A 56,735-nucleotide genomic window follows, 5' to 3' on the forward strand; every position below is an offset into this window, starting at 1 on the left:
TTGGTATCGGCACCATTGAGACCGGTGCGGAACGCTTTCGCTATCGCGGTACCCAGCACCTCGCGTCTGAAAAATCCGTTGTCACCATGAATCCGGACGAGATCCACACTGGCGAGTCCGCCACCGAAGGTGGCTGGCGTTACCGGATGGTTTATATCGACCCCGATCTGCTGGAAGAGGTGACCGGCCTTCGCCACTGGTGGTTTAGCGATGCCACCCGGTATGACCCGCTACGCTCACAGCAAATCGGCAGGCTCATCTATGGTCTGTGGCATACGGACGACCCGCTGGCTCAAAAAGGGCTTTTGTTGGATCTCATTGACACTTTCCAGCCGCTCGCCCATCACGCGCCACTGATCCGCGAAGGCGCACACCGCTTCGAACGGGTACGCGAATATCTGCACGATAACTATATGCACGCCCTGACGCTGGATGAACTGGCTAACGTTGTCTCGCTGAGCCCGTACCATTTCCTGCGCCAGTTCAAAGCCCACTTTCACGTTACGCCGCATCAGATGTTGATGGCCATCCGTCTGTGGCGGGCCAAAGCGTTCCTCACGCACGGTATGCCTGCAGCCGAAGTCGCCGCCGCAACCGGATTAACCGACCAGTCACATTTAACCCGCGCGTTTACCCGTCGCTACGGCATTACCCCCGTGCGCTATCAGAAGCAGGTCACCCGGCGCTAAAGCGCAATCTCATACAATACGCGCCGCTTTGCCCCTCCTACACTGAGTACAGCGTAAATACCTGTGGATGGAAAAATGATTAGTGGTGTGTTGTATGCCCTGCTGGCAGGGATGATGTGGGGGTTAATCTTTGTCGGCCCGCTGATCGTGCCCGAATATCCGGCAATACTACAGTCGACCGGACGTTACCTGGCGCTGGGGCTGATTGCCCTGCCCCTGGCGTGGCTGGGACGCGCGCGTTTACGTCAGCTCAACCGCAAAGACTGGGGTACCGCGCTGGCGCTGACCATGATGGGTAACCTTATCTATTATGTCTGTCTGGCGAGTGCCATTCAGCGCACAGGTGCACCGGTATCGACCATGATTATCGGCACACTGCCGGTCGTCATTCCCGTTTTTGCGAACCTGCTTTACAGCCATCGCGATGGCAAACTGGCCTGGTCAAAGATGGCTCCGGCGCTAATGTGTATCGCAATCGGTCTGGTATGCGTCAATATTGCCGAGCTGAGTCATGGGCTGGCAGATGTTGATCTGTGGCGTTACGGTTCCGGTATCCTGCTGGCGTTTATTTCCGTGGCATGCTGGGCATGGTATGCCCTGCGTAACGCACGCTGGCTGCGGGAAAACCCGGATAAACACCCGATGATGTGGGCGACGGCACAGGCACTGGTCACGTTGCCTGTCTCACTGGTGGGATATCTTGGTGCGTGCATCTGGTTAGGTCACCAGCAGCCAGAATTCGCCCAACCCTTTGGGCCAAGACCCTGGGTGTTTATTGGCCTGATGGTTGCGATTGCGGTGCTGTGCTCATGGGTGGGCGCGCTGTGCTGGAATATTGCCAGTCAGAAGCTGCCGACGGTGATTTTAGGGCCGTTGATTGTTTTCGAAACCCTTGCCGGGCTGCTTTACACCTTCCTGATGCGCCAGAGCGTGCCGCCGTTATTCACAGCCTGCGGGATCGCGTTACTGGTCATCGGGGTGGTGATTGCAGTAAGAGCGAAGCCGGAAAAACCAATGGTTGTCCCGGCTTCGGAGAGTTAGAACGTTTCCCAGTTGGCCTCAGACGCAGCCGCTACGGGCTGCGCCTTTGGTGCATAGGTTTTCACCGGAGCCGCTTTGACCGTCTGGTTGCGGATAATTTTAAACACCGCCACCGCTTCGTTCAGACGTGCAGCCTGATCTTCCAGCGCTGCCGCTGCTGCCGCAGACTCCTCCACCAGCGAGGCGTTCTGCTGGGTGACGCGATCCATCTCTGCCACGGCCTGACCAACCTGATCAATACCACGGCTCTGTTCGTCAGACGCAGAAGCAATTTCGCCCATGATGTCGGTGACGCGAGTAACTGCACTGACAATTTCCGCCATCGTCGCACCCGCTTCATTAACCAGCTGAGAACCTGCGTTCACGCGCTCGCCGGAATCATCGATCAGCGCTTTGATCTCTTTCGCGGCCTGGGCGCTACGCTGGGCCAGGGTACGCACTTCCCCCGCCACTACCGCAAAACCACGTCCCTGCTCGCCTGCACGGGCAGCTTCCACCGCTGCGTTCAGCGCCAGAATATTAGTCTGGAAGGCAATTCCGTCGATCACGTTAGTAATTTGCGCAATTTTGCTGGAACTGGTGGCAATTTCATCCATGGTACGTACCACACCTTCCACCACATGACCGCCCTTCTTCGCGGTTGAAGAGGCATCCAGTGCCAGACGAGAAGCCTGACGCGCGTTATCGGCGTTCTGTTTCACGGTTGCCGTTAGCTGTTCCATGCTGGCTGCCGTTTCTTCCAGAGAAGCGGCCTGCTGCTCAGTACGTGAAGAGAGATCGTTACTGCCCGCAGAGATTTCACCCGCCCCGGTGTAAATAGTATCAGCGCCTTGACGCACGACACCCACGGTATTCGCCAGTGACGCTTGCATCTCCTGAACGTTGTGCGCAAGGATCGCCATTTCGTTCTTACCGTCAGCCTGAATCGGCTGGGTTAAATCCCCTGCCGCAATGGCGCGAATGTGGTTAATCACCTCTTCCAGAGGCAGCAGCAGCACGCGACGCATGGCGATCCAACTGGAGATAATGACCACAATCACCAGCAACATCACCGTCGAGAGGATCCACAGGATGCGTTTGTAGTCGCTTTCATTATCCCGGATGCCTTTATCAGTGAGCGCGGCCTGCGCTTCACGCCATTCACGATAAACCGTCTGCATCGCGTTTTGTTTTTGCTCGGCATTCTGCTTGAACATGTCTTCCAGATTACCCTGGCTTAGTAACACGTTCATTTGTGCCAGCGTCGCAGAATAATTGCGGTACTGCTCCTCCAGGCGATTGGTCAGGTTCTGATCCAGGCCTGGAGTATTCGGCAAGGCATTGTATTTATCATAATGAACCTGTGCTTCAGTCAGCAGATTTTTAGCCGTTGTCACCAGCTCATTCAGCTGTCCGCCGTTAATTTGAGAGGCCATGCTGCTTTGCAGGCGCAACATCCCGCGGTTCAGGGTGACGCGGGCCTGGTTCAGACTGATCCACGCATCGGTAAACTCCGCCACATTCTTGCTGGAAAGCTGCGACACGGTGAAGTTGTCTTTATCGTTGTTCAGCGCGTTGATAAAGATACCGGCAGAGATCAGTTGCATAATGCCGAGCACAAGCAGCACCGAAATCAGAAGGGTGATAACTTTTATACGTTTAAACATGCGTTGCCTTTTTATATGCAGGTTTGTTTGACGTGGATATATCGGCAGGCGCGGCGGGTTGTTTACTGTTTCTACACCTTTAAAAACTTTCTAAACCACTTTCTTAAGTCCATTCAGGGAGTTAAAAAGAGATATTTTTTTGTGATCCGAATCTCATTTTCCCCCTTCCCTCTAAAGGGTTATAGCGCTCGCTTAAAGATGCATTTAATATGCATCTTATATTGTTGATAACGAGGTAACTGCTATGGCCTATCGCGACCAATCCCTTGGCGAGCTGGCGCTCTCCATCCCTCGCGCTTCTGCGCTGTTTCGTAAATACGACATGGATTACTGCTGCGGCGGTAAGCAAACCCTGGCACGCGCGGCCTTACGCAAGGAGCTGGACGTTGAGGTGATTGAAGCCGAGCTGGCGAAGCTGGCCGAGCAGCCCGTCGATAAAGACTGGCGAACTGCCCCGCTCGCTGAAATTATCGACCACATCATCGTGCGTTACCACGATCGTCACCGTGAACAGCTGCCGGAACTGATCCTGCAGGCAACTAAAGTTGAACGAGTTCATGCCGACAAACCTTCCGTCCCGCGCGGCCTGGCGAAATACCTGACCCTGCTGCACGAAGAACTTTCCAGCCATATGATGAAAGAGGAGCAGATCCTCTTCCCGATGATCAAACAGGGAATGGGCAGCCAGGCAATGGGCCCGATCAGCGTAATGGAAAGCGAACACGATGACGCAGGCGAGCTGCTGGAAGTGATAAAACACACCACTGACAACGTTACACCGCCGCCAGAAGCCTGTACCACCTGGAAGGCAATGTATAACGGCATTAACGAAATGATCGATGATCTGATGGAACACATCAGCCTCGAGAACAACGTTCTGTTCCCCCGGGCATTAGCTGGTGAATAAAAAAGCCCGGTGGCGCTAGCGCTTACCGGGCCTACAACGTCCTCGAACGTAGGCCCGGTAAGCGTCAGCGCCACCCGGCAACATCCTTAACGCATGCCTGCCATACGTTTCTTACCGATAAACATCCAGCCCAGCCCCAGCGCGATAAACCACAGTGGCGTGACGATCAGTGCCTGACGGGTATCCTCTTCCAGCGTCAGCAGCACAATAACGAACGCGAAGAACGCCATACACACCCAGCACATCAGCTTGCCCAGTGGCATCTTGTAAATCGATTTCTCGTGCAGATGCGGACGCTGTTTGCGGTACACCAGGTATGAACACAGGATGATGGTCCAGACGAACATAAACAGGATCGCCGAAACCGTGGTAATCATGGTGAACGCGCCGATAACACTCGGGTTCACGTAGAGCATCACCACACCACCCAGCAGGCACATGCAGGAGAAAGTCAGACCTTTCGCCGGAACTGCGCGTTTAGACAGTTTCGCGAACGCGCTCGGCGCTACACCTTCCTGCGCCAGACCAAACAGCATACGGCTGGTTGAGAACACGCCACTGTTGGCAGAAGAGGCCGCAGAAGTCAGCACCACGAAGTTAATCAGGCTTGCTGCCGCTGGCAGCCCTACCAGAACGAACAGTTCAACGAACGGGCTCTTGGTTGGCACGACGGAGCTCCACGGCGTCACGGACATAATGATGACCAGCGCGAAGACGTAGAACATGATGATACGAACAGGAATAGAGTTAATGGCGCGCGGAAGAGACTTCTCAGGATCTTTGGTCTCCGCAGCCGTGGTCCCCACTAGTTCAATGCCCACGAAAGCAAATACCGCAATCTGGAAGCCCGCAAAGAAGCCGCTAATCCCTTTCGGGAACCAGCCACCATCATTCCACAGATGAGTAAACGAGGCCTGAACGCCCGTTGGCGACTGGAAGTGCGTGAGAACCATCACCAGCCCCACCACGATGAGTCCTACGATGGCCACGATTTTGATCATCGCGAACCAGAACTCCATCTCACCAAACATTTTAACAGTGGCGAGGTTCAGGCTCAGCAGCAGAACAATGACCGCCAGCGAGGCCACCCAGTCCGAAAGACCGGGGAACCAGAACTGCGCGTACGCCGTAATCGCCACAACGTCCGCCATACCGGTGACGACCCAGCAGAACCAGTAGGTCCAGCCAGTGAAATAGCCCGCCCATGGCCCGAGGAGGTCAGAAGCAAAATCGCTGAAGGATTTGTATTCGAGGTTCGAGAGCAGCAATTCACCCATTGCACGCATCACGAAGAAAAGCATAAAACCGATAATCATATAAACGAATATGATCGACGGCCCGGCAAGACTGATAGTTTTGCCTGACCCCATAAACAGCCCTGTACCGATGGCGCCTCCAATGGCGATGAGCTGAATATGACGGTTTGTGAGATTGCGCCGTAGCGACTGTTCAGACGGCGCCTCTTCGTCGGCGACGACTTTGACCTGATCTACCATGTGATATTTTCCTGTTTATGCCTGTCTGTGTTGTTAAGGCTCTTCTGGCCTTTAAATACGTCAAAAAAATGACGGTCCCTTTGTAAGGGCTTATCGATATTAGGTAAGAATCGGCGGGATGAATACTATGATTTAGATATTATGTTAACAACATGTTGAAAGTGAGTGTCATATCACTCATACAGCGCGAAACAGTTCACAAAAATACACGCAACAGTTTCGTTTGCAAGATAAAATATTGATTACGTCGTAACTATAGGTTTTCACACTATTTTCCTCTCCCCCGCAGGAGAGAGGAAATAAGAAAAGTCGATTACAGAATTTCCAGCAGCTCGACTTCAAAGACCAGTGTGCTGAATGGCGGGATGGATGCACCAGCACCACGCTCGCCGTAAGCCAGGTTGTGCGGAATAGTCAGTTCCCATTTGGAACCGACTGGCATCAGAGTCAGCGCTTCGATCCAGCCCGCGATAACACCATTCACCGGGAATTCAGCCGGTTCGCCACGCGCAACAGAACTGTCAAACACAGTACCGTCGATCAGTTTACCGGTGTAATGTACACGAACGTGGTCAGTGCGAGCCGGAATTGCGCCATCGCCCTGGTTGATCACGCGGAACTGCAGACCTGACTCCGTGCTGTTCACACCTTCACGCTCGCGGTTCTCTTCCAGGAATTTAACACCTTCTGCTGCCATCTCTTCGAAACGCGCACGACGTACAGCGTCAGCACGTTCGTGGATTTCACGCAGCGCACGGTGCACAACATCAACCGGAACGGCAGGCTGTTTGCCTTCCAGCGCATCAGCGATACCCGCCACCAGCGCTTCAGGTAACAGACCTTCCAGGCCGGATTCGCTCAGCTGCTGTCCTACCTGCAAGCCGATACCGTAACTTGCCTGCGCTTCGATAGTGTCAAAAGTCGGGGTGGTCATGGGATTTCCTTCCATCACATTTAAAGTAGCGGGCAGCATATCAGCCATGCCCTTATGGGTAAAACTTTGTCTGAAGTTAAGGTGACAAACCGCGACGAAACAGAAACAATAGAGACAACCAGGATTAATCCCGAACTGATGTCACGGATGTCGGGTTTGCTACGCCGTTCAGGCAGTTAGCAAACTATACTTCGGAGCACAGGATAAAAAATACGCGGAGCAGGAGGAGAGCCATGCCCGGGCGATTTGAACTGAAACCTACCCTGGCGAAAATCTGGCAGGCGCCGGACAATTTTCGCATCATGGACCCGCTGCCTCCTCTGCATCGCAGAGGGATCATCATCGGCGCGCTGATGGTGATCGTGGGCTTCCTGCTTCCTTCCGGCGGCGATGATGTCAATACCGCGCCCGTCACCCGTAATGCGCAGCTGGACATTCAGTCGCAAACGCGGCCTCAGCCTGACGCGCAACCCATGCAGACACAGCTGGTCGCACCGTCTAACGATCCGGGTCAGGTCGCGCCTGTTCAGCCAGAGCCCATTCAGGATGAACAGCCGCAGGAACAGGCCTCTGCTGAGCCACAAACACAGCAGCCCACCGGTATCGAGCAGCAGTGGCGTTCTTATCGCGTAGAGCCAGGCAAAACCCTGGCGCAACTGTTCCGCGACCATAACCTGCCACCAACGGATGTGTATGCTATGGCGCAGGTGGAGGGTTCAGGTAAGCCGCTCAGCAACCTGCAAAATGGTCAGATGGTGCAAATTCGTCAGAATGCCAGCGGTGTGGTCACCGGGCTAACGATTGATACGGGAAATGGTCAGCAGGTGCTGTTTACCCGTCAACCAGATGGCAGTTTTATCAGGGCACGTTAAGAACCCAGTTCTTTAAAAAGCAAAACGCCGGCACAAGGCCGGCGTTTCAACGTGAGCAGAGTAAAAAATTACTCAGCTACAACGTTAACAACCAGTTTAGCGAACACTTCGCTGTGAACCTGGAAGTCAACTTCGTGCTCACCAGTGGTACGCAGAACGCCGTTCGGCAGACGAACTTCGCTCTTAGCCACTTTAACGCCAGCAGCAGTTACTGCATCAGCGATATCGCGGGTACCGATGGAACCGAACAGTTTACCTTCGTCGCCAGATTTGGACGCGATGGTAACGGTGCCCAGTGCGTTGATTGACTCAGCGCGAGCGTTAGCAGCCGCCAGAACGTCAGCCAGTTTGGCTTCCAGTTCAGCGCGACGTGCTTCGAAAAACTCTACGTTTTTCTTGGTAGCTGGAACAGCTTTACCCTGTGGAACCAGGAAGTTACGAGCGTAGCCCGCTTTAACGTTAACCTGATCACCCAGGCTGCCCAGGTTTGCTACTTTATCAAGCAGAATAACTTGCATTACCTTATCCTCTTAAAGTCGTATTAATGGACCGTGCCCGATTACTGATGACGATCAGTGTACGGCAGCAGGGACAGGTAGCGAGCGCGTTTGATAGCGCGAGCCAGCTGACGCTGGTATTTTGCACGAGTACCGGTGATACGGCTTGGGACAATCTTACCGCTTTCGGTGATGTAGTTTTTCAGCGTTGCGATATCTTTATAGTCGATCTCTTGAACGCCTTCCGCGGTGAAACGGCAGAACTTGCGACGACGGAAATAACGTGCCATATGGCTAGTCTCCAGAATCTATCAAATCAATCTGCTCGGCATGCAGAACCATTTTGCTCAGACCGTTCTTTGCCTTGTGGCAAGAGATGAACCCCTGAACGATTACTGCACTACCGACCGTTAAACTGTGAGTAATGGCCTGGTTTTCGTGTCCGCTAATAATAACGGGCATTTGGCACCATGCCTGCCGGTGAAACCCGGCTTCCTCTTGCACAGAACGATGCTCAAGCACGAACTGGCAATGCGGAATTCCTGATGGACTGACCTTTCGAAGGGGAGTCCTGCATACGATGCCGGACAACGCCAGACGGTTGGTCATCAGAAATTACTCTTCAGAATCCCCAGCATCAGAATCATCTGCGGTTTCGTTTGCGAAATCATCGCGACGCTCACGGCGCTCGTCTTTCGCTTTAACCATCGGAGATGCTTCGGTAACTGCGTGTTTAGTACGCATAACCATGCTGCGGATAACGGCATCGTTGAAGCGGAAGTTAGTTTCCAGCTCATCGATCACTTCCTGCGGTGCTTCAACGTTCAGCAGAACGTAGTGAGCTTTGTGCAGTTTGTTGATCGGATAAGCCAGCTGACGGCGGCCCCAGTCTTCCAGACGGTGGATCGTGCCCGCTGCTGCAGTGATTGCACCAGTGTAGCGCTCGATCATACCCGGAACCTGTTCGCTCTGGTCAGGATGGACCATAAAAACGATTTCGTAATGACGCATCGAATTGCTCCTTACGGATTATTCAGCCTCCTGTCTGGGTCAGCCGAGGCCCGGGGAGGCAAGGAACGTGTTAAAGGTCGGCTGAAAAATTGACGCGTCATAATACTTGCACGCCCCTGGAAACTCAAGCTGATTGCACAAATAATTCGCACAAAGCGCAAAGCTGGTCTAAGTGGGTGATTTAAAATTAATCACACCAGGAAGCGTTGTTTTTTTGAACAACAGCATCAGAAATGGTCACGCTTTCCCACCGAATGAGTGATTACACTTTAATCAGAGGTCATCTGAATTAAAGAAGGAGCATCACACCACTCTCTCACAGCACGCAGTCGTGGAGCGCATATCATGAAAAAAATCGTATTAGCCATAATGGCTTCGCTTTTGCTCAGTGCAAACGCGATGGCAGCCATCAAAATAGACAGCCGGCAGGCCAGAAACATGGATGATGTGCAAAGCTTGGGCGTAATCTACATCAATCATAATTTCGCCACTGAAAGTGAAGCAGATCAGGCTCTTAATAAAGAAACCGATGCTCAGGGGGCAACATACTATCACGTCATTCTGATGCGTGAGCCCGGTAGCAACGGCAATATGCACGCCAGTGCAGATATATACAGATAACGTTTTAACGCTAGCACCAGGAAAGCCAACAAAGAGAACATAGCCATAGTTTGACTTGCCCCCTGCCCGGGGGCTTTTTTTTGGTCTTTGCTCACTTCTGCCCGTAATAGGCATTCGGGCCGTGCTTACGCATGAAGTGCTTGTTCATCAGGTAGTCATCAATACCCTGAAGCTGTGGGTTAATCTCGCGGGCAATCCACGCCATTCGTGCCACTTCCTCCATGACCACCGCATTATGCACAGCGTCGTGGGCATCTTTACCCCACGAGAACGGACCGTGCTGATACACCACAATGCCCGGTGTATGCAGCGGCTGACTCTCTCCCAGCGTTTCAATAATCACTTTACCGGTGTTGAGCTCGTACTCACCTTCCACTTCATCCTGCGTGAGTGCCCGTGTGCAAGGGATGTCACCAAAGAAGTAATCTGCATGTGTTGTTCCCAGAGCGGGTATTGCCAGACCCGCCTGAGCCCAGGCTGTAGCATGCGTTGAGTGCGTATGCACAACACCACCCAGTGAAGGATAACGCCGGTAAAGCGCCAGGTGTGTGGCCGTATCGGAAGAAGGTTTCCATTTGCCATCGACAACGTTTCCTTCGAGATCCACCAGCACCATATCGTCCACTTTCATGGTTTCATACGCCACACCGCTTGGCTTAATCGCGATCACTCTCCGATCGCGATCGATAGCACTGACGTTACCCCAGGTGAAGGTCACCAGGCCGTAACGCGGCAGATCCATATTGGCCTCAAAGACCTGCTGTTTGAGCTTAAGCATGTTCAACCTCCAGCATACCCGCCCGCGCCATTCGCTCACGCACCCAGTCGCGTGCTTTCGCCACTTCCGCGGCCGGGTCATCCGACGTTTCGCTCCACATCTCAATCAGGTAAGGCCCGCAATACCCTGTCTGCTTGAGCGTCTGGAAGCATCGTTCGAAATCCACCACCCCGGTGCCGAACGGAACGTTTTTGAATACACCAGGCCGTGTATCTTTGACGTGAACCGCCACGATATGACCTATACCTGCCTGCAATTCCATCTGCACGTCGTTATCCCATGCCGACAGGTTGCCGATATCGGGATAGAGCTGGAACCACGGATTATTCAGATAGTGCGCGTAACCCAGCGCTTTGCTGATCGAGTTCATTAACGGATAATCCATGATCTCCATCGCCAGTGTCACCTGCGCACGGCTTGCCATCTCGACGCTCTCTTTCAGGCCATCACGGAAACGACGGCGCGTTTCATCGTTGGCTTCCTGATAGTAAACGTCATAACCCGCCAGTTGGATCACCCGGATGCCGACGTCCTGAGCAAAGCGAATCGCTTTCCGCATGATCTCCAGACCCTGAGCACGCACGGCATCATCTTCACTCCCAAGAGGGAAACGGCGATGGGCACTGAGACACATGGAAGGCACGCGTACGCCCGTTTCAGCGATAGCGCTCACGAGTGCGAGGCGTTGTTCACGGCTCCAGTCGAGGCGAGAGAGGCGTTCGTCTGTCTCATCCACTGACATTTCGACAAAATCGAAACCCAACTCTTTTGCCAACCGTAACCGCGCCAGCCAGCACTCCCCAGCGGGGAGTGCCTTTTCATAGATGCCAAGCGGGACTTGTTTTGACAACATACCCGCTCCTTAGCCCCAAAGCTGAGCGATGGAGCGTTTGAACTGACGCGCCGCTTCTACCGGGGAGGCAGCATCGCGGATGCTACGACCCGCAATAAAGACGTGAATTGGAATCCCCTTGAATAACGGCAGATCTTCCAGTGCCAGGCCGCCCGTAACGGTCACTTTGAAGTCCATATCAGCCAGACGTTTAATCGCACTGATATCCGCGTCACCCCAGGCCACGCCTGCGGCTTGAGCATCACGGCTACGGTGATAAACCACCTGCTGAATACCCGCATCACGCCACTCCTGTGCCTGCTCCCAGGTCCAGAAACCGGTCAGCTCAATCTGGACGTCGCCGTTAAACTCTTTTGCCACATCCAGCGCGCCTTTGGCGGTGTTGATATCTGCACAGCAAATCACGGTGACCCAGTCAGCATTCGCTTCAAAACACATACGGGAGAGAATTTTGCCGGCATCAGCAATCTTGGCATCCGCCAGCACGATTTTGTGCGGATAGAGCGCTTTCAGGTCACGAACAGCACGAACACCTTCGCCCACACACAAGATGGTTCCAACTTCGATGATATCCACTTCTTCTGCAATCAGACGGGTCGTTTCGTAAGCGTGGGACAGCGTCTGGTTATCCAGCGCAACCTGCAACATAGGTAATGACATTTTCAATTCCTCTTAAACTGCCGCCGCAGTGGCGATATCAATTAAATCCAGCACTTCCTGCTCGGTGCGGCAGGCACGTAAACGGTCGAAATTGGCCTCGTCATCAAACAGATTCACGATCTGCATGATGCCCACCTCCTGGTGGGTATTGGCATCAACAGCGGCCATGGTGATAAGAATGTCGACCGGGTCGTTATCTTCATGGTTAAACACCAGCGGTGTTTTCAGCGTCACCAGGGCAAAGCCGGTTTTCTTCACCCCCTCTTCCGGCCGGCCATGCGGCATGGCCAGGCCCGGTGCAATGACAAAGTAAGGGCCGTGCTGCGCAACGCCATCCAGAATGGCCTGGTAATAACGAGGCTCGACAACGTCAGCCTTAACCAGTAAATCCACGCTCAGCTTCACCGCTTCCTGCCAGGTACTGGCCTCAGCCTGTAAAAGGATGGAATTATTCTCTGCCAGAGAATCACGTAGTTTCATGTGGCGTCCTTACTTCACGTCTTGTGGAAAATGTTCTTTGATTACTTCCAACAGCTTGGGTCCGAAATCTGCCGGTGACAGCATGTTGCGTACACCCACGACATATTTATTGCCTGACACGCTAATTTCACCGGCGATGTGGGTAGAGGCGATAATGATGTCCGCGCCGTTCAGCTCACTTTTGTATTCACCCACTGCGCAGCTGTTCACCGTGTGGTCAATGTTTGACTGGGTTAAAAACTGGTCCACTTTCATCTTCATGATCATGGAGCTACCTTGCCCATTGCCACACACAGCCAGGATACGTACGGTCATAATCGAAACTCCTTAATGAGCAGACACTTCTGCTGTTTGTTTTTCCGCATCTTCTTCAGCTCGCAGAGTACGGCCAGCGAAGAACATATAAGCCAGAGCAATCAGAATGATGACGGCCATAAAGACCAGTCCGACGGATGCAAAACCCTGCATCATTGGTGGTGCCAGAATTGACCAGTCCGCCATGCCCATCCAGGCGCTCATACCGGTGAGCTTGACCGCCCACACACAACCGAAGATTTCCACCATGCCCATCACCAGGCAGATCTTGAGCGCCGCGCGCCAGCCACCAAAGTGGTTCGCAAAGACGCCGATGGTGGCGTTGGAGAAGAACATCGGGATAAAGCCAGGAATGATCAGAATCGAAGAGCCGCAACCCACCAGGATGCCAACCGCAATCAACTGGCCGATGGTGCCCCACATAAAGCCCCAGACCACCGCGTTCGGTGCGAAGCTGTAAATAGCCGCACAGTCAATCGCCAGTACTGCGCCAGGAATCAGGCGCTGGGAAATCCCGTTGAAGGCTTCAGACAGTTCAGCAACGAACATTCGCACGCCCTGAGTGATGATGAAAATCGCCACTGCGAAGGAGAAGCCGGTCTGCAGGATATAGACCGTCCAGTGGGTTTTCCCTGCCATCGCCTGCACCACGTCAATGCCGAAGGAGAGCAGAATGGCGCCGAAAAAGAGTGTCATCACAATCGCCGTAGAAACGATGTTGTCGTGGAAGATATTCAGCCAGCCAGGCAGCTTGAGATCTTCAACACTTTCCTCTTTTTTGCCCAAATATGGCGCAACTTTGTAAGCAATCCAGGAGGCAAACTGCTGCTGATGCCCAATGGAGAAGCCGCAGCCATCGGTCACTTCCTGTGTGGGCTTGTACATCATGTTGGAGGTGATACCCCAGTAGAGCGATACCAACACTGCGGTGCAGATAATCGTGGTCCACATTGGGTAACCGAAAATATAGAGGGAAACTGCAATCAGCCCAGCCTGCTGGAACATGATGTGTCCCGTCAGCATGATGGTGCGAATGCCTGTAATGCGGCGCAGAAGAACATAAATAATGTTCAGCGCCAGCGCGAGCAGCACCGCATAACCCACCCAACTATAGGCATCACCCATGCGTTCGATGGTCGCCATCATTGAGGCGTAGGTGTCAGAGATTGCACCGTTGATGCCATACACTTCCGACATTTTGGCCACTACAGGCTTAAACGTGCTGGTCAGAATGCCTGACCCTGCCTGCAACAGCATGAAGCCGATGATGGTCTTAATCGTGCCTTTAATAATGACGCTGACGCTCTTGCGCAGCAGGATATAACCCAGGCACGTCACGATACCCAGCAACAGCGGGGCGTTAGTCATTACCTGATTAAAGAACACGGTAAAGACGTTGTAGAGGATCTCCATAATTCTCTCCAGAAATGAGAACACGAGGGGCAATCCCTGTGTGGTTGGTGCCATCACTCTAGTAATCACAAATAATCACCACAAGATTGCATTTGATTATTTGTGACGTATCACGCAAATTATTTCCATGCTGTTAGTAATGATTTTCACCACCATCTAAAGAAAATAATTTAACCCTTATAATTCATGAAATTAATCATTTATACGAGATAGTCTAACAAGGCAAAAGCGGATAATCCGTGAAGCCAAGCAGATAAAATTCCTCATTTTTGCCGTTGCAAAGTACGTCAAATAGTGCCAGCATTAATCACAACAAATCATTAAATGATTACTTTTGATTAAACCAGGAGTCAAACGATGAGTAAAGTAAACACCATCACCCGCGAATCATGGATTCTGAGCACCTTTCCGGAATGGGGTAGCTGGCTGAACGAAGAGATCGAGCAGGAACAGGTTGCTCCTGGTACCTTTGCAATGTGGTGGCTGGGTTGCACCGGTATCTGGCTGAAATCAGAGGGTGGGGCGAACATTTGTGTCGATTTCTGGTGCGGTACGGGCAAACAGAGCCACGGTAACCCGTTGATGAAAAAAGGTCATCAGATGCAGCGCATGGCGGGTGTGGAAAAACTACAGCCGAACCTGCGTACAACACCTTTTGTGCTTGATCCGTTTGCTATTCGTCAGATCGACGCTGTTCTCTCAACGCACGATCACAACGATCACATCGACGTGAACGTAGCCGCAGCAGTCATGCAAAACTGTGCCGATGACGTCCCGTTTATCGGACCGCAGACCTGCGTGGATCTCTGGATTGGTTGGGGTGTCCCAAAAGAGCGCTGCATTGTCATGAAGCCGGGCGATGTGGTGAAAATTAAAGACATTGAAATCCATGCGCTTGATGCCTTTGACCGTACCGCACTGATTACTCTGCCTGCCGATCAGAAAGCCGCTGGGGTATTACCAGATGGCATGGACGAACGTGCGGTGAACTATCTGTTTAAAACCCCTGGCGGCTCTCTGTACCACAGCGGTGACTCTCACTACTCCAATTACTATGCGAAGCACGGTAATGAACATCAGATTGACGTGGCGCTGGGCTCCTACGGCGAGAACCCACGTGGCATCACTGACAAGATGACCAGCGCTGATATGCTGCGCATGGCGGAAGCGTTGAACACCAAAGTGGTGATCCCGTTCCACCATGATATCTGGTCAAATTTCCAGGCTGATCCACAGGAAATCCGCGTACTGTGGGAGATGAAAAAAGATCGTCTGAAGTATGGCTTCAAGCCATTCATCTGGCAGGTAGGGGGCAAATTCACCTGGCCACTGGACAAAGACAATCTCGAGTATCACTACCCGCGTGGCTTCGATGATTGCTTCACCATTGAACCCGACCTGCCGTTCAAGTCCTTCCTCTGATTGTGAAGCCAAATCGCCAGACCTCTGTCTGGCGATTTCATATTTATTTTAGTAATTTCATGCTATTTCAAATATTATCTTTTCAAATCAATTCTTATCGGAATAGCTCATGACGGAAGCGCAACGGCATCAAATTCTCCTGGAACTCCTGGCGCAAACAGGGTTTATCACCGTCGAGAAAGTGATCGAACGTTTAGGGATCTCCCCGGCAACGGCACGGCGGGACATCAATAAGTTGGATGAAAGCGGTAAACTGAAAAAGGTCCGCAACGGTGCGGAGGCGATCAGCCAGCAGCGCCCGCGCTGGACGCCGATGAATATTCATCAGGCGCAAAATCATGATGAAAAAGTACGTATTGCCAGAGCTGCGTCGCAGTTGGTGAATCCCGGTGAAAGTGTGGTGATCAACTGTGGCTCCACCGCGTTTCTGCTGGGCCGTGAAATGTGCGGCAAACCGGTGCAAATCATCACCAACTACTTACCGCTCGCCAACTATCTTATTGATCAGGAACATGACAGCGTCGTTATCATGGGCGGCCAGTACAACAAGAGTCAGTCCATCACTCTCAGCCCGCAGGACAGTGAAAACAGTCTCTATGCCGGGCACTGGATGTTCACCAGTGGCAAAGGCCTGACGGCAGATGGACTGTATAAAACCGATATGCTGACCGCGATGGCGGAACAAAACATGCTTAACGTTGTGGGCAAGCTCGTTGTGCTGGTCGACAGCAGCAAAGTGGGCGAGCGCGCAGGGATGTTATTCAGCCGTGCCGAACAGATCGACATGGTGATCACCGGCAAAGGGGCTAACCCAGAGATCCTCCAGAAACTGGAGGATCAAGGTGTGAAAGTCCTGCGCGTTTAAAGGTGCTGGCTGAAAAATGCCACCGTGGCATCCAGCGCTGTTGGCGTTATACGGTGGCGCACACCCGCTTCCCACAGGCAGGTCAGGTTGCTATCCAGTCCCTCGCGCTGCAGCGACTGTTGGAGACGGAAGGTTCCATCGGGCGGGACTACATCATCCGCGTCACCGTGCCACAGCAACAGCGGGCGATCGGCCAGACGCGGTAATGCCCGGGTCACTTCCCACTCTTCCAGTGTCGCGGTTATTTCCGTTAAGTCCTGAGGGGGAAAAAGCGTCTTCGCCAGCGAAGTAAAATAGCCCGAGCCCATCAGGCAGGCTACGGATTTCACCTCAGGATGATGTGTCATAATCCCCAGTGCCGTCATGCCCCCCATCGACGCTCCCGCCACGGCCAGACGATTATCAGCCACCAGTCCTGCCTCATAGAGCGCATCACGCAAGCCTGCAAACTCGGTCAGACTACCGTGCAGAATGTGCCAGAACTGCCCATGTCGCGCCTGTTCATTGCCCGTAAAGCGTGCGCCGTGGTCAGGTGCATCCGGCATCACCACCCGAAAGCCGGCCTGAGCCAGCGCCACCGCAAAATAACTGTAAACCAGCTTCGAAGACGTAAATCCATGATAAAAAACGATAACAGGCAGCGGTACATCACGTTTTCCCGCAGGTATCGCGTGTAAAATTTCATGGTCGCCGAGATGGCGTATTTCAATTTCAATCATTGTCGACCCTGTCCGAATGTATGATTCATAATGTTGAGAACTGGGTTACGCTTTCACGTCATTTTCATTCGAAATATACGTCCCAGATAACACTTCGGGAACATTCCCCCAAAACTAAATTCACAGACAACTACACTATGGCTATCAGGAAACGAGATATGGTTATGCGCAGGTTTGCTGCTTTATTGCTGGTGTCTCTGCTCAGTGGCTGTAACGCACTGCAGGGAACGCCGCAGCCCGCTCCACCGGTCGCTGATCATCCACAGGAGATTCGTCGTAATCAGACGGAAGGATTACAGCGAATGGGCACGGTTTCCGCGCTGGTTCGCGGCTCCCCGGATGATGCTGAAGAGGCAATAAAAGCACAAGCCGTCGCCGCCAAAGCAGATTATTACGTCATCATTATGATCGACGAAACCATCATAACGGGACAGTGGTACTCACAGGCAATTTTGTACCATAAGTAATGGTCTTCCTTTGAACGACATTTACACTGCTTTGCGTCCATAGACATTTTCCTGCCCACAATAAACTCCATGCCCGCGACAATGGAAGTGAGTTTATTTGCGAAGGATTGCCCGGCGGATACCGGAAATATGTGAAATGGAGCTGACGATGAAACGAACTCTTGCTTTGACCTCTCTGTTGCTCTCTGCAGGCCTTGTGAGCACAACCGCACAGTCAGCAGAATTCGCCAGTGCTGATTGTGTAACGGGTCTGAATGAAATAGGCCAGATCTCCGTGAATAATATATCGGGGAGCCCGCAAGACGTTGAACGTGTAGTTGCATTAAAGGCCGATGAGCAGGGCGCTTCCTGGTATCGAATCATCCAGATGCAGGAAGATAACCATGTCGACCATTGGCGCGTACAGGCCATTCTTTATGTTTAACCCCTCCCGATAAAAGCCACTTGTTTTTAGTGGCTTTTTGTTTTTGCAAATTTTTTACCTTGCAACAAACATATCAAAAACAATTAACTAACATTTAGTTACATTAATCTGGTAAATGTAATCTCTGCTCTGCCGTTGAAGAACCATACCTTTTCAATAATGAGCAATTTATGATCAATTCTTTTCGCCGTGCAGGTCTTGGTACGAAACTGTCACTGCTTACGGGTGTCAGTGTCGCCATACTGTTTCTGCTGTTCACTTTTCTGCTCAGTCAAAAAGCCAGCCAGCAGCTTGAAGAGCTTGCTGTCGAGGATCTGCATAACCAGTCCACTGGCATGGTCGATATGGTGCAGATGTTTAACACCAGCCTGAGTGAAGAGGTCGAGAGTTATACCCGACTGTTTTCCACCTTTTTACCGCAGCCACTGAATATTGATCATTCCCAACCCCAGACGATTAACGGGCTTAGCGTTCCGCTTCTGAAAGGCGGAGAAACCGGGCTGCATGAAAATAACACCCTTTCGGACGAGTTCCTGAACCGTACGGGAGCCATTTCGACGCTGTTTGTACGCAGTGGTAACGATTTTGTTCGCGTAGCCACTTCCCTGCGCAAAGAGAATGGCGAGCGGGCAATCGGTACTATTCTGGATGTCTCCAGCCCGGCCTTCGCTGCCGTAAGCAAAGGCGAAGTCTACCGTGGACTGGCGCTACTGTTCGGCAAGCGTTACATCACCCAGTACCAGCCCGTTAAAAACGCCGAAGGACAGATCATTGCGATCGTCTTTGTCGGGGTGGACATCACCCGCTCCTGGAATGTCATGCGTGAGAAAATCCTCAACCGCCGTCTGGGTGAAAGTGGTCACTTCTTTGTGCTGGATCGCAGCAACGGCAAAACACGCGGTCAGTATCTGTTCCACTCCAGCGAAGAGGGTCAGTTACCGACATGGGACAGTGCAACACAACAACAACTGCTGAGTGACAAACCTGGCACACTGGAACGTGTCACCGAGGACGGTCACACGCTGAAAATGGCCTATACCCCGCTACCAGGCTGGAACTGGACCATCGTCGGTGAAGTGGATAAATCCGTGCTGCTCTCAAGCGTGACCACTCTGCGTGACCGCTTCCTGCTGGCTGGCGTGGTGTTGTCTGTACTCTTCGCGGGTCTGTTTGTGATGATTATTCGTCGGATACTAACCCAACCGCTGCGAAATGTGATTCTTCTGGCTCGTCAGTATGCTGCGGGCGATCTGCGTTCCAGCCTTCCCGTGACACGCCAGGACGAGGTTGGTCAGTTGATTGATGCCATCAATGGTATCGGTGGCGGACTGCAAAAAATGGTTCTGCAGGTTCGCGAAGCTGCAGGTGAAATCCATATGGGGACGAACGCACTGGCCTCTGATACCGGCGAGATTTCCGAGCAGATCAACAAACAGGCCAGCAGCGTGGAAGAGACCTCCGCCAGCATGGAGCAGTTGGCCGCAACCGTACAGCAAAACGCGGCCAATATGGAGCAAACACAGCAACTAGTTAGTGAAACCTCGCTCGCGGTACATCAGGGTGGTGAGACAGTAACTCACGCGGTCGCCACCATGGATGACATCCGGGAAGCGTCAAAACGCATCGAAGACATCACGCGCGTGATTGAATCCATTGCTTTTCAGACCAATATTCTGGCGCTCAATGCTGCAGTAGAGGCGGCTCGTGCTGGTGAACACGGAAAAGGTTTTGCGGTGGTCGCGCAGGAAGTTCGCGCTCTGGCTGGCCGGAGCGCTAACGCAGTGAAGGAGATTGAACAGCTGATTGGCGACACGCTCAGGAAAGTGAGTGAAGGACACGCCCTGTCCGAACAGACGCGTCTGGCGATGGACTCCATCATCCTTCATATTGATAACATCAGCCAGCTGGTCATGGAGATTAACCACGCGTCACGCGAGCAATCCGCAGGAATCGGTCAGGTAAATCTTGCTATGACCCACATTGGCGAAGCTTCACATATCAATGCCGATCGCGTCTCACGCAGCGAACAAACTGCACAAACGCTGCGCGAGAAGGGTTCACACCTCACCCAACTGGTGAGCTTGTTCCAGCTGAAAAACTAACCAACCCTGCCAGTGGCACGCAGCAGCAGGTCACTTTGCACCTGCTCGTTCATCAGTGTCCCACCACGGGTATCAAGCATCATGCGGCACCACGCCTGCGCCACGGGTGGCGATGCGTGCCGCAGCATTTGACTCCCGGCACCCAGTAAGAAAAGCTGCTGCGCGATCTCCCGCCCCTGTGCCTCCTGAGGTTTACGCAGTTTTTGCTGAAGTTGCCGCCAGCTACGATCGAAGTGCCTGTCCTGCCCTTTCACCTGCGCAAAATCTTCGGCCAGCAGGTCAAAGATACCGGGCTGCTTCGCCAGTACGCGCAACACATCCAGGCACATAATATTGCCCGATCCTTCCCAGATGCTGTTTACCGGCATCTCGCGGTAGAGTCGTGGCAGTTCGTTCTCCTCGCAGTAGCCCATACCACCGAGGACCTCCATTGCTTCTGCCACAAAGGGAATACCTGCTTTGCACACGCTAAATTTCGCCGCAGGGGTGAATAACCGAGCCCAGGCGGCTTCTTGCGGATCCGCCCGTTTATCCCACGCCCGCGCCAGACGAAATAGCAGTGCAGTCTGCCCCTCCAGCACCAGGGCCATACGGCTCAGCACATCGCGCATCAAGGGTTGATCAATAAGGTTTTTCCCGAACGTCTGTCGCTGATGGGCGTGGTAAAGTGCCACTGATAACGCCCGACGCATCAGTCCGTGGCTGCCTAGCGCGCAGTCAAAACGCGTCAGCCCGCCCATTCTCAGGATCTGCCGCACACCTTCGCCCTCTTCCCCGAGCAGCCAGCCGGAGGCATCGAGAAACTCCACCTCGCTGCTGGCATTGGATCGGTTGCCGAGCTTGTCTTTCAGCCGCTCCAGACGCACAGCATTGCGTTGTCCGTCAGGCAAAAAACGGGGAACAAAGAAACAGGAGAGCCCACCTTTCGCCTGGGCCAGCACCAGATGCGCATCGCTTTGAGGCACCGAGAAAAACCATTTGTGCCCCACCAGCCGGTAGCTGCCATCACTGCATTTTTCTGCTTTGGTGGTGTTGCTGAGAACGTCGGATCCCCCCTGCTTTTCCGTCATCCCCATACCGATTAGCAGACCACGCTTTTGCGATCCTGGGGCAAGATGAGGATCGTAACGATCGCTGAGTAGCGGTGTCAGCCAGTCATGAAATATTTTGGGGAGCGTCTGCTGTAGCAATGGTGTCGCAGCAAAGGTCATGGTTATGGGACAAAGCGTGCCGGCTTCAACCTGCGCATGCAGAACAAACCGTGCGGCTCTGGCAACAAAGGAACCCTTTCGCGCCTCCTCTTCCCACGCCAGGTTGTGTACACGGTTGGCACAGAGCCCTTGCATCAGCAAGTGCCATGCGGGATGAAAACGGACATCATCCAGCCGTTCCCCGCTGGCATCATAGCGTAATAGCTCAGGCGGATTCACGTTCGCCAGCCTGCCCAGCTCCAGTGACTCTGCGGTGCCTAACTGCTGACCGATACTGGCGAGCAGCTCACTATCCCACTCGGCACCCTCACGGGAAACCGCGTCACGCAGGGCGCAGTCAGAGAGGAAAAGATTACTGTTTGAGAGTGGGGCTGGTTGATTAAAAACGGTATGGGTCTGCCAGTGCATGCTGTCTCCCTCCTTCAGTGGCTCAGTGGCAATGAAGATAAGTATGGACAGACCGTGTTCACGCTGCATGGGAGTGAAGTCACACAGTGGTGATCCTGCTGATATCATTCGTGAAATAGCTCACAGAACATAAGAATAAACTATTTCATCACTTCTCTTTTGTTGAATAATTTATTCTTACCCCATTCAGTGAGGATCGTTATGCAAGCAGATGCGCACAAGCGAGCATTAATTGCAGGCTCCATTGGTAACTTTATCGAGTGGTATGAGTTTGCGGTCTACGGTTTTCTGGCGACCGTTATTGCGAAAAACTTCTTCCAGCTTGAGGGGGAAGCGGGGCTAACCAGCCTGATCCTGACCTACGCCTCGTTTGCCATTGCTTTCTTTTTCCGTCCCCTGGGCGCGGTGGTATTTGGCCGCATCGGTGACAGGATTGGCCGTAAGCCGACGCTAATCATTGTGCTGGTATTGATGACGCTCGCTACCGCTGCTATCGGCGTGGTGCCGGTCTACGCCAGCATCGGGATTGCCGCACCGCTTATTATTACACTGCTTCGCATCCTGCAGGGGCTGTTCGCGGGCGGCGAGTACGGCGGTGCGGTCTCGCTGATGACGGAGTTTGCCCCGCGCGGCAAGCGCGGTCTGTACGGCGCGTGGCAATCCTTCACCGTGGCGCTGGGATTGCTGGCAGGCGCGGGTATTGTCGCGCTACTCTCCGCCCTCCTCACCCCTGAAGCTTTGCATGACTGGGGCTGGCGCATTCCGTTCTCCCTGGCGCTGCCCATGGGCGTCGTCGCACTATGGCTTCGGGTAAGCATGGAAGAGACACCCAGCTTTGTGCAGCAGCAGGACAAACCGGTCATCGCTCAGGCGGATACCGCTGCGACCCTCAGAGCTATCATAATGGGGATTGGCAGGGTGATGGTCTGGTCAGCTGCGGGGTATACCTATCTGGTGATAATGCCAACCTACCTGCAGTCAGCGCTGCACACCGGCTTTAACCAGGCGTTACTAATAGCGGTGATTTCGAATATTGGTTTTGCACTCACCATTATTCCCTCTGGGATCCTGAGCGACCGGATCGGGCGCCGCACGGTGATGATTATCGCCACCACGCTGCTGCTGATCCTCGCCCTGCCACTCCTGAAAATCCTGCAGGCCGAATCCAGTACGCTGGCAGTGAAAGCGCTGGTGGTATTGATTGCAGGCGGTCTGGTGGGAATGCTGGCAGGGCCAGGCCCGGCAATGCTCTCAGAGATGTTCCCAACGCGTGTACGTTATACCGGGCTTGGGCTGGCTTACTCTCTGTCGAATGCGATTTTCTCAGGCTGCGCAGGGTTGATTATTACCGGGCTGATTAAAGAGACAGGCAATCTGGATATTCCAGCGTACTACGTCATGACGACAGCAGTGGTGAGTATTGTGGCACTGATGACGCTCAGAAAGGATGACCATTTGCGGTCGTTAGAGGAGTGAGGTTAATGCCCGGTAGCGTTTCGCTTACCGGGCACAAAAGGCTAGCCTCGCTGACGCACCGCTTCAAACAGGCAGATACCCGTCGCAACAGAAACGTTCAGAGACGACACGCTGCCCGCCATCGGAATACTGATGAGCTCATCGCAGTGCTCGCGCGTCAGGCGACGCATACCTTCACCTTCCGCTCCCATCACCAGCGCCAAACGGCCAGTCATTTTGCTCTGATAGAGGGTATGGTCGGCTTCACCGGCGGTACCGACAATCCAGATATTCTCTTCCTGCAGCAGACGCATGGTGCGTGCCAGGTTGGTAACACGGATCAACGGAACGTTCTCTGCCGCGCCGCAGGCCACTTTTTTGGCCGTGGCGTTCAGCTGTGCAGAGCGATCTTTTGGCACGATGACCGCATGTACACCGGCAGCATCAGCACTACGCAGACATGCACCGAGGTTGTGCGGATCGGTAACGCCATCGAGGATCAGGAAAAATGGGTTATCCAGCTCGGCAATCAGATCCGGCAGATCGTTTTCCTGATACTGACGACCCGGCTTCACACGGGCAATGATCCCCTGGTGAACCGCGCCTTCACTTTTCTCATCCAGGAACTGGCGATTCGCCAGCTGGATCACCACACCCTGTGCTTCCAGGGCGTGGATCAGCGGCATCAGACGCTTGTCTTCACGCCCTTTCAGAATGAACACTTCCTGAAAACGCTCCGGTGCGCGCTCCAGCAGGGCTTGCACCGCGTGGATGCCGTAAATCATTTCACTCATTGATGGTTCTCATTATGACGATACTTTTCCCTCTCCCCGATAGGGAGAGGGTCAGGGTAAGGGGCGGAATTACTCCGCCTGCTTTTTCTTAGCCGCGCGCTTAGCTTTGGTAGCGGCGGCAATTTTCTGGGTCTTAGCAGAAGGCTTTTTCGCTGAGCGAGCTTCTTTCTTCGCTGCCTTCGGTTTCTTTTTCTTCTCGCCACGGAAGGCGCTATCTGGCTCGAAGTTCACTTTCTTACCCGCCTGACGACGTTTGCCGCTGGCGTTACCGTTGCCACCTTTTTTCGCCTTCTCACGCGCCGTTTTACCCACATTACGTGGGCCACGCTCGCTGGAGATCAGGCTGAAGTCGATCTTGCGCTCGTCCATATTGACCGCTTCAACCTTCACTTCCACGCGATCTCCCAGACGATAGGTCTGACCGCCGGATTCGCCAATGAGGCGCTGCCCGACCTGGTCAAAACGGTAGTAGTCGTTATCCAGGCTGGAGACATGCACCAGGCCGTCGATAAACAGCTCATCGAGACGAACAAAGAAACCAAAACCGGTCACACTGGCGATCACACCTTTGAACACGTTACCGACCTGATCCAGCATAAAGTCGCACTTCAGCCAGTCAGAAACTTCACGGGTCGCTTCATCCGCGCGGCGTTCAGTCATGGAACAATGCTGACCCAGTTGCAGCATCTCTTCCATCGAATAGTGATAGCCACCGGTTTCAGTCGTCTTCCCTTTATGACCCTGCTCCTGCGCCAGCAAATATTTGATTGCACGGTGCAGGGAAAGGTCCGGGTAACGACGAATTGGCGACGTAAAGTGTGCGTAGGACTGCAACGCCAGACCGAAGTGCCCACGGTTTTCCGGATCGTAAATCGCCTGTTTCATGGAGCGCAATAGCATGGTCTGCAGCATTTCTGCATCCGGACGGTCGCCAATGGATTCCAGCAGCTCGGCATAATCACGCGGCTCAGGCTTGTTACCACCTGGCAGCTCCAGACCCAGTTCAGCCAGTACTGAACGGAACGCGGTAATGGCTTCCGTCGACGGTTTATCGTGAATACGGAACAGCGCAGGTTCTTTAGCTTTCTCAACAAAACGTGCCGCCGAGATGTTCGCCAGGATCATACACTCTTCGATCAGCTTGTGCGCGTCGTTACGCTGGGTCTGTTCGATACGTTCAATGCGACGTTCCGCGTTGAAGATAAACTTCGCCTCTTCGCTCTCAAAGGAGATCCCGCCGCGCTCTTCGCGCGCCTGATCCAGCGTTTTGTAGAGGTTATGCAGCTCTTCAATGTGTTTCACCAGCGGCGCATATTGTTCGCGCAGATCCTGGTCGCCCTGCAGCATATGCCAGACTTTGGTATAGGTCAGGCGCGCATGTGAGCTCATGACTGCTTCGTAGAATTTGTAACCTGTTAAGCGCCCTTTGGTGGAGATGGTCATCTCACAAACCATACAGAGGCGGTCAACCTGCGGGTTCAGGGAGCACAGACCGTTAGAGAGCACTTCCGGCAGCATCGGCACGACCTGTGACGGGAAGTAAACCGAGGTACCGCGGTTGCGCGCTTCGTTATCCAGCGGGGTATGCGGGCGAACATAGTAGCTCACATCCGCGATGGCAACCCACAGACGCCAGCCGCCACCGCGTTTTTTCTCGCAGTACACGGCATCATCGAAGTCGCGGGCATCTTCGCCATCAATCGTCACCAGCGGCAGATCGCGCAGATCCACGCGGCCAGCTTTAGACTCTTCAGGCACTTCTTCACGAAGGCCTTCAATTTGTTCTTCAACCGCTTTCGGCCAGATGTACGGGATCTCATGGGTACGCAGCGCCATATCAACAGCCATGCCGGTGCCCATGTTATCGCCCAGTACTTCCACGATTTTCCCGACCGCTTTAGTGCGACGGGTAGGACGCTGGGTGAGCTCAACCACCACCACAAAGCCCATGCGCGCGCCCATAACCTCTTCAGGTGGGATCAGGATATCAAAACTCAGACGGCTATCGTCCGGCACCACAAAGCCGACACCAGCGTCGGTAAAGTAGCGGCCAACAATCTGGCTGGTTTTTGGCACCAGCACACGCACCACGCGAGCTTCGCGGCGACCTTTACGGTCAGCGCCCAGCGGCTGGGCCAGGATCTGGTCACCGTGGATACACATTTTCATCTGTTCAGATGAAAGGTACAGATCGTCTTTACGGCCTTCCACGCGCAGGAAGCCATAGCCGTCGCGGTGACCAATGACGGTTCCTTTCAGCAGATCAAGGCGTTCTGGCAGCGCATAGCACTGACGGCGGGTAAAGACCAGTTGCCCGTCACGCTCCATGGCGCGCAGGCGACGGCGAAGGGCTTCAATTTGCTCTTCACCTTCAATATTTAATTCAACAGCAAGTTCTTCACGATTGGCGGGTTTTTCGCGTTTTGTTAAGTGTTCAATGATGAACTCGCGGCTGGGGATAGGGTTCGCGTATTTTTCGGCTTCGCGTTCCTGGAATGGATCTTGCGACATGTCGGTTCCTCCGTTGTCAGCTCCGGTGGAAATTTTCTTCATTCCACCAGCAATAATTTATAAAGCGGTTGATTCTCTTCAACCAAATCGGCCAGCGTGTAGTTATCCAGTTCCTTGAGAAAACTTTGCACGGCCTTAGAAAGCGCCTTTTTCAGACGGCAAGCGGGCGTAATGTGGCAGAACTCGCTGCTGCAGTTCACCAGAGACAATGGCTCCAGCTCACGTACCACATCGCCAACACGAATACTCTGCGCCGGTTTACCGAGACGGATCCCCCCATTCTTCCCGCGAACGGCAGCAACATATCCGGCACGACTAAGTTGATTGATTATTTTGACCATATGATTACGAGACACGCCGTAGACCTCTGTCACTTCAGAGATACTGGTCATTTTCCCATCGGGTAACGACGCCATGTAGATCAGCGCGCGTAAGCCGTAATCGGTGAAACTTGTTAACTGCACATCAACCTCAGGAAAAAAGGAAAACGCGGATAGACCGCAAAGTGATTCATTAATGATGATAAACCAGCCAGATAGTTAGCGGCTAATTTATTTGACAGACGGGGCTAAAAAGCGGAGATCAAGGAGCGGTCGCCGGATGGCGGTACGCTTATCCGGCCTACGGGTCACCCCGCAGGCCAGCAGTCACGAAGATTATGCGTCGAACGGGTCGCGCAGAATCATCGTTTCAGTACGATCCGGGCCGGTAGAAATAATATCGATCGGCACTTCGGTCAGTTCTTCAATACGCTTGATGTAATCCAGCGCCGCCTGTGGCAGGCCACTACGTTCTTTCACGCCGAAAGTGGTCTCAGACCAGCCGGGCATGGTTTCGTAGATTGGCTCGATGCCTTCCCAGTCGTCAGCCGCCAGCGGAGTGGTGGTCACTTCGCGGCCATCTGGCATACGGTAGCCTACGCAGATTTTCACTTCTTTCAGGCCGTCCAGTACGTCCAGCTTGGTCAGGCAGAAGCCAGACAGGGAGTTGATCTGCACTGCGCGACGCACTGCAACCGCATCCAGCCAACCGGTACGACGACGACGACCGGTGGTCGCGCCAAACTCGTTACCTTGCTTGCACAGGAACTCGCCGGTTTCATCAAACAGTTCGGTCGGGAATGGACCTGCACCCACGCGAGTGGAGTAAGCTTTGATGATACCCAGAACGTAATCCACATAACGTGGGCCCAGGCCAGAGCCGGTTGCCACGCCACCTGCGGTGGTGTTAGAAGAGGTCACGTACGGATAGGTACCGTGGTCGATGTCCAGCAGCGTACCCTGCGCACCTTCAAACATGACGAAATCGCCACGCTTGCGCGCCTGGTCCAGCAAATCAGATACATCAACAACCATACCGGTCAGGATGTCAGCAATCGCCATGACGTCATCCAGTACTTTCTGGTAGTCAACGGCATCCGCTTTATAGAAGTTCACCAGCTGGAAGTTGTGATATTCCATCACTTCTTTCAGTTTTTCAGCGAAGGTTGCTTTGTCGAAGAGGTCACCCACGCGCAGACCGCGACGAGCTACTTTGTCTTCGTAAGCCGGGCCGATACCACGACCGGTGGTACCGATCGCTTTTGCGCCACGCGCTTTTTCACGCGCAACGTCCAGTGCCACGTGATAATCCAGGATCAGCGGGCAGGCTTCGGAGAGCAGCAGACGCTCACGAACAGGGATACCACGGTCTTCCAGACCTTTCATCTCTTTCATCAGCGCAGCCGGAGACAGCACAACGCCGTTACCGATGATGCTGGTGACGTTATCACGAAGAATGCCTGATGGAATAAGATGGAGGACGGTTTTTTCACCGTTGATTACGAGAGTATGGCCTGCGTTGTGACCGCCCTGGTAGCGTACAACATATTTAGCCCGTTCAGTCAGAAGATCAACAATCTTCCCTTTACCTTCGTCACCCCATTGGGTGCCCAGTACGACGACGTTGTTACCCATTTTTTTCAAAATCACCGTTTGCTTAAAAATGGATTCTACCATCGCTTTTTCAGATATACAGCACTTTTTGACCTCAAAATACGCCAAATCCGACCACTTTTTGATCAGCCAATCGTTTTCTTCAACATGTAGTAGATCACGATGCCAGCAACCACAAGACCACCGCCAAAACGACGCAAAATATTATCCGGGAGCTGGCTCATCGTCGCAATCATACGACGCCATGCGCGCGGATAAAGCATAGGGCCAAGACCTTCCAGCACTAACACCAGCGCCAGCGCGAGCCAAATGGTTGAATTCATTTTTATTCCTTATAAAAGAAAACCACCGCTCCGTGAAGAGCGGTGGTTTGAATACTCAAACGGGCTTGAGTTTATCGCGTCGCGTTGGTCGGCGTCTTCATATAACGGAAGAAATCGCTGTCCGGGCTGAGGACCATCACATCCTGGTTACTCTGGAAGCTATTCTCGTAAGCTCGCAGGCTACGGATAAAGGCGTAGAAGTCCGGATCCTGGCTGAAGGCATCTGCAAACAGCTTCGCGGCTTCTGCATCACCTTCACCGCGCAGAATACGTCCCTGACGCTCAGATTCCGCCAGTGTCTTGGTGACTTCGTAGTCCGCTGCAGCGCGCAGCTTCTCAGCCTCTTCCTGGCCCTGTGAACGGTGACGACGGGCGACCGCTTCACGCTCAGCGCGCATACGGTTGTAGATCGCCTCGGACACTTCCGCTGGCAGGTTGATCTGCTTAATACGCACGTCAACCACTTCAATACCGAGTGCCGCCATACTGTTCGGGTTGATCACCGGCACTTTGCCGTTGGTTTCAGCCTGAACACGTTCCGCCGCTTTAGCAATCGCATCATCAGCTGCCGGTGTTGAGACTTCGTCTTCTGTTCCTGCGGTACCGGAGTTCAGCGCATCACGCACTTCCAGCGTCAGACGACCACGGGAGTCGGTGACGATGTCTTTCACATCCAGGCGACCAATCTCAGAACGCAGACGGTCAGAGAACTTACGTTTCAACAGCACTTCTGCCTGAGAAACATCGCCACCGCCTGTCGCCAGGAAGTAACGGCTGAAATCACTGATACGCCACTTGATGTAAGAGTCAACGATCAGGTCTTTCTTCTCTTTGGTCACGAAACGGTCAGCCTGGTTATCCATAGTCTGGATACGGGCATCAAGCGTTTTCACCGACTGAATGAAAGGCACTTTGAAGTGCAGGCCCGGCTCATAGATCACCGGACGCTTGTCGCTATCACGGACGACGCTGCTGAACTGGAATTTGATCCCTCGTTCACCCTCTTTCACAACGAAAATAGAGGTGTAAAGCACGACCAGTACGATGATGATGATCGCAATAACTGACTTACGCATCCTTATTCCCCCTGACGCTGGTAGTCGTTACGCTGCGCGTTAGCACGGCGTTGGTCCATGATGTCACCATCGTTCGAAGAAGGCGTGGTTGTTGCGCTTGAGCTACTGGACGACGCAGGTGGCAGACGCAGCAGGTTGTTGGAACCGCTGGTGTCAGCTTTCGCCGCCGGAGCCGAACCGCCTTTCAGCATCTGGTCCAGTGGCAGTACCATCAGGTTTCCGCCTTTGTTGTCGTTAACCAGCACTTTACGCGTGTGGCTCAGCACTTTTTCCATGGTCTCGATATAGAGACGTTCACGGGTAATTTCCGGAGCCGCTTTATATTCCGGCAGAATTTTCGCGAAACGCGCCACTTCACCCTGTGCTTCCAAGATGGTCTGGGTTTTATATGCGCGAGCTTCTTCAAGAATACGCTGCGCCTGGCCGTTAGCACGTGGCTGAACTTCGTTGGTGTACGCTTCCGCTTCACGGATGTACTGCTGTTCGTTTTCACGGGCAGCAATCGCGTCATCAAACGCCGCTTTCACCTCTTCCGGCGGACGAGCAGCCTGGAAGTTGACGTCCAGCAGGGTAATACCCATGTTGTACGGGCGAATGGTCTCTTCCAGCTCACGCTGGGTATCGCTACGAATAACGGTACGACCTTCGGTCAGGATGCGATCCATGGTGTATTTACCGATAACACCACGCAGGGCGCTGTCGGTTGCCTGACGCAGGCTGTCATCGGCGCTGGTCACGCTAAACAGATAACGTTCAGGATCGGTTACACGGTACTGCACGTTCATTTCAACGCGCACCACGTTCTCATCAGACGTCAGCATCACACCAGACGCCGCCAGTTCACGGACAGATTCCACGTTTACCGCGGTAACGTCGTCAATGAAGGTCGGTTTCCAGTTAAGACCTGGCTCCACCAGATGACTGAACTTACCGAAACGGGTGACGACACCGCGTTCCGCTTCTTTAATGGTGTAGAACCCGGTGGCTGCCCAGATGATCACCGCCGCAGCGGCAACAATGCCCACCACGCGGCCACCCATTTGCGGGCGCGGCCCCTGGGTAGAATTTCCACCCGAACCAGAACCTTTACCTCCGCCAAGGCCACCAAGCTTTTTGCTCAGCTTGCGGAAGATATCATCCAGATCCGGCGGCCCCTGCTCGCGACCACCTTTGTTGCCATTTCCCCCAGAGTTGCCGCCTTGATTATTGCTGCTTCCCCACGGGTCGCGGTCTTGTCCGTTGTTACCGGGCTGATTCCACGCCATGTATATGCTCCATATTTGTTATGCAAGGGCGAATTATTCAGGCATCCCCTTTCTGATCAGACGATATAGTCGACCAGCGCAGGTTCTTGTTTACAGAGGCGACGCCAGTCAACGATCGGCATACGCACCTGCATCCCCACGCTGCCGTCATCCTCCATCCACTCTTTTTCTATCGCCTGAAGCTGATAAAACCGGCTGCGCAGCCTGCCTTCCTGTGGCGGCAATCGCAGCGTGTGCTGAGCTACCTCACCGGAAAGACGTTCTGTCAAAGCCTGGAAAAGCAGTGGCACACCAATACCGGACTGGGCAGAAAGCCAGACCCGAATCGGTTTGTTCTCTTCATCTCGATCAATGCGCGGCTCGAAATCCTCCAGCATATCGATCTTGTTCATCACCAACAGCGTTGGGATCTCGTGGGCATCAATCTCTTCGAGCACCACGTTTACCGCGTCGATGTTCTCCTGTACACGAACATCAGCCGCATCAATCACGTGCACCAGCAGGGTCGCCTGTCGCGTCTCCTGCAGGGTGGCTTTAAACGCCGCCACCAGGTCATGCGGCAGATGACGGATAAACCCTACGGTATCCGCCAGCACTGTTTCACCCACATCGGCGACGTCAATACGACGTAACGTTGGGTCCAGGGTCGCAAACAACTGGTCTGCGGCATAAACCTGGGCCTCAGTAATCTGGTTAAACAGGGTGGATTTACCGGCGTTGGTATACCCCACCAGCGACACCGTTGGGATGTCGGCTTTTGAGCGCGCACGACGACCTTGCTCACGCTGTTTCTCAACGCGTTCCAGACGTGAGAGGATCTGGGTAATACGGCCACGCAGCAAACGACGGTCGGTTTCGAGCTGGGTTTCACCCGGACCGCGTAAACCAATCCCGCCTTTCTGTCTCTCAAGGTGGGTCCAGCCGCGCACAAGCCGCGTTGCCAGATGGCGCAACTGCGCCAGCTCAACCTGCAACTTACCTTCATGGGTACGCGCACGTTGAGCAAAAATATCTAAAATCAAACCCGTGCGATCGATAACACGGCATTCGCAAAGCGCTTCCAGGTTACGTTCCTGGGCCGGAGACAGCGCATGATCAAACAACACAACTGAAGCGCCAGTTGCTTTTACGGCATCCGCAATTTCAACTGCTTTACCTTCACCAACAAAATACTTTGGGTGCGGCGCTTTACGGCTACCGGTAATCACCTGCATTGCTTCGACACCGGCGGAAGAGACCAGAGATTCAAACTCCTGGAGATCTTCCATATCTTTGTCTTGCGAAAAATAGATGTGTACCAGCACCGCCTGCTCACCGGCATCATAACGGTCAAACAAGCGTAAACCTCTCTAAAAAGATCAGCGGGGAACGCAGGATCCCTGGCTCCCCGTGTGGATAACAGCAGAGACCTTATTCGGTCTCGTCGCTGTCCTGCGCTGGCGTTGAAGAACCCTGCGCGTTGCTGCCGTGATGGTAGTTACTGCCAGTGCCGCCGCCAGCGTTATTGCTGTGATGAGATACCGGACGAGACGGAACAACAGTAGAAATCGCGTGCTTGTAGACCATCTGACTGACCGTGTTTTTCAACAGGATCACGAACTGATCGAAAGACTCAATCTGACCTTGCAGCTTAATACCATTCACCAAATAAATAGAAACTGGAACACGTTCCCGACGCAATGCGTTCAGGAACGGATCTTGTAAAGATTGCCCCTTAGCCATTCTATCTTTTCCTTATATGCTTGTTTTGTACTTAGAACCTTGCGATTCTGAAAAATTGCGCACGATACGTCTCAATTGTACACATTCAGTGAGCGATATCACCAACAACCTCAATCACTTCGTTTAACGCCTGTTGCGGTTTTTCACTGTCTAGCCAGTGAACACCCTCCCAACCGCGCAACCAGGTGATCTGGCGCTTCGCTAACTGTCTCGTGGCGCAAACACCTCGATAAACCATTTCATCGTATGAAATCTCACCTTCAAGATACGACCACATCTGGCGGTATCCCACACAACGAATGGAAGGCATATCCGTATGCAAATCTCCACGGGCAAATAGCGCCCGCACTTCTGCTTCAAAATCTGAAGCTAACATCTGATGAAAACGCTGCTCAATTCGCTGATGGAGCAGTTCACGGCTCGCCGGGGCGATGGCGAACTGATGCACCTGGTACGGCAGAGCCTCTCCTGACGTTTGCGTCAGTTCCGTTAAAGTTTTACCCGAAATGAAAAAAACTTCCAGTGCCCGGGAAAGCCTTTGCGGATCATTTGGATGGATCCGTGCTGCGGCAACCGGATCAATCTCTGCCAGTTGCTTGTGCAAAACGTCCCAGCCCTGCTCTGCCGCCTGCTGCTCAATTTTCGCTCTAACTTCTGGATCCGCTGATGGCAGAGGTGATAGCCCCTCCAGCAACGCCTTGAAATAGAGCATGGTTCCGCCAACCAACAGCGGTATACGTCCCGCCGCTGTTATCTCGGCCATCTCAGCTAAGGCATCCCGGCGGAAATCCGCTGCGGAGTAAGCCTGAGAAGGGTCGAGAATATCCAGCAAACGGTGCGGTGCCGCACGCAACTCTTCTGCGTCAGGCTTCGCCGTGCCGATGTCCATCCCCCGATAGATGAGGGCGGAATCAACGCTAATCAACTCTACGGGCAAAACTTTACGCAACTCAATGGCCAGTGCCGTTTTGCCGGAGGCCGTTGGGCCCATCAAAAAAATCGCCTTAGGCAGGCTCGCCTTGCTTACGTCAATCATGTTTCAGGGCGTTCATCGCCGTTTGTAAATCAACAGGTTGTAATAGACCCCCTGGCGGCGTTTTCACCAGCTGCGGACAAAGACGTTCAACCTCTGCCAGCACGCTAATGGCCTGCGCCATACTCCACGGCGTGTGTTCGCTTGCCAGATGACGGGCGATCCACTGCGCGGTGTTGGCGGCATCAAACGATGTTTGCTGCGCCAGGTAGCCTATCAGTTCAGGAATCAAGTTTTGTAAATTTTGTTGGCGTAAGGGTAAAGGCACGGCACGAATTGTCACATGTTGTGGTTCGAGCACAATTTCAATGCCCATCTGCGCCAGTTGTGCCTCTGCACGCTGCAATATCCTTGTTTCTTCAGTGGATACCTTCAGGCGAACCGGGATCAATAGTGGCTGCGCACAGGCCGAATGTTCTCCCGGCGTGAGCTGCACCTGTTTGAGCCAGCGTTCAGCGACTGGCAATGCCAGAAGCATCAATTTACCGTCACGCTCAAGCAGTGCCATATCCGGTACGACAATCGTCAACACCCGGCCAAAGCTCTGGCTATGACCGTCCAGGGAAGACGACGCGACCGGGATGTGTTCTTTACGCTCAGCGGTTGGGGTTTCCAGCAATTTTCGATACAACGCCCCCTGCTGCTTTTGATAGCCAGGCTGGGCATTCGGGTAGTTTGCTCCCGTTGGGCGTGGAGTGCTCCCTGCTGATGAGAAACGCGGCGCTTCCGGCTCGCGTACCGCAGCGGGTTCGGCAAAATGGTTCCGGCCCGCAGCAATACGGTTTTCCGGGAGTGAACGAGGGGCAGGTTCTTCATTTGCCAGTGGCAACACCGGTTCAACCTGCTGCTGCAATACGCTCAGCACGCCCTGATAGATAAAATCATGTACCAGTCTTGACTGGTGGAACCGGACTTCATGCTTGGCTGGATGGACATTCACGTCGACCTGATGCGGGTCGATCTCCAGATACAGCACAAAAGCAGGTTGTTGGTCGGCTCCAAGTTTGTCTTCACAGGCCTGACGAATGGCGTGATTAATGAGACGGTCCCGCATCATGCGGCCGTTCACGTAGCAATACTGGATCTCCGCGAACGCCGCGCTGCTGGCGTTTGGGTCAGCCACCCAGCCACGTAAAGCCAAATCGCCATGCTGCCACTCAATGGCCAGCGCCTGTTCCAGAAACGGTGTCCCGCAGATAGTTCCCAGTCGACGCTCTTTCTGCCCACCTTCGGCCACCGCTCTGAACTGGCGCATCACTTTGCCATTATGACTGAGGTTAATGGTGACATCGAAACGGGCCAGCGCGATACGGCGGATGATTTCGTCGATATGGCCGAACTCGGTTTTTTCGGTACGCATAAACTTGCGTCGGGCGGGAGTGTTGTAGAACAGATCCAGGACTTCCAGCGTCGTACCGACAGGGTGCGCCGCGGGTTTGACCGTCACATCCATATCGCGCCCTTCCGCATAGGCTTGCCAGGCTTCTGGCTGGTCAGCCGTGCGGGAGGTCAGCGTCAAACGGGAAACCGAACTGATACTGGCCAGCGCTTCACCGCGAAAGCCGAGGCTAATGATGGCTTCCAGATCATCCAGAGAAGCAATTTTACTGGTAGCGTGACGAGCCAGCGCTAACGCCAGCTCGTCTTTTTTAATGCCACAGCCGTTGTCACGAATGCGGATAAGCTTTGCGCCACCGCGTTCAATATCAATATCAATGCGGGTCGCGCCCGCATCGAGGCTGTTTTCCACCAGCTCCTTCACCACCGACGCAGGGCGTTCTACCACCTCACCGGCGGCGATTTGGTTCGCAAGCTGCGGCGGTAGAACCTGAATCGGCATGAATTCTCCTTAGTTAGTCGCAGTTATCTCGCCTGGCTGCGCGGCACTGGCCGTCTGAGCTGCCCCGCCCTGTGGCGCGGACTGCAGAGGATGCGCCTCAAAATATTTACGCAAACCGCTATAAATGGCTTCGGCAAGTTGCTGCTGGTAGCTGTCGCTGCCCAGCAGGCGCTCTTCACTGTTATTGCTGATAAAGCCTGTCTCCACCAGAATGGATGGAATATCCGGCGAACGCAGAACCCCCAGGCTCGCATGCTCCGGACGACGCTTATGCAATGCTCCGATGCCCTGCAACTGATTCAATACGTTAGTGGCGACATCATAACCGACGCGCTGGGAATGACCGAACTGTAAATCCAGTACTGCCTGGCTGAGATATGGATCAGACTGGCTGTTTGCCAGTACATCACCCGCACCGCCTAACAGTTCAGACTGTTTCTCGTGCTCTTCCAGCCAGTTTGCCATTTCGCTGTTCGCCCTGCGGTTCGAAAGCACCCATACCGATGCGCCAGTCGCGCTACGGTTTGGCGCTGCATCCGCATGAATGGAGACCAGGAAGTTGGCATTTTGTTTACGCGCCACATCTGAGCGACCCATTACCGAGATAAAATAGTCGCCGTCGCGAGTCAGCACGCCTTTGAACATCGGATCATCGTTTAACAGCGTTCGCAGCTTCCGGGCAACCGCAATCGTGACGTTTTTCTCCCGCGTGCCACCAGGACCAATCGCGCCGGGATCCTGACCACCATGCCCTGCATCAATCGCGATAATCACCTTATCACCGCTAACCGCGCGCCGTGTGCTGGCTGCAGGGCGCGTGACGGTATTACTGCTGGTGACGCTGGTAATGCGGTCGCTGTCCGATTTAAACGGATTGCGTGCAGGTTCAGAAGGACGCGGCGTGTAAACCGGTTCTTCGACGCGTTTTGCCACCACTGGCGGAGGCGGCGGCGGTGGAGGCGCGTCAGCGTTGATGGTAAACACCACCGTATAATTTGCGCCGTTTTGCTGCTTCACCGCCCGCGTTTTCCCCTTTTCGGTCAGATCGACCACCAGGCGCAATGACTGACTATCTTTTGGCGTTCCCGAGCGGATACTTTTCACCAGGTTGTTACCGCTGAACTGCAAAGGTAAGCCCTGGATCACACCCGTTTGTTTGATATCCAGCGCCACGCTGTGGCTGTCTGGCTGTGAAAAAGCATATTCAGGATCGCCCATAAAACTGAACGTGATCCGGGCCTGGCTTTCGCCATTCGATACCTGAATATCTGAGAGGTTTGCCGCCCCGGCCTGCGCGCACAGCAGCACGGTGGCAGCCAACAACCAACTTTTAACGCGATTAATCATCCCGTTATCCCTAAGCTTAACCGGCTAAACGAGCCAGTAAGGAACACCCTGATGAGGAAACCGCACTGATGCGTGCCTCACGCCCTTGTGCCTGGTAATCTAAGTGAATTTCGACATCCGGGTCAGGCAACACACCCGCACCTTGTTGCGGCCACTCCACCAGGCAGATGGCATCATTGGCAAAATAATCACGGATCCCCATAAATTCCAACTCCTCAGGATCCGCAAGGCGGTATAAATCGAAGTGGTACACCATGAGATTTTCAAGGGTGTACGGTTCTACCAGCGTGTAGGTTGGGCTTTTCACATTCCCGCTATGCCCTAACGCCTGTAAAAAGCCCCGGCTGAAGGTGGTTTTACCCGCACCTAAATCACCATACAGATAAATGACGGTTGCCCCCTGACAGGCCTGCGCCACGCGCTTGCCGAGATCTAAAGTGGCTTGTTCATCAGGTAAAGGAATCGCTCGATTAGTCATTTTCTACGTCAATCACATCCGGGTTAACAACACGCCGCAGCGTGCAAAAAAGATCGGTGGCCAGCATACCGCGTGTACCGTAACGTGCAGCCAGTTGATCTGCCGCTGCACCGTGAGCCACGCAGCCCGCACAGGCTGCATCATAAAGGGGAAGTTTCTGTCCAAGCAATGCGCCAATGATGCCTGAAAGCACATCACCCATTCCGCCACTCGCCATGCCCGCATTTCCGGCATCAATAATACCCAGCGTCTCGTCACTGGCGACGACGGTTCCTGCCCCTTTCAAAACGGCAACACCTCCGTAACGTTTTACCAGACGTCGTGCAGAAAGTAAGCGATCGCTTTCAATTTCTGCCACGCTGCAATTAAGCAGCCGCGCGGCTTCGCCGGGGTGTGGCGTCAGAATGCGATTGTGACGCTTATCCGGGTTGATTGCCAGAAGGTTCAGCGCGTCAGCATCCCACAGCATCGGTTTACGAAAATTCTCGACCTTTTGCAGGGCCTGTTTACCCCACGCCTGCTGCCCAAGCCCGGGGCCGATAACGACCACATCTGCCCACTCGAGGCTTTCCTCGAGCATCGGGAGCGTAAGCTCATGCACCATCAACTCGGGCCTGGCAGTAATGATCGGCGCAATATTCTCAATGCGCGTGAGGACTCGTACCAGACCAGCACCGCTTCGCAATGCCGCTTCACCCGCCATGCGGATAGCCCCCGCCGTACCGTAGTCCCCCCCTACAATCACCAGTTTGCCATGATCGCCTTTATGGGATGTGGGACGTCTCGGGAGCAGCCACTCTGCAAGCTGCGAAGCATCAAAGCGCGAAAGGTGCGTTTCCTGACCGGCTAGCCAACTGTCCAGCCCCAGCGCATTGTGGTGCAACCCACCGACTACATCCCGCGCTTTGCCAGTCAGTAAACCCGGTTTCAGGGCGATGAATGTTACCGTATGCGCAGCCTGAATCACTGCCCCCGGCGTCGCGCCAGTTTGGGCCATCAGGCCTGAAGGAATATCCAGCGCCACCACCGGCGCGGAATGACAATTGGCATGTGTAATCAGCGCGGCAATGTTCTCACGCGGCGCACTGCGTAGACCGGTCCCGAGCAGACCATCAATAATCAGATCCATATCCTCCGGCCAGAGGATATCAGGTGCATGAATCACACCGCCGGCATTCAGCCAGGCATCCCGAGCCGTGCTGGCCTCCTCCGGCAGCGGTTTATCACTCTCCAGCGCCAGCAACGTAACGCGGATCCCCGCAGCAACGGCAAGACGGGCGACGACATAGCCGTCACCACCGTTATTGCCGTGCCCGCACAAAACCAGCCAGTGTCTGGATTGCGGGTATGCATTGTGGGCAACGTTAAATGCAGCTTCGCCTGCGCGCTGCATGAGTTCATAGAGGGTGATACCGAGGCTGTCTGCTGCCTCTTTTTCGGCGCGCCGGAGGTCGTCCGCATGCCAGATGGAATGTGGTATACTTGCGGGGTTTTTCTTCACTGTATGGTCCGTCATGTCACAGCCCCTCGATCTCAATCAGTTAGCGCAAAAAATTAAACAGTGGGGTGCTGAGCTTGGCTTCCAGAAGGTAGGCATTACCGATACCGACCTCTCCGCCAGCGAGCCGAAACTTCAGGCCTGGCTGGACAAACAATACCACGGCGAAATGGAGTGGATGGCGCGTCATGGCATGATGCGCGCCCGTCCACACGAGCTTTTGCCGGGCACATTACGTGTCATCAGTGTGCGCATGAACTACCTGCCCGCCAACGCGGCTTTTGCGCGCACGCTAAAAAACCCCTCGCTGGGTTACGTCAGCCGGTACGCCCTGGGACGTGATTACCATAAGCTTCTGCGTAACCGTTTAAAAAAACTCGGGGAAACTATTCAGCAGCACTGTGTTTCGCTGAATTTTAGACCCTTTGTCGATTCTGCGCCTATTCTTGAGCGCCCGATCGCTGAAAAAGCCGGGCTTGGCTGGACAGGTAAGCACTCACTAATCCTTAGCCGCGACGCCGGATCGTTCTTCTTCCTCGGGGAACTGCTGATTGATTTACCCTTGCCGGTAGACGGCCCGGTGGAGGAAGGCTGTGGCCGCTGCGTGGCCTGTATGACCATCTGCCCCACCGGCGCGATCGTTGAACCCTATACTGTTGATGCTCGCCGCTGCATCTCCTACCTCACTATCGAACTGGAAGGTGCAATCCCTGAGGAGTTCCGGCCACTTATCGGCAACCGAATCTATGGCTGCGATGACTGTCAGTTGATCTGCCCATGGAACCGCTATTCACAACTTACGGATGAAGAAGACTTCAGCCCGCGTAAGGCGCTGCACGCACCACAACTCATTGAGCTGTTCACCTGGAGCGAAGCCTGGTTCCTGAAAGTGACCGAAGGGTCTGCCATTCGTCGTATTGGACATCTACGCTGGCTACGTAATGTTGCCGTTGCACTGGGTAATGCGCCCTGGGATGAAGCCAATATTCAGGCGCTCGAAAGCCGCAGAGGTGAGCACCCACTTCTCGATGAACACATAGAATGGGCGGTTGCACAGCAAATCGAGAAGCGAAATGCCTGCGTAGTCGAGGTGCAATTACCGAAGAAACAACGTCTGGTGAGAGTGATTGAGAAAGGGCTTACGCGCGACGCATAATATATTCACAGCCTGTGTATAAAAATACAAACTCAAGCAGCATCGGGACTGGAGAAGAGGTCAAGTGATCTCAATAACATTTTGAAATCAAATTTTATTCATATAATACAACATATTACATGAATACTATTCACCCTGCTAAGTTTTTAGCCGATTCCGGTTAAACGTAGTTTCTGTGGATAACTCTGTTTACAAGAGTATTTCAGATGCAACGAAAATCGTCCCCAACGAATCTTTTCGCTGTGGATAATTTAGAGATGAAGAAGAATCTGGAGCGGGAAACGAGACTCGAACTCGCGACCCCGACCTTGGCAAGGTCGTGCTCTACCAACTGAGCTATTCCCGCTTGGGTGGTCCGTGCTGTGGAAGCACTTTCAAATTTTGGAGCGGGAAACGAGACTCGAACTCGCGACCCCGACCTTGGCAAGGTCGTGCTCTACCAACTGAGCTATTCCCGCTTGGGTGGTGCATGCTTTAAAAGCACTTTCAAATTTTGGAGCGGGAAACGAGACTCGAACTCGCGACCCCGACCTTGGCAAGGTCGTGCTCTACCAACTGAGCTATTCCCGCAAATCTGTACTGCTTTTGTTGCTGTCGTAACGTGTAATTCTCTGTCGTTACGGGAGGCGCATTATACGAGAAATCCTTTTAGCTGCAACCCCCCTGAAAGCGATTTTTTTGAAATTCAGTTCAAATGCTTATTTAATCGGCAAGCTGCACAATTTAACGGCAAAAACCCGGCCACGCAAGGCGCCGGATCTCAAAATCACAGCTTAATGAAGTTTTCGCGGTAGTACGCCAGCTCTGCAACAGACTCACGAATATCGTCCATTGCCTGGTGCGTCCCCTGTTTTTTAAAGCCATCCAGGATTTCAGGTTTCCAGCGACGAGCCAGCTCTTTCAGGGTGCTCACATCCAGATAGCGGTAGTGGAAGTAGGACTCGAGCTCCGGCATGTACTTAAACAGAAAGCGGCGATCCTGGCCGATGCTATTACCACAGATTGGCGATTTGCCTGCCGGAACCCACTGTTTCAGGAATTCAAGCGTCGCCAGCTCCGCCTCACGGTCGCCCTGAGTACTGGCCTTCACGCGATCCACCAGACCGCTGCCGGTATGGGTACGCACGTTCCAGTCATCCATCAATGCAAGCTGTTCATCAGATTGATGAACCGCAATCGTCGGCCCTTCCGCCAGAATATTCAGGTTGGCATCGGTCACCAGGGTTGCAATCTCAATGATGCGATCGCGCTCGGGATCCAGCCCGGTCATTTCAAGATCGATCCAAATCAGGTTGTTTTCATCCGCGCTCATGTTATTTTCCACCCTTCTCGCATAACCGGCAGTAGCAGGTTAACTAGTATTAATTAGAGTGTATCATAGAGGTTTTGCCCCTTACGGGCGACCAGGAGCCAGCGCGATTGAGTAAAAATAAACTCTCCAAAGGGCAGCAGCGCCGTGTGAATGCCAATCACCAGCGCCGTCTTAAAACCACTTCGGAGAAGGTCGATTACGACGACAACCTGTTTGGCGAACCAACGGAAGGCGTAGTCATCAGCCGTTTCGGTATGCATGCCGATGTGGAATCCGCCGATGGCGAGATCCACCGCTGCAACATCCGCCGGACCATTCGTTCTCTGGTGACCGGTGACCGGGTCGTCTGGCGTCCAGGTAAAGAGGCGGCGGAAGGCGTTACGGTAAAAGGTATCGTTGAAGCGGTTCATGAGCGCACTTCTGTGTTAACCCGTCCTGATTTCTACGACGGCGTGAAACCGATTGCCGCCAACATTAACCAAATCGTTATCGTCTCGGCGATTTTGCCCGAACTTTCACTCAATATTATCGACCGATACCTCGTCGCCTGCGAAACGCTGCAGGTTGAACCGATTATCGTGCTGAACAAAATCGATCTGCTGGATGACGAAGGGATGGCGTTCGTCAATGAACAGATGGATATCTATCGCAAAATTGGATACCGCGTTCTGATGGTCTCCAGCTACACCAAAGATGGCCTGAAACCACTGGAAGAGGCGCTCACCGATCGTATTAGCATCTTTGCGGGTCAGTCCGGCGTGGGTAAATCGAGCCTGCTGAATAACCTGCTTGGTCTCCAGCAGGAGATCCTCACCAATGATGTGTCTGATGTCTCGGGCCTGGGCCAACACACTACCACCGCATCGCGCCTGTATCACTTCCCACATGGTGGCGATGTGATCGACTCTCCGGGGGTGCGCGAATTCGGTTTATGGCATCTCGAGCCGGAACAAATCTTCAACGGATTTGTCGAATTCCATGATTATTTAGGCGCTTGCAAATACCGCGACTGTAAACACGATAACGACCCGGGTTGCGCTATCCGTGAAGCGGTCGAGAACGGTGAAATCGCGGAGACTCGCTTCGAGAATTACCACCGTATTCTTGAGAGCATGGATCAAGTAAAAACGCGTAAAAACTTTTCTGATTCTGATAACTGACAACTAAGCTAAGCATCGCTAAAATCGTCCCCCATTTTTCAGGTTCCGGTGCTTTGCCACCGGATCAGGAACGACAAAACAATGGCCTGGAGGCTACCTTGTTAAACGCATTTAAACTTTCGCTTCAATACATTCTGCCAAAACTGTGGCTCACTCGCCTGGCGGGCTGGGGCGCAAGCAAACGAGCAGGCTGGCTGACCAAACTGGTCATCGACCTTTTCGTAAAATATTACAAGGTCGACATGAAAGAGGCGCAGAAGCCGGATACCGCCAGCTATCGCACCTTCAACGAATTCTTCGTGCGCCCACTGCGCGACGAGGTTCGTCCGGTTGATACCGATCCTAACGTGCTGGTGATGCCTGCAGATGGCGTGATTAGCCAGTTAGGTAACATCGAAGACGACAAAATCCTGCAGGCGAAAGGCCATAACTACAGCCTGGAAGCCTTACTGGCGGGTAACTACCTGATGGCAGACCTGTTCCGCAACGGTACTTTTGCCACCACGTATCTCTCACCGCGCGACTATCACCGCGTGCACATGCCGTGCAACGGTATCCTGCGTGAAATGATCTACGTCCCGGGAGATCTGTTCTCTGTGAACCATCTGACCGCGCAAAACGTACCGAACCTGTTTGCCCGTAACGAACGCGTCATCTGCCTGTTTGATACTGAATTTGGCCCAATGGCGCAGATTCTGGTGGGGGCAACCATCGTGGGTAGCATTGAAACCGTCTGGGCAGGCACCATCACCCCGCCACGTGAAGGCGTCATCAAACGCTGGACATGGCCTGCCGGTGAAGTAGAAGGCTCTGTCGCCCTGCTGAAAGGTCAGGAGATGGGGCGCTTTAAGTTAGGCTCAACCGTTATCAACCTGTTTGCGCCGGGCAAAGTGAAACTGGTGGAACAGCTCGAAAGCTTGTCAGTCACCAAACTGGGTCAGCCGCTGGCGGTCTCTACCGAAACCTTCGTGACGCCAGATGCAGAACCTGCTCCGCTGTCACAGGAAGAGATCAACGCTGAGCACAACACCAGCCCGTTGGTTGATGACAAACAAGACGAAGGCTAATAACAGAAGGATCGCTGACGTGCGCCCGATTATCGTTCTACTGATGGCCTGGTGCCTCAGCATGGGGGCGTACGCAGCGACAGCCCCCGACGCAAAACAGATAACACAGGAACTGGAGCAGGCAAAAGCGGCAAAGCCCGCTCAGCCAGAGACCGTTGAGTCGCTCCAGTCCGCACTGAATGCGCTTGAGGAGCGGAAAGGCTCCCTTGAGCGCGCTCAGCAATATCAGCAAGTTATCGACAATTTCCCCAAACTTTCGCAAACGCTACGCACCCAGTTGAGCAATCTGCGCGATGAACCGCGCGATGTGCCTGCTGGTATGACCTCTGACGCGCTGAATCAGGAGATTCTGCAGGTTAGCAGTCAGCTTCTGGAAAAGAGCCGTCTGGCACAGCAGGAGCAGGAACGTTCGCGTGAAATCGCCGATTCGCTGAGCCAGCTTCCGCAACAACAAACCGATGCCCGCCGTCAGCTCAACGAGGTTGAGCGCCGCGTCGGTACTCAAACGGGTAACACGCCGCAAAACCAGGCGCAAAATCTGTCGCTTCAGGCTGAATCAGCCAGACTCAAAGCACTGGTCGATGAACTGGAGCTGGCGCAACTCTCGGCAAATAACCGCCAGGAGCTGTCGCGGATGCGCTCTGAGCTGGCACAAAAGCAGAGCGAACAGCTCGATGCTTACTTGCAGGCACTCCGTAATCTGCTCAACAGCCAGCGTCAGCGTGAAGCCGAACGCGCACTGGAAAGTACCGAGCTACTGGCGGAAAACAGCGCGAACTTGCCTGTCGGCATCGTCGATCAGTTCAAGGTCAACCGTGAGCTTTCAGCGGCACTGAACCAACAGGCACAGCGTATGGACCTGGTCGCTTCACAACAGCGGCAGGCGACGAACCAAACCCTGCAGGTCCGCCAGGCGCTCAACACTCTGCGCGAGCAGTCTCAGTGGCTTGGGTCATCAAACCTGCTGGGCGAGGCGTTACGTGCTCAGGTTGCACGCCTGCCGGAAATGCCGAAGCCGCAGCAGTTGGATACCGAGATGGCCCAGCTACGCGTTCAACGACTGCACTTTGAAGATCTTCTCAATAAACAACCGCAAATTCGCCAGATCCGTCAGGCTGACGGGCAACCCCTGAGCAGTGAGCAAAACCGGATCCTTGAAGCCCAGTTGCGCACCCAGCGTGAACTACTGAACTCACTGCTCCAGGGCGGTGATACGCTGATCCTCGAGCTTACCAAGCTGAAAGTGTCCAACAGTCAGCTGGAAGATGCGCTGAAAGAGGTGAACGAGGCAACACACCGTTATCTCTTCTGGACCTCCGACGTGCGTCCGATGACCTTCTCGTGGCCAATTGAGATTGTTCAGGATCTGCGCCGCCTGATTTCGCTGGACACCTTTAGCCAGTTGGGAAAAGCCAGCGTGATGATGCTCACCAGCAAAGAGACCATCTTCCCGCTCCTGGCCGCATTGATTCTGGTGGGTTTCAGCATCTATTCGCGCCGGCATTTTACCCGTTTTCTGGAGCGTTCCAGTTCCCGCGTGGGCAAAGTCACCCAGGATCACTTCTGGCTGACGCTACGCACGGTGTTCTGGTCGATTCTCGTGGCCTCCCCCCTGCCGGTATTGTGGATGACGCTGGGGTACGGCTTGCGGGAAGCCTGGCCCTATCCACTCGCCGTGGCGATAGGCGATGGCGTCACCGCGACGGTTCCACTGCTGTGGGTCGTGATGATTTGCGCCACATTCGCGCGGCCAAATGGCCTTTTCATCGCCCACTTTGGCTGGCCGCGTAATCGTGTTGCACGCGCCATGCGTTACTACCTGATGAGCATCGGGCTGATTGTGCCACTCATTATGGCGCTGATTATGTTCGATAATCTCAACGACCGGGAGTTCTCAGGCTCACTGGGTCGCCTGTGCTTTATGCTGATATGCGGGGCGCTGGCCATCGTCACGCTCAGCCTGAAACGCGCCGGCATACCGCTCTATCTTGATAAATCCGGTAGCGGCGACAACATGTTCAACCGCCTGCTCTGGAACCTGCTGCTGAGCGCTCCGCTGATTGCGATGCTGGCAGCGGCGGTGGGTTACCTGGCGACCTCGAAGGCGCTACTGGCACGACTGGAAACCTCGGTGGCGATCTGGTTCCTGCTTCTGGTGGTGTATCACGTCATCCGTCGCTGGATGTTGATTCAGCGCCGCCGACTGGCCTTCGACCGTGCCAAGCATCGCCGGGCAGAGATCCTCGCTCAGCGTGCGCGCGGTGAGGATGAGCCAAACCACGTCAACAGTACGGAAGGGACGACGGAAGCGGACGACGTAGAGCTAGATCTGGATGCCATCAGTACCCAGTCCCTGCGTCTGGTGCGCTCCATTCTGATGCTGATTGCTCTTCTGTCGGTGATCGTGCTGTGGTCGGAAATTCACTCCGCATTTGGCTTCCTGGAGAACATCTCTCTCTGGGACGTGACATCTACAGTTCAGGGCGTGGAAAGTCTGGAGCCTATAACCTTAGGGGCTGTGTTGATTGCCATTCTGGTGTTGATCATCACCACCCAACTGGTACGTAACTTCCCGGCGCTGCTGGAGCTGGCTCTGCTGCAACATCTGGATTTAACCCCCGGCACGGGCTACGCCATTACCACCATCACTAAATATCTGATCCTGCTCTTTGGCGGGATGGTCGGTTTCTCAATGATCGGCATTGAGTGGTCTAAATTGCAGTGGCTGGTCGCGGCACTGACATTTGGGCTTGGCTTTGGCATGCAGGAGATTTTCGCTAACTTTGTTTCTGGCCTGATCATCCTGTTCGAAAAACCGATTCGTATTGGCGATACGGTGACGATCCGCGATCTGACCGGTAGCGTAACGAAGATCAATACCCGCGCCACAACGATCAGCGACTGGGACCGTAAAGAGATCATCGTGCCGAACAAGGCATTCATCACCGAGCAGTTCATCAACTGGTCGCTGTCAGACTCGGTCACACGTGTGGTGCTGACACTACCGGCACCGTCGGATGCCAATAGTGAAGAGGTGACACAGATCCTCTACACCGCGGCCGAGCGCTGCACACTGGTGCTCGATACCCCGGCACCGGAAGTGTTCCTGGTCGATTTGCAGCAGGGGATTCAGATTTTCGAGCTGCGTATTTACGCTGCAGAAATGGGACACCGTATGCCGCTGCGCCATGAGATCCACCAGCTGATTCTGGCTGGCTTCCGCGAGCATGGTATTGATATGCCGTTCCCACCGTTCCAGATGCGTCTGGAAAGTCTGGACGGACGTAAAACGGGAAGAACATTGACGTCGGCAGCACGTAAGCGCCCGGCGGGAAGCCTGTAAATCTTCGCCCCTCTCTTTCGGGAGGGGCGCTTTAACCGCTACACCGCTTCTGTAACGTACGCCACTGAGCGTCGGCGGTAATTCTCATAAATCCCCATCGCCAGCAGAGAGAAGAAGATCGGGCCGCCAACCATCCACAGCGCGCTGTTCCAGTCATTCGCCTCAATCACTGGCTGAATGACAGTGAAGATATTCGCGAACGCCACCACCAGCACGACCACTGTCGTCGCCAGTAGCGTTGATGTGCGGGTTTTAAAAATCACAAACGGACGTTCAAGATCCTGCTTCGCTTTGAAGAACGGGAACGCCAGCGTCAGGAACAGATACGGCAGCGTCATCGACACGTTCGCCATCAGAGTCAGCTTGTTATAGAACGCTGACGCGGTATCACCGCCAAACGACACCAGCAGAATGAACACGCACACCAACAAACATTGCATCCACATCGCGTTGGCAGGCATTCCCGCCGTATTCAGTTGCGTCATACGCGCTGGCCACAGCGCTTTTGGCGTGCCCTGGATTATCGCTTTCAATGGCGAGTAGATCAGCGTGAAGAACGCGCCGGTATAGGCGAGGAACATTGACAAGCCGGTAATGCGTGCAAACCAGACGCCCATTGTCGCCGCCGCTTCCGGTGTCAGGTTCATCGCCTGCCCCAGCGTCATTCCCAGGCTTTTCATCAACACATAAGTAATGTTGCCAAGGTTAGTGGTGTTGTTGCTCAACACCTGCTGCCAGTTGGTACTGACACCCCAGAGGAAGATTGCCAGCGAATAACCAATGGAGATGACGATAGCAGCAAATATAATCCCTTTCGCGAAGTTCTTTTCCGGGTTCTCCGTTTTGTCGACCAGACCACCTACCGCCTCGATCCCCCCGTAGGCGAAAATGGCGAACACCACGAAAGAGAGCATCGCAAGGCCGGACTGATAACTTGGGTTAGGCGAAGCAACAAAGTTCACCTCCTGCGCAAAGTGACCGCCGTTCAGGCACAGAATAGCGATACTGACCAGCAGCAGTACCAGATTCAAACACATTACTGCGATCCCGCCTACGGCGGTAATCCGGGCAATTTTATTGATGCCTTTAGACGCGACCAGCGTCACAACCACCATCCAGCAAACAGCCAGAATCCCGACCACCTGTGTAGAACTGAGGCCCGCCAGAGACCAGACCTGGGTTTTATCGCTACCGAAAACAAACGTCGAGAACGGTACCCAAACTTTGGCCGCAGTACTGACCATCCAGACGACGTAAGAAGAAAACCACATAAACGTGCCAATAAACGCGTAGCGCGGGCCGATACTGTTATTCATCCACGAGTAGATCCCTCCTTCTTCTTTCCGGTATGCCGACCCCATTTCGGCCATCATCAGCGCGAATGGGATGAAGAAGAACAGGGCTGAAACGATATAGAACGGCGTCGCACTGTAACCCATCAGGTAAAAGGCCGACGGGCTATTAGCAAAGCCAAAGACGGAGGTAAAAATCATCAGGATGAGCCCGGTAAGGGTCATCTTTTTGAGTGAGTGAGACATAGAACCATCCAAAGGAAATTAATCTGCGCGGATGGTAGCAGAAGACCAGATAAACATTGTGGTTATAGGAAGCAAATTAAGAAAAAGACCCGTGTATAGAGAAAATGGCAGTTTTTAATATTGTCACACGGAAATGGAAAGGAAAATTGCCAGAGGGGGCGTAGGCCGGGCAAGCGCAGAGCCTCCCGGCATTTTTTCAGGCGCGATCGACCGTAAACGCAATCACATCGCCCAACTGTTCTGCACCCAGCGCCAGCATCACCAGACGATCAACACCCAGCGCCACACCGGAGCAGTCCGGCAGGCCCGCTTTTAACGCCTCCAGCAGGTTGGTATCAATCGGCTGCTGCGGCAGACCGCGCGCGGCACGCTTGCGGTTATCCTGCTCGAAGCGCTGCTGCTGTTCGCGCGCGTCGGTCAATTCGTGGAAACCGTTCGCCAGCTCAATACCTTTGTAATAGACCTCAAAACGCTCTGCCACACGATGATCTTCCGTACTGATCTGCGCCAGCGACGCCTGGCTTGCCGGGAAGTGATAAACAAACGCCGGACGGTCTTTGCCAATCTGCGGTTCAACACCAAAAGTGAACAGCAACTGCAGCAGCGTGTCGCGATCTTCTTCAGTATCCGCCACATTGCTGAGATCCAGTTTTGCCGCCACTTCGCGCAATTGAGCCTTGTCTGCTGACAACGGATCGATTTCCAGATAGCGCTGGAAAGCCTGCTGATAGGAGAGAGTTTCCGCTTCTGAGCAATCCAGCACCTGCTGCAACAGGTCATCCACCTCATTCATCAGGCGGTACATATCATAGTGCGGTCGATACCACTCCAGCATGGTGAATTCCGGATTGTGGTGACGTCCCATCTCTTCATTACGGAAGCTTCTGCACAGCTGATACACCGGACCACATCCCGCCGCCAGCAGGCGTTTCATGTGGTATTCCGGGCTGGTCATCAGATACAAATTCATGCCCTGAGAGTGCCCCGGGCCAACAAAACGGGTTTCAAACGGGACCAGATGAATATCGGTTACCGTTGCCTGACTCATGCACGGCGTTTCCACCTCCAGGACTCCGCGGTCAGCAAAGAAACGGCGGATCTCCGTCATAATTGCAGCGCGTTTTAACAGATTTGGGATGGATGCGCTCGGCTGCCAGGTGGCCGTTTCGCTCATGGGTAATTCTCCGATTTCAGACAAGGGCACGAAGTCTACTCGTTAGCGGGGACAGAGACAAATTTTGCGCAGTAAAAACGCGCATTTCATTTAGGTGCGCAATTACGTGACGCAATTCATCAACCACGATGATAAATCACCGTACAGAACAGCAAAAAAATCGAACACGTCAAATTTCCCTGACATCTACACGGTTATACTGTTTTACCCATAAAGGAGCAGTGGAAACGCTTTCGCAATTGTCCCTTTGGGCAGGTGAACTACCTTTAGTTTGTCGCGTTGCGAAATAACAAAAATCTGGAGGAATGTCGTGCAAACTTTTCAAGCCGATCTTGCCGTAATTGGCGCTGGCGGTGCTGGATTACGTGCTGCGATTGCTGCAGCACAAGCTAATCCCAACGCTAAAATCGCATTGATTTCAAAAGTCTATCCAATGCGCAGCCATACGGTTGCAGCTGAAGGAGGGTCCGCCGCCGTCGCGCAGGATCATGACAGCTTTGAATACCATTTCCACGACACGGTTGCAGGGGGCGACTGGCTTTGCGAACAGGATGTGGTCGACTACTTTGTGCACCATTGTCCTACGGAGATGACCCAGCTTGAACAGTGGGGATGTCCGTGGAGTCGCCGTCCGGACGGCAGCGTCAACGTTCGCCGCTTCGGCGGGATGAAAATCGAACGTACCTGGTTCGCCGCCGATAAGACCGGCTTCCACATGCTGCACACTCTGTTCCAGACCTCTCTTCAGTTCCCACAAATTCAGCGCTTTGATGAACATTTCGTCCTCGACATTCTGGTTGATGACGGACAGGCTCGCGGCCTGGTGGCGATGAACATGATGGAAGGCACGCTCGTCCAGATCCGCGCTAATGCGGTGGTGATGGCAACGGGCGGTGCGGGCCGCGTGTATCGCTACAATACCAACGGCGGCATCGTCACCGGTGACGGTATGGGCATGGCGCTCAGCCACGGTGTGCCGTTGCGCGATATGGAGTTCGTACAGTATCACCCGACCGGTCTGCCAGGCTCCGGCATTCTGATGACAGAAGGCTGCCGTGGTGAAGGCGGTATTCTGGTCAACAAAAATGGCTACCGCTATCTGCAGGATTACGGCATGGGCCCGGAAACCCCGCTTGGCGAGCCGAAAAACAAATACATGGAACTCGGTCCGCGCGACAAAGTCTCCCAGGCCTTCTGGCACGAGTGGCGCAAAGGCAACACCATCTCCACGCCACGCGGCGATGTGGTCTATCTCGACCTGCGTCACCTGGGTGAGAAGAAGCTGCTGGAACGCCTGCCGTTCATCTGCGAACTGGCAAAAGCTTACGTCGGTGTTGATCCGGTGAAAGAACCGATTCCGGTACGTCCAACCGCGCACTACACCATGGGCGGGATCGAAACCGACCAGCAGTGCGAAACCCGTATCAAAGGTCTGTTCGCGGTCGGTGAGTGTTCCTCTGTGGGCCTGCACGGCGCAAACCGTCTGGGGTCTAACTCGCTGGCAGAGCTGGTCGTCTTTGGCCGCATGGCGGGCGAGCGCGCAATGGAACGCGCGGCTACAGTGGGCGAAGCTAACGGTGCCGCGCTTGATGCTCAGGTTACTGACGTTGAAAAACGCCTGAAAGACCTGGTGAACCAGGAAGGTAACGAGAACTGGTCTAAGATCCGCGATGAAATGGGCCTGTCGATGGAAGAAGGCTGTGGTATCTACCGTACCCCTGAGCTGATGCAAAAAACCGTCGATAAGCTGGCGGAATTGCAGGAGCGTTTCAAACGTGTGCGCATTACTGATACCTCCAGCGTCTTCAACACCGACCTGCTCTATACCATCGAGCTGGGTCACGGCCTGAACGTGGCAGAATGTATGGCGCACTCTGCGCTGGCGCGTAAAGAGTCACGCGGGGCGCATCAGCGTCTTGATGAAGGCTGTACCGAACGTGACGACGTCAATTTCCTGAAACACACTCTCGCCTGGCGCGATGCAGATGGCACTACGCGTCTGGACTACAGCGACGTGAAAATCACCACGCTGCCACCGGCTAAACGCGTGTACGGCGCAGAAGCAGAAGCCGCCGAGAAGAAGGAGAAGGCGAATGGCTGAGATGCAAAAACTGAAAGTTGAAGTGGTGCGCTACAATCCGGAAGTGGACACCGCACCACATAGCGCTTTCTATGAAGTCCCCTATGACGAGCAAACCTCTCTGCTGGATGCGCTTGGCTATATCAAAGATAACCTCGCACCAGACCTGAGCTACCGCTGGTCCTGCCGCATGGCCATCTGCGGCTCCTGCGGCATGATGGTTAACAAAGTGCCGAAACTGGCCTGTAAAACCTTCCTGCGTGATTACACCAGGGGCATCAAGGTTGAAGCGCTGGGCAACTTCCCGATTGAGCGCGATCTGGTGGTCGATATGACCCACTTTATCGAAAGTCTGGAAGCCATTAAGCCTTACATCATCGGCAATCCGCGCACGCCGGATCAGGGTCCAAATACCCAAACACCGGCCCAGATGGCGAAATACCATCAGTTCTCCGGCTGCATCAACTGTGGCCTGTGTTACGCCGCATGTCCGCAGTTTGGCCTGAACCCAGAATTCATCGGCCCAGCCGCCATTACGCTGGCGCACCGCTATAACGAAGACAGCCGCGACCACGGTAAAAAAGAACGTATGGCGCAGCTTAACAGCCAGAACGGCGTCTGGAGCTGTACTTTCGTGGGTTACTGCTCCGAAGTCTGTCCGAAGCATGTCGACCCGGCCGCCGCTATTCAGCAGGGTAAAGTGGAAAGCTCGAAAGACTTTCTTATCGCTACCCTGAAACCACGCTAAGGAGTGCATGATGACGACTAAACGCAAAGCCTATGTACGGCCTGTGCCGTCCACCTGGTGGAAAAATCTGCCGTTTTATCGCTTCTATATGCTGCGTGAAGGCACAGCGGTGCCGGCGGTCTGGTTCAGTCTTGAACTGATGTACGGTGTTTTCGCCCTCAAGCATGGTCCAGAAACCTGGGCAAGCTTTGTTGGTTTTCTACAAAACCCGATCATTGTTGTCCTGAACCTGATTGTGCTCGCGGCCGCGTTGCTTCATACCAAAACCTGGTTTGAACTGGCGCCAAAAGCAGCGAACATTATCGTAAAAGGCGAGAAAATGGGGCCAGAGCCGGTGATTAAAGGGCTCTGGGCAGTGACGATTCTGGTCACTGTGGTCATTCTGTTTGTCGCACTGTTCTGGTAAGGAGACTACTGTGATCAATCCAAATCCAAAACGTTCTGACGAGCCGGTCTTCTGGGGGCTGTTTGGCGCTGGCGGCATGTGGAGTGCCATCATCGCACCGGTGATTATCCTGCTGGTCGGCATTATGCTGCCGCTGGGGCTGTTCCCGGGCGATGCACTGAGCTACGAACGCGTACTGGCGTTTGCGGGCAGCTTTATCGGCCGCGTATTTATCTTCCTGATGATCGTCCTGCCGCTGTGGTGTGGCCTGCACCGTATTCACCATGCGATGCATGACCTGAAAATCCATGTCCCGAGTGGTAAATGGGTCTTCTACGGCCTGGCAACCATTCTGACCGTGGTAACGCTGATTGCCGTGGTCACCATCTGACCCTTCTGGCCCGCCCTCCGGCGGGCCTTTTTATTTCTGCATTTTGCCCACCAGCCACTGCGCAAACTCACGCATTGCCGGGGTTTCGGCTCTCGACTGTAGTCTTGTTAACCAGTAACTACCCAGATCAATCTGTGTGGCAAACGGCTGCACAATACGCTCGCTGTTGAGTAAATGCGTAAACATATCGACCGGAGCGATCGCAATTCCCACACCGGCCTGCGCAGCTTCCAGCATGGTGACAGACGAATCAAACACCATCACCCGATGCGTAGGTGACGGGGGATGCTCCCCCGCCGCCTGCATCCACGCCGACCACTCATCACGTCGGTAGGAGCGCAGCAGGGTAAATTTCAGAATGTCGGCCGGAGTATGTAGACCGGCGGCGATATCAGGTGAGCAAAGCGGGGCCAGCGGCGCATGACAAAGAAACTGCGCTTCGGTGCCGTGCCATGCACCGCCACCATAGCGGATCGTGTAATCAAGCCCCTCAGCCGCCGGATCAACGCGATTGTTATGGGTTGAAAGGTGAAGATCGATATGCGGGGAGCAGCGGCGGAAATCAGCCAACTGCGAGAATAAAAAACCGGTCGCGAAGGTTCCTACCACACCAATTTTGAGCTTCTCCTGGGCGCGATGGCTGGCGAAGCGATCCAGCATTCCCGCGATACGATCGAACGAATCGTTAAGCACTGGCAGCAAATTCTCACCTTCTGTCGTCAGCATCAGCCCGCGCGAAACACGGACAAAAAGCTGGCAGTTCAGATGCTGTTCCAGCGTCTTAACATGCTGGCTGATAGCAGAATGGGTAACATTCAGCTCTATTGCAGCATGAGTAAAACTAAGGTGCCTTGCGGCTGCTTCGAAGGCACGAAGCGAATTAAGCGGGAGATAGCTGCGAGTCATTGTCCCATCCGTTAGAAAAATTAACAGCTAATGCTAAATTTAACCGTTTGTCAGCGACAGTCAAATCCCACAGACTACAGCAGTCTGACGGGCCCGGACACTCCCTTGACCTGCTATTATGGAAGATAACTGATGATGAAAAAATCCCTTTGCTGCGCCCTGTTACTCAGCACCTCCTGTTCCGTCTTTGCTGCACCGATGTCAGAAAAACAGCTGGCTGCAGCGGTCGAACGTACCGTTACCCCGCTGATGAAAGCGCAGGCCATCCCGGGGATGGCGGTCGCGGTCATTTACCAGGGTCAGCCGCACTACTTTACCTTCGGCAAAGCCGATATCGCGGCGAACAAACCTGTTACCCCGCAAACGTTGTTCGAGCTGGGTTCTATAAGTAAAACCTTCACCGGCGTTCTGGGTGGCGATGCCATTGCTCGCGGTGAAATTTCCCTGAGCGATCCGGTGACGAAATACTGGCCTGAGCTGACAGGCAAGCAGTGGCAGGGAATTCGCATGCTGGATCTGGCTACCTATACTGCGGGTGGTCTGCCATTACAGGTACCGGATGAGGTGACCGATAACGCCTCCCTGCAGCGCTTCTATCAAGACTGGCAGCCAGCGTGGAAGCCGGGAACCACGCGTCTTTATGCGAACGCCAGTATTGGTCTTTTTGGCACCCTTGCGGTCAAACCTTCCGGCATGAGCTATGAGCAGGCCATGACGACGCGAGTCTTTAAGCCGCTCAAGCTGGACCATACGTGGATTAACGTTCCGCAATCTGAACAAGAGCATTACGCCTGGGGATACCGTGACGGTAAAGCAGTCCACGTTTCGCCGGGCATGCTGGACGCTGAAGCCTATGGCGTGAAAACCAACGTCAAAGATATGGCAAGCTGGGTGATGGCGAACATGTCCCCCGAGACTCTGCAGGATGCCTCTCTGAAGCAAGGGATCGCCCTTGCGCAATCCCGCTACTGGCGCGTAGGTGCTATGTATCAAGGGTTAGGCTGGGAGATGCTGAACTGGCCGGTAGAAGCCAAAACTGTGGTCGAGGGTAGCGATAATAAGGTGGCCCTGGCACCGTTGCCTGCGGTAGAAGTGAACCCCACGGCCCCCCCGGTAAAAGCGTCCTGGGTGCATAAAACGGGCTCTACTGGCGGGTTTGGTAGCTATGTGGCGTTTATTCCAGAAAAGCAGCTCGGCATTGTGATGCTGGCAAATAAAAGCTACCCGAACCCGGCGCGAGTTGAGGCGGCATATCGTATCCTCGACGCGCTGAAGTAAAACATTGCCGGGTGGCGACTCCGCTTACCCGGCAAAACACCCCGCATTTTCCTTGCCGTCATCTACACTTAACAAAAAAACAGTAAGGAAACTCCTATGCGCATTCTGCCTGTTATCGCCGCGGTGACAGCCGCGTTTTTAGTGGTTGCCTGTAGTTCCCCTACCCCACCTTCTGGCGTTACCGTTGTCACGCCTTTCGATGCACAACGCTTCCTCGGAACATGGTATGAAATCGCCCGCCTGGACCATCGGTTTGAACGGGGCTTAGAGAAAGTGACAGCACATTACAGCCCAATGGATGATGGCGGTATTCAGGTTATTAACCGGGGTTATAATCCTGATCGGGAGATGTGGCAGCAGTCGACAGGAAAAGCATACTTCACTGGCGACCCACGGAGGGCCGCGCTCAAAGTCTCCTTCTTTGGCCCCTTCTATGGCGGCTACAACGTGATAGCACTCGACAAAGAGTACCGCCATGCGCTGGTTTGCGGGCCGGATCGCAACTACCTGTGGATACTCTCCCGCACGCCGACCATTTCGTCTGAGATGAAACAGCAGATGCTGGATGTTGCGACCCGACAGGGGTTTGATGTGTCAAAACTCATCTGGGTAGAACAACCCCATTAATGCGTGCTGAGTTTCAACCCAATGATACCGGCCACGATCAGAGCGAGGCTGGCGATACGCGCCAGGCTCGCTGACTCTCCCAGCAGCAGAATGCCCGTGATGGCCGCGCCTACGGCGCCAATCCCTGTCCAGACAGCATAAGCCGTTCCCACAGGCAGAGAACGCATCGCCCACGACAACAGGACGATACTCACTATCATCGCGCTAACGGTAATGACGCTGGGCGTCAGACGGGTAAATCCGTGGGTGTACTTGAGACCAATCGCCCATACCACTTCGAGCAGGCCGGCAATTAAAAGAACGATCCAGGACATTTCAGGCTCCTTAACTTACAGGTAAGTTGGGGCCGTCCCCGGTGAAAGATACGCTTACGGGTCGTCCCGCAAGGCAAAGATTACGCCCTTTATTTTGCTTAGCGTGCGATTTTTTTTCAATCCTTTTCTGCTGAACACGTTAAGGCAAG

55 protein-coding genes and 3 tRNA genes (1 of these 58 only partly in view) are annotated in these 56,735 nt (G+C 53.9%); 21 read left to right on the forward strand and 37 right to left on the reverse strand.

Going from position 1 to position 56,735, the window contains the following annotated elements; translation table 11 throughout:
- Together HED65_RS18120 and HED65_RS18125 are read left to right on the forward strand one after the other, a co-directional pair.
- Positions 1–689 carry the 3' portion of an AraC family transcriptional regulator gene (locus HED65_RS18120; protein ID WP_114979626.1) on the forward strand. It extends 136 nt beyond the left edge of the window, so only the last 689 of its 825 coding nucleotides appear in the window; its start codon lies beyond the left edge, outside the window; it ends in the stop codon at positions 687–689.
- A 75-nt stretch (positions 690–764) separates the two neighbouring features.
- Positions 765–1,730, forward strand: a complete 966-nt coding sequence (locus HED65_RS18125; protein ID WP_114979627.1) for a DMT family transporter — start codon at positions 765–767, stop codon at positions 1,728–1,730.
- On the opposite strand, the gene HED65_RS18130 is transcribed toward HED65_RS18125, so the two are convergent.
- Entirely contained in the window at positions 1,727–3,376 is a 1,650-nt protein-coding gene (locus HED65_RS18130) for a methyl-accepting chemotaxis protein (RefSeq protein ID WP_114979628.1), read from the reverse strand. The genes HED65_RS18125 and HED65_RS18130 overlap by 4 nt on opposite strands.
- Before the next feature lie 244 nt (positions 3,377–3,620).
- On the opposite strand from HED65_RS18130, the gene ytfE reads away from it, so the two are divergent.
- Positions 3,621–4,283 (forward strand): iron-sulfur cluster repair protein YtfE, encoded by a 663-nt coding sequence (gene ytfE, locus HED65_RS18135; protein WP_114979629.1) that lies wholly within the window; start codon positions 3,621–3,623, stop codon positions 4,281–4,283.
- Between the two features lie 86 nt (positions 4,284–4,369).
- Here the strand turns inward: ytfE and cycA are convergent, their stop codons facing one another.
- Together cycA and bamJ are read right to left on the reverse strand one after the other, a co-directional pair.
- Positions 4,370–5,779, reverse strand: coding sequence for a D-serine/D-alanine/glycine transporter (gene cycA, locus HED65_RS18140; RefSeq protein WP_114979630.1), 1,410 nt, complete (start codon positions 5,777–5,779; stop codon positions 4,370–4,372).
- 313 nt (positions 5,780–6,092) lie between these two features.
- Positions 6,093–6,713 carry a BamJ family beta-barrel-assembly machinery protein gene (gene bamJ, locus HED65_RS18145; protein ID WP_028016460.1) on the reverse strand — a complete coding sequence of 207 codons (621 nt, stop codon included), beginning with the start codon at positions 6,711–6,713 and terminating at the stop codon, positions 6,093–6,095.
- Between the two features lie 233 nt (positions 6,714–6,946).
- Between bamJ and HED65_RS18150 the strand changes: the two genes are divergently transcribed.
- Complete coding sequence (locus HED65_RS18150) at positions 6,947–7,585, forward strand: OapA family protein (protein ID WP_114979631.1); 639 nt, start codon at positions 6,947–6,949, stop codon at positions 7,583–7,585.
- Between the two features lie 68 nt (positions 7,586–7,653).
- Here the strand turns inward: HED65_RS18150 and rplI are convergent, their stop codons facing one another.
- From rplI to rpsF, 4 genes are read right to left on the reverse strand one after another with little or no spacing between them, the layout of a single operon-like run.
- Positions 7,654–8,103, reverse strand: coding sequence for a 50S ribosomal protein L9 (gene rplI / locus HED65_RS18155; protein ID WP_114979632.1), 450 nt, complete (start codon positions 8,101–8,103; stop codon positions 7,654–7,656).
- A 41-nt stretch (positions 8,104–8,144) separates the two neighbouring features.
- Positions 8,145–8,372 carry a 30S ribosomal protein S18 gene (gene rpsR / locus HED65_RS18160; RefSeq protein ID WP_000135199.1) on the reverse strand — a complete coding sequence of 76 codons (228 nt, stop codon included), beginning with the start codon at positions 8,370–8,372 and terminating at the stop codon, positions 8,145–8,147.
- A gap of 4 nt (positions 8,373–8,376) precedes the next feature.
- Positions 8,377–8,691: a primosomal replication protein N gene (gene priB / locus HED65_RS18165; RefSeq protein ID WP_114979633.1), complete on the reverse strand. Its 315-nt coding sequence runs from the start codon at positions 8,689–8,691 to the stop codon at positions 8,377–8,379.
- A gap of 6 nt (positions 8,692–8,697) precedes the next feature.
- Positions 8,698–9,093 (reverse strand): 30S ribosomal protein S6, encoded by a 396-nt coding sequence (gene rpsF, locus HED65_RS18170; RefSeq protein ID WP_014830397.1) that lies wholly within the window; start codon positions 9,091–9,093, stop codon positions 8,698–8,700.
- A 345-nt stretch (positions 9,094–9,438) separates the two neighbouring features.
- Here rpsF and yjfY point away from each other — a divergent pair, with 345 nt between their 5' ends.
- Positions 9,439–9,714: a DUF1471 family protein YjfY gene (gene yjfY / locus HED65_RS18175; RefSeq protein ID WP_114979634.1), complete on the forward strand. Its 276-nt coding sequence runs from the start codon at positions 9,439–9,441 to the stop codon at positions 9,712–9,714.
- Positions 9,715–9,805: 91 nt separating this feature from the next.
- Here the strand turns inward: yjfY and HED65_RS18180 are convergent, their stop codons facing one another.
- Genes HED65_RS18180 through ulaA form a run of 6 tightly spaced genes read right to left on the reverse strand, consistent with a single transcriptional unit; the run spans position 9,806 to position 14,213 of the window.
- On the reverse strand, positions 9,806–10,492 hold the full coding sequence (locus HED65_RS18180; protein ID WP_114979635.1) for an L-ribulose-5-phosphate 4-epimerase: 687 nt from the start codon (positions 10,490–10,492) through the stop codon (positions 9,806–9,808).
- Positions 10,485–11,345 carry an L-ribulose-5-phosphate 3-epimerase gene (locus HED65_RS18185; protein ID WP_114979636.1) on the reverse strand — a complete coding sequence of 287 codons (861 nt, stop codon included), beginning with the start codon at positions 11,343–11,345 and terminating at the stop codon, positions 10,485–10,487. The genes HED65_RS18180 and HED65_RS18185 overlap by 8 nt, the downstream gene beginning before the upstream one ends.
- A gap of 9 nt (positions 11,346–11,354) precedes the next feature.
- Positions 11,355–12,005, reverse strand: coding sequence for a 3-keto-L-gulonate-6-phosphate decarboxylase UlaD (ulaD, locus tag HED65_RS18190; protein WP_114979637.1), 651 nt, complete (start codon positions 12,003–12,005; stop codon positions 11,355–11,357).
- Positions 12,006–12,017: 12 nt separating this feature from the next.
- Complete coding sequence (gene ulaC, locus HED65_RS18195; protein WP_028016454.1) at positions 12,018–12,485, reverse strand: PTS ascorbate transporter subunit IIA; 468 nt, start codon at positions 12,483–12,485, stop codon at positions 12,018–12,020.
- 9 nt (positions 12,486–12,494) lie between these two features.
- Positions 12,495–12,800: a PTS ascorbate transporter subunit IIB gene (gene ulaB / locus HED65_RS18200; protein WP_003856022.1), complete on the reverse strand. Its 306-nt coding sequence runs from the start codon at positions 12,798–12,800 to the stop codon at positions 12,495–12,497.
- Between the two features lie 12 nt (positions 12,801–12,812).
- Entirely contained in the window at positions 12,813–14,213 is a 1,401-nt protein-coding gene (gene ulaA, locus HED65_RS18205) for a PTS ascorbate transporter subunit IIC (RefSeq protein WP_114979638.1), read from the reverse strand.
- 357 nt (positions 14,214–14,570) lie between these two features.
- Between ulaA and ulaG the strand changes: the two genes are divergently transcribed.
- Together ulaG and ulaR are read left to right on the forward strand one after the other, a co-directional pair.
- Positions 14,571–15,635, forward strand: coding sequence for an L-ascorbate 6-phosphate lactonase (ulaG, locus tag HED65_RS18210; protein WP_010427455.1), 1,065 nt, complete (start codon positions 14,571–14,573; stop codon positions 15,633–15,635).
- Positions 15,636–15,744: 109 nt separating this feature from the next.
- Positions 15,745–16,500 carry an HTH-type transcriptional regulator UlaR gene (gene ulaR, locus HED65_RS18215; RefSeq protein WP_114979639.1) on the forward strand — a complete coding sequence of 252 codons (756 nt, stop codon included), beginning with the start codon at positions 15,745–15,747 and terminating at the stop codon, positions 16,498–16,500.
- On the opposite strand, the gene yjfP is transcribed toward ulaR, so the two are convergent.
- The gene (yjfP, locus tag HED65_RS18220; protein ID WP_114979640.1) at positions 16,497–17,219 is read right to left on the reverse strand and encodes an esterase; all 723 of its coding nucleotides are present in this window, start codon (positions 17,217–17,219) and stop codon (positions 16,497–16,499) included. The two genes, ulaR and yjfP, sit on opposite strands and share 4 nt — an antisense overlap.
- 137 nt (positions 17,220–17,356) lie before the next feature.
- Here yjfP and bsmA point away from each other — a divergent pair, with 137 nt between their 5' ends.
- The 3 genes from bsmA (at position 17,357) to HED65_RS18235 (ending at position 20,212) form a co-directional block, all read left to right on the forward strand.
- Entirely contained in the window at positions 17,357–17,686 is a 330-nt protein-coding gene (bsmA, locus tag HED65_RS18225; RefSeq protein ID WP_028016449.1) for a biofilm peroxide resistance protein BsmA, read from the forward strand.
- Between the two features lie 136 nt (positions 17,687–17,822).
- Positions 17,823–18,110 (forward strand): DUF1471 family protease activator YjfN, encoded by a 288-nt coding sequence (gene yjfN, locus HED65_RS18230; RefSeq protein ID WP_032666749.1) that lies wholly within the window; start codon positions 17,823–17,825, stop codon positions 18,108–18,110.
- Positions 18,111–18,280: 170 nt separating this feature from the next.
- Entirely contained in the window at positions 18,281–20,212 is a 1,932-nt protein-coding gene (locus tag HED65_RS18235; RefSeq protein ID WP_114979641.1) for a methyl-accepting chemotaxis protein, read from the forward strand.
- On the opposite strand, the gene HED65_RS18240 is transcribed toward HED65_RS18235, so the two are convergent.
- Complete coding sequence (locus tag HED65_RS18240; protein ID WP_114979670.1) at positions 20,209–21,831, reverse strand: isovaleryl-CoA dehydrogenase; 1,623 nt, start codon at positions 21,829–21,831, stop codon at positions 20,209–20,211. The genes HED65_RS18235 and HED65_RS18240 overlap by 4 nt on opposite strands.
- 201 nt (positions 21,832–22,032) lie before the next feature.
- On the opposite strand from HED65_RS18240, the gene HED65_RS18245 reads away from it, so the two are divergent.
- Positions 22,033–23,307, forward strand: coding sequence for an MFS transporter (locus HED65_RS18245; RefSeq protein ID WP_114979642.1), 1,275 nt, complete (start codon positions 22,033–22,035; stop codon positions 23,305–23,307).
- A gap of 41 nt (positions 23,308–23,348) precedes the next feature.
- Here the strand turns inward: HED65_RS18245 and rlmB are convergent, their stop codons facing one another.
- The 14 genes from rlmB to nnr form a co-directional block, all read right to left on the reverse strand.
- The gene (rlmB, locus tag HED65_RS18250) at positions 23,349–24,080 is read right to left on the reverse strand and encodes a 23S rRNA (guanosine(2251)-2'-O)-methyltransferase RlmB (protein WP_023334255.1); all 732 of its coding nucleotides are present in this window, start codon (positions 24,078–24,080) and stop codon (positions 23,349–23,351) included.
- Positions 24,081–24,149: 69 nt separating this feature from the next.
- Positions 24,150–26,591 carry a ribonuclease R gene (gene rnr, locus HED65_RS18255; RefSeq protein ID WP_114979643.1) on the reverse strand — a complete coding sequence of 814 codons (2,442 nt, stop codon included), beginning with the start codon at positions 26,589–26,591 and terminating at the stop codon, positions 24,150–24,152.
- Between the two features lie 38 nt (positions 26,592–26,629).
- A complete protein-coding gene (gene nsrR, locus HED65_RS18260; protein ID WP_023293453.1) occupies positions 26,630–27,055 on the reverse strand; it encodes a nitric oxide-sensing transcriptional repressor NsrR in 426 nt (141 codons plus the stop codon).
- 192 nt (positions 27,056–27,247) lie between these two features.
- Complete coding sequence (locus tag HED65_RS18265; protein WP_024907332.1) at positions 27,248–28,546, reverse strand: adenylosuccinate synthase; 1,299 nt, start codon at positions 28,544–28,546, stop codon at positions 27,248–27,250.
- A gap of 104 nt (positions 28,547–28,650) precedes the next feature.
- The gene (locus HED65_RS18270) at positions 28,651–28,848 is read right to left on the reverse strand and encodes a DUF2065 domain-containing protein (RefSeq protein WP_010427497.1); all 198 of its coding nucleotides are present in this window, start codon (positions 28,846–28,848) and stop codon (positions 28,651–28,653) included.
- Between the two features lie 71 nt (positions 28,849–28,919).
- Positions 28,920–29,924 carry a protease modulator HflC gene (gene hflC / locus HED65_RS18275; RefSeq protein WP_114979644.1) on the reverse strand — a complete coding sequence of 335 codons (1,005 nt, stop codon included), beginning with the start codon at positions 29,922–29,924 and terminating at the stop codon, positions 28,920–28,922.
- Positions 29,925–29,926: 2 nt separating this feature from the next.
- Positions 29,927–31,189, reverse strand: coding sequence for an FtsH protease activity modulator HflK (hflK, locus tag HED65_RS18280; protein WP_028016441.1), 1,263 nt, complete (start codon positions 31,187–31,189; stop codon positions 29,927–29,929).
- A 56-nt stretch (positions 31,190–31,245) separates the two neighbouring features.
- Positions 31,246–32,526, reverse strand: a complete 1,281-nt coding sequence (gene hflX / locus HED65_RS18285; protein WP_028016440.1) for a ribosome rescue GTPase HflX — start codon at positions 32,524–32,526, stop codon at positions 31,246–31,248.
- 73 nt (positions 32,527–32,599) lie between these two features.
- A complete protein-coding gene (gene hfq, locus HED65_RS18290) occupies positions 32,600–32,911 on the reverse strand; it encodes an RNA chaperone Hfq (protein ID WP_008502919.1) in 312 nt (103 codons plus the stop codon).
- Positions 32,912–32,996: 85 nt separating this feature from the next.
- Entirely contained in the window at positions 32,997–33,947 is a 951-nt protein-coding gene (gene miaA, locus HED65_RS18295; protein WP_114979645.1) for a tRNA (adenosine(37)-N6)-dimethylallyltransferase MiaA, read from the reverse strand.
- Positions 33,940–35,784, reverse strand: a complete 1,845-nt coding sequence (gene mutL / locus HED65_RS18300; protein WP_114979646.1) for a DNA mismatch repair endonuclease MutL — start codon at positions 35,782–35,784, stop codon at positions 33,940–33,942. The genes miaA and mutL overlap by 8 nt, the downstream gene beginning before the upstream one ends.
- Positions 35,785–35,793: 9 nt before the next feature.
- Entirely contained in the window at positions 35,794–37,131 is a 1,338-nt protein-coding gene (gene amiB, locus HED65_RS18305; RefSeq protein WP_114979647.1) for an N-acetylmuramoyl-L-alanine amidase AmiB, read from the reverse strand.
- A gap of 16 nt (positions 37,132–37,147) precedes the next feature.
- Positions 37,148–37,609, reverse strand: a complete 462-nt coding sequence (tsaE, locus tag HED65_RS18310; protein ID WP_028016436.1) for a tRNA (adenosine(37)-N6)-threonylcarbamoyltransferase complex ATPase subunit type 1 TsaE — start codon at positions 37,607–37,609, stop codon at positions 37,148–37,150.
- A complete protein-coding gene (nnr, locus tag HED65_RS18315; RefSeq protein ID WP_114979648.1) occupies positions 37,602–39,125 on the reverse strand; it encodes a bifunctional ADP-dependent NAD(P)H-hydrate dehydratase/NAD(P)H-hydrate epimerase in 1,524 nt (507 codons plus the stop codon). Before nnr ends, tsaE begins: the two co-directional genes overlap by 8 nt.
- On the opposite strand from nnr, the gene queG reads away from it, so the two are divergent.
- A complete protein-coding gene (queG, locus tag HED65_RS18320; protein WP_114979649.1) occupies positions 39,124–40,263 on the forward strand; it encodes a tRNA epoxyqueuosine(34) reductase QueG in 1,140 nt (379 codons plus the stop codon). The genes nnr and queG overlap by 2 nt on opposite strands.
- A gap of 270 nt (positions 40,264–40,533) precedes the next feature.
- Here the strand turns inward: queG and HED65_RS18325 are convergent.
- From HED65_RS18325 to orn, 4 genes are all read right to left on the reverse strand, one after another.
- Positions 40,534–40,609: transfer RNA gene (locus HED65_RS18325), tRNA-Gly, on the reverse strand.
- 36 nt (positions 40,610–40,645) lie between these two features.
- A tRNA-Gly gene (locus HED65_RS18330) sits at positions 40,646–40,721 on the reverse strand.
- Positions 40,722–40,757: 36 nt separating this feature from the next.
- Positions 40,758–40,833: transfer RNA gene (locus HED65_RS18335), tRNA-Gly, on the reverse strand.
- A 196-nt stretch (positions 40,834–41,029) separates the two neighbouring features.
- Positions 41,030–41,575, reverse strand: coding sequence for an oligoribonuclease (gene orn / locus HED65_RS18340; protein WP_028016433.1), 546 nt, complete (start codon positions 41,573–41,575; stop codon positions 41,030–41,032).
- A 107-nt stretch (positions 41,576–41,682) separates the two neighbouring features.
- Here orn and rsgA point away from each other — a divergent pair, with 107 nt between their 5' ends.
- The 3 genes from rsgA to mscM all read left to right on the forward strand — a co-directional run bounded on the left by rsgA (position 41,683) and on the right by mscM (position 47,145).
- The gene (rsgA, locus tag HED65_RS18345) at positions 41,683–42,735 is read left to right on the forward strand and encodes a small ribosomal subunit biogenesis GTPase RsgA (RefSeq protein WP_032666746.1); all 1,053 of its coding nucleotides are present in this window, start codon (positions 41,683–41,685) and stop codon (positions 42,733–42,735) included.
- A 98-nt stretch (positions 42,736–42,833) separates the two neighbouring features.
- Positions 42,834–43,802 (forward strand): archaetidylserine decarboxylase, encoded by a 969-nt coding sequence (gene asd / locus HED65_RS18350; RefSeq protein WP_114979650.1) that lies wholly within the window; start codon positions 42,834–42,836, stop codon positions 43,800–43,802.
- Positions 43,803–43,821: 19 nt separating this feature from the next.
- Positions 43,822–47,145, forward strand: coding sequence for a miniconductance mechanosensitive channel MscM (mscM, locus tag HED65_RS18355; protein ID WP_114979651.1), 3,324 nt, complete (start codon positions 43,822–43,824; stop codon positions 47,143–47,145).
- Between the two features lie 38 nt (positions 47,146–47,183).
- Here the strand turns inward: mscM and yjeM are convergent, their stop codons facing one another.
- Together yjeM and epmA are read right to left on the reverse strand one after the other, a co-directional pair.
- On the reverse strand, positions 47,184–48,683 hold the full coding sequence (gene yjeM / locus HED65_RS18360; RefSeq protein WP_114979652.1) for a glutamate/gamma-aminobutyrate family transporter YjeM: 1,500 nt from the start codon (positions 48,681–48,683) through the stop codon (positions 47,184–47,186).
- A gap of 196 nt (positions 48,684–48,879) precedes the next feature.
- Complete coding sequence (gene epmA, locus HED65_RS18365; protein ID WP_114979653.1) at positions 48,880–49,857, reverse strand: elongation factor P--(R)-beta-lysine ligase; 978 nt, start codon at positions 49,855–49,857, stop codon at positions 48,880–48,882.
- A 310-nt stretch (positions 49,858–50,167) separates the two neighbouring features.
- On the opposite strand from epmA, the gene frdA reads away from it, so the two are divergent.
- Genes frdA through frdD form a run of 4 tightly spaced genes read left to right on the forward strand, consistent with a single transcriptional unit; the run spans position 50,168 to position 53,461 of the window.
- On the forward strand, positions 50,168–51,958 hold the full coding sequence (frdA, locus tag HED65_RS18370) for a fumarate reductase (quinol) flavoprotein subunit (RefSeq protein ID WP_114979654.1): 1,791 nt from the start codon (positions 50,168–50,170) through the stop codon (positions 51,956–51,958).
- The gene (gene frdB / locus HED65_RS18375) at positions 51,951–52,685 is read left to right on the forward strand and encodes a fumarate reductase iron-sulfur protein (protein ID WP_114979655.1); all 735 of its coding nucleotides are present in this window, start codon (positions 51,951–51,953) and stop codon (positions 52,683–52,685) included. Before frdA ends, frdB begins: the two co-directional genes overlap by 8 nt.
- A 10-nt stretch (positions 52,686–52,695) precedes the next feature.
- A complete protein-coding gene (gene frdC / locus HED65_RS18380) occupies positions 52,696–53,091 on the forward strand; it encodes a fumarate reductase subunit FrdC (RefSeq protein ID WP_028016425.1) in 396 nt (131 codons plus the stop codon).
- A 10-nt stretch (positions 53,092–53,101) separates the two neighbouring features.
- The gene (gene frdD / locus HED65_RS18385) at positions 53,102–53,461 is read left to right on the forward strand and encodes a fumarate reductase subunit FrdD (RefSeq protein WP_013095272.1); all 360 of its coding nucleotides are present in this window, start codon (positions 53,102–53,104) and stop codon (positions 53,459–53,461) included.
- Between the two features lie 30 nt (positions 53,462–53,491).
- On the opposite strand, the gene ampR is transcribed toward frdD, so the two are convergent.
- The gene (ampR, locus tag HED65_RS18390; RefSeq protein WP_114979656.1) at positions 53,492–54,367 is read right to left on the reverse strand and encodes a LysR family transcriptional regulator AmpR; all 876 of its coding nucleotides are present in this window, start codon (positions 54,365–54,367) and stop codon (positions 53,492–53,494) included.
- Positions 54,368–54,499: 132 nt separating this feature from the next.
- On the opposite strand from ampR, the gene blaACT reads away from it, so the two are divergent.
- Both blaACT and HED65_RS18400 read left to right on the forward strand, forming a co-directional pair.
- The gene (blaACT, locus tag HED65_RS18395) at positions 54,500–55,645 is read left to right on the forward strand and encodes an ACT family cephalosporin-hydrolyzing class C beta-lactamase (protein WP_114979657.1); all 1,146 of its coding nucleotides are present in this window, start codon (positions 54,500–54,502) and stop codon (positions 55,643–55,645) included.
- 96 nt (positions 55,646–55,741) lie between these two features.
- Positions 55,742–56,272: a lipocalin family protein gene (locus HED65_RS18400; protein WP_114979658.1), complete on the forward strand. Its 531-nt coding sequence runs from the start codon at positions 55,742–55,744 to the stop codon at positions 56,270–56,272.
- Here HED65_RS18400 and sugE read toward each other — a convergent pair.
- The gene (gene sugE, locus HED65_RS18405) at positions 56,269–56,586 is read right to left on the reverse strand and encodes a quaternary ammonium compound efflux SMR transporter SugE (protein ID WP_114979659.1); all 318 of its coding nucleotides are present in this window, start codon (positions 56,584–56,586) and stop codon (positions 56,269–56,271) included. The two genes, HED65_RS18400 and sugE, sit on opposite strands and share 4 nt — an antisense overlap.
- Positions 56,587–56,735: the final 149 nt, after the last annotated feature.

Source organism: Pantoea sp. LS15 (assembly GCF_012241585.1).
Classification (GTDB): Bacteria; Pseudomonadota; Gammaproteobacteria; order Enterobacterales; family Enterobacteriaceae; genus Enterobacter.

Excerpts from the sequence above, each read along its gene's own strand:
- HED65_RS18125 (WP_114979627.1), top strand. The coding sequence starts at position 765 with ATGATTAGTGGTGTGTTGTATGCCCTGCTGGCAGGGATGATGTGGGGG.
- HED65_RS18130 (WP_114979628.1), bottom strand. The coding sequence starts at position 3,376 with ATGTTTAAACGTATAAAAGTTATCACCCTTCTGATTTCGGTGCTGCTT.
- ytfE (WP_114979629.1), top strand. The coding sequence starts at position 3,621 with ATGGCCTATCGCGACCAATCCCTTGGCGAGCTGGCGCTCTCCATCCCT.
- cycA (WP_114979630.1), bottom strand. The coding sequence starts at position 5,779 with ATGGTAGATCAGGTCAAAGTCGTCGCCGACGAAGAGGCGCCGTCTGAA.
- bamJ (WP_028016460.1), bottom strand. The coding sequence starts at position 6,713 with ATGACCACCCCGACTTTTGACACTATCGAAGCGCAGGCAAGTTACGGT.
- HED65_RS18150 (WP_114979631.1), top strand. The coding sequence starts at position 6,947 with ATGCCCGGGCGATTTGAACTGAAACCTACCCTGGCGAAAATCTGGCAG.
- rplI (WP_114979632.1), bottom strand. The coding sequence starts at position 8,103 with ATGCAAGTTATTCTGCTTGATAAAGTAGCAAACCTGGGCAGCCTGGGT.
- rpsR (WP_000135199.1), bottom strand. The coding sequence starts at position 8,372 with ATGGCACGTTATTTCCGTCGTCGCAAGTTCTGCCGTTTCACCGCGGAA.
- priB (WP_114979633.1), bottom strand. The coding sequence starts at position 8,691 with ATGACCAACCGTCTGGCGTTGTCCGGCATCGTATGCAGGACTCCCCTT.
- rpsF (WP_014830397.1), bottom strand. The coding sequence starts at position 9,093 with ATGCGTCATTACGAAATCGTTTTTATGGTCCATCCTGACCAGAGCGAA.
- yjfY (WP_114979634.1), top strand. The coding sequence starts at position 9,439 with ATGAAAAAAATCGTATTAGCCATAATGGCTTCGCTTTTGCTCAGTGCA.
- HED65_RS18180 (WP_114979635.1), bottom strand. The coding sequence starts at position 10,492 with ATGCTTAAGCTCAAACAGCAGGTCTTTGAGGCCAATATGGATCTGCCG.
- HED65_RS18185 (WP_114979636.1), bottom strand. The coding sequence starts at position 11,345 with ATGTTGTCAAAACAAGTCCCGCTTGGCATCTATGAAAAGGCACTCCCC.
- ulaD (WP_114979637.1), bottom strand. The coding sequence starts at position 12,005 with ATGTCATTACCTATGTTGCAGGTTGCGCTGGATAACCAGACGCTGTCC.
- ulaC (WP_028016454.1), bottom strand. The coding sequence starts at position 12,485 with ATGAAACTACGTGATTCTCTGGCAGAGAATAATTCCATCCTTTTACAG.
- ulaB (WP_003856022.1), bottom strand. The coding sequence starts at position 12,800 with ATGACCGTACGTATCCTGGCTGTGTGTGGCAATGGGCAAGGTAGCTCC.
- ulaA (WP_114979638.1), bottom strand. The coding sequence starts at position 14,213 with ATGGAGATCCTCTACAACGTCTTTACCGTGTTCTTTAATCAGGTAATG.
- ulaG (WP_010427455.1), top strand. The coding sequence starts at position 14,571 with ATGAGTAAAGTAAACACCATCACCCGCGAATCATGGATTCTGAGCACC.
- ulaR (WP_114979639.1), top strand. The coding sequence starts at position 15,745 with ATGACGGAAGCGCAACGGCATCAAATTCTCCTGGAACTCCTGGCGCAA.
- yjfP (WP_114979640.1), bottom strand. The coding sequence starts at position 17,219 with ATGATTGAAATTGAAATACGCCATCTCGGCGACCATGAAATTTTACAC.
- bsmA (WP_028016449.1), top strand. The coding sequence starts at position 17,357 with ATGGCTATCAGGAAACGAGATATGGTTATGCGCAGGTTTGCTGCTTTA.
- yjfN (WP_032666749.1), top strand. The coding sequence starts at position 17,823 with ATGGAGCTGACGATGAAACGAACTCTTGCTTTGACCTCTCTGTTGCTC.
- HED65_RS18235 (WP_114979641.1), top strand. The coding sequence starts at position 18,281 with ATGATCAATTCTTTTCGCCGTGCAGGTCTTGGTACGAAACTGTCACTG.
- HED65_RS18240 (WP_114979670.1), bottom strand. The coding sequence starts at position 21,831 with ATGCACTGGCAGACCCATACCGTTTTTAATCAACCAGCCCCACTCTCA.
- HED65_RS18245 (WP_114979642.1), top strand. The coding sequence starts at position 22,033 with ATGCAAGCAGATGCGCACAAGCGAGCATTAATTGCAGGCTCCATTGGT.
- rlmB (WP_023334255.1), bottom strand. The coding sequence starts at position 24,080 with ATGAGTGAAATGATTTACGGCATCCACGCGGTGCAAGCCCTGCTGGAG.
- rnr (WP_114979643.1), bottom strand. The coding sequence starts at position 26,591 with ATGTCGCAAGATCCATTCCAGGAACGCGAAGCCGAAAAATACGCGAAC.
- HED65_RS18265 (WP_024907332.1), bottom strand. The coding sequence starts at position 28,546 with ATGGGTAACAACGTCGTCGTACTGGGCACCCAATGGGGTGACGAAGGT.
- HED65_RS18270 (WP_010427497.1), bottom strand. The coding sequence starts at position 28,848 with ATGAATTCAACCATTTGGCTCGCGCTGGCGCTGGTGTTAGTGCTGGAA.
- hflC (WP_114979644.1), bottom strand. The coding sequence starts at position 29,924 with ATGCGTAAGTCAGTTATTGCGATCATCATCATCGTACTGGTCGTGCTT.
- hflK (WP_028016441.1), bottom strand. The coding sequence starts at position 31,189 with ATGGCGTGGAATCAGCCCGGTAACAACGGACAAGACCGCGACCCGTGG.
- hfq (WP_008502919.1), bottom strand. The coding sequence starts at position 32,911 with ATGGCTAAGGGGCAATCTTTACAAGATCCGTTCCTGAACGCATTGCGT.
- miaA (WP_114979645.1), bottom strand. The coding sequence starts at position 33,947 with ATGATTGACGTAAGCAAGGCGAGCCTGCCTAAGGCGATTTTTTTGATG.
- mutL (WP_114979646.1), bottom strand. The coding sequence starts at position 35,784 with ATGCCGATTCAGGTTCTACCGCCGCAGCTTGCGAACCAAATCGCCGCC.
- amiB (WP_114979647.1), bottom strand. The coding sequence starts at position 37,131 with ATGATTAATCGCGTTAAAAGTTGGTTGTTGGCTGCCACCGTGCTGCTG.
- tsaE (WP_028016436.1), bottom strand. The coding sequence starts at position 37,609 with ATGACTAATCGAGCGATTCCTTTACCTGATGAACAAGCCACTTTAGAT.
- queG (WP_114979649.1), top strand. The coding sequence starts at position 39,124 with ATGTCACAGCCCCTCGATCTCAATCAGTTAGCGCAAAAAATTAAACAG.
- nnr (WP_114979648.1), bottom strand. The coding sequence starts at position 39,125 with ATGACGGACCATACAGTGAAGAAAAACCCCGCAAGTATACCACATTCC.
- orn (WP_028016433.1), bottom strand. The coding sequence starts at position 41,575 with ATGAGCGCGGATGAAAACAACCTGATTTGGATCGATCTTGAAATGACC.
- yjeM (WP_114979652.1), bottom strand. The coding sequence starts at position 48,683 with ATGTCTCACTCACTCAAAAAGATGACCCTTACCGGGCTCATCCTGATG.
- epmA (WP_114979653.1), bottom strand. The coding sequence starts at position 49,857 with ATGAGCGAAACGGCCACCTGGCAGCCGAGCGCATCCATCCCAAATCTG.
- frdB (WP_114979655.1), top strand. The coding sequence starts at position 51,951 with ATGGCTGAGATGCAAAAACTGAAAGTTGAAGTGGTGCGCTACAATCCG.
- frdC (WP_028016425.1), top strand. The coding sequence starts at position 52,696 with ATGACGACTAAACGCAAAGCCTATGTACGGCCTGTGCCGTCCACCTGG.
- ampR (WP_114979656.1), bottom strand. The coding sequence starts at position 54,367 with ATGACTCGCAGCTATCTCCCGCTTAATTCGCTTCGTGCCTTCGAAGCA.
- blaACT (WP_114979657.1), top strand. The coding sequence starts at position 54,500 with ATGATGAAAAAATCCCTTTGCTGCGCCCTGTTACTCAGCACCTCCTGT.
- HED65_RS18400 (WP_114979658.1), top strand. The coding sequence starts at position 55,742 with ATGCGCATTCTGCCTGTTATCGCCGCGGTGACAGCCGCGTTTTTAGTG.
- sugE (WP_114979659.1), bottom strand. The coding sequence starts at position 56,586 with ATGTCCTGGATCGTTCTTTTAATTGCCGGCCTGCTCGAAGTGGTATGG.